This window comes from Bartonella sp. TT29SHDZB (assembly GCF_042193395.1).
GTDB lineage: Bacteria > Pseudomonadota > Alphaproteobacteria > Rhizobiales > Rhizobiaceae > Bartonella.
The window spans coordinates 1-47,507 of record NZ_JBHILQ010000012.1 but is presented as its reverse complement, the minus strand read 5'-3'; the positions used below and the strand labels follow the sequence as shown (position 1 = coordinate 47,507).

The window sequence follows — 47,507 nt, the reverse complement described above, 5'->3', positions numbered from 1 at the left end:
ATGCCATTCTGTTTTTTCTACTTTTTGATTGTTTTTTTATCCGTATAGCTTTCAGAAGTTGCCATACGAAAGTTGACCACTTCGGTTCCAGAATTCATTGTTTTGCTTTCGGGACTAGCACCAAGGTGCCCGATTAAGTCACTTTATTTAGTATGTTTGTAGCCCCATTAGAATAGCAATTTATGCATATAAAATCTTAGCATAATTTGCATATTTATTCAATTATTTCAAAAATGTATTATTGTTTTTTAATATATAAAATTATGTTTGCGGTGTATAAGATAAGGAGATCAAGGTATTCTATTCTGAGAGCACCGTTTTTTTCTACTTTCTCCATGAGTTTTTTGCTCTTTGTCAGATCTTATTGTGAAAGAGACTTCAAAAGTCTAACAAAGGTTCCAGAAACTTCATGGTTAAGTGTATCAGAAGAGTTCATTGTAAAATTCTTACGACAAATATAAGCTTTTTTTTTAAGAGAGAAACTATATCCTGATCTAAAGCGTACAGCTTGATAATTTTTTATTCCATTCCTACAGAAACAGATTTTTACTAATTTTTACAGAAGATAAAAATGCTATAGATACGCCTAATTTCTCAGCCATATCTAATAGACGCTCTATCCGATCAATACGAATTTTACATAAGGTTTTGCCAAATGGTGTAAGCATGTGATTAAAGCTCCTAATTCATACAATTAAACTGTTTTCGGTAATTTTTAGGCTTTTGTTGATCTCATCTATAAGAGGCTCGTAATTGAGAACGTTTTTCGGAACAGCTCCTCCATAAGCCCATGCTTTTACCTGCGCTTTGGTGCTAAAATTTGCCTTTTTGGGTACGGTGTAATACTGACCACCATCAAATTTTTCACATTCTCTTGTGACGTCTTCATATTCTTATTCTTAGAGGTTGTAAAAATACTCTGCCGCTCCGTCTCCCCAAGGAACATAACCAACAGCTGTTGCAACAAACTCTTTTTGCATTGGCTGTTTACGCTTTTTTAAGAACAGGTCTTTTAATATTTTCATGTTTTTAGTCCATAATTTTACCAATAGGTTAAATTACCTTAAATTTGACCGTACAGAGCGTTTTTATATTGCGATTTTTATCATAAAATCTTTAAATCGCTTTGTACGGTACCTTTTTGTCGATTTAAACGCACATCTAATCACAAAACCATCAGCACTTTTCACTATTTTGCTGTTTTAGCCACTTTTGAATTGCTACTGTTATGTTGCTCTTCACTAGTTTTGCCTATTCTCACGAATGAAATGCGCTTGCCTCCTAAAGCCAAATTACGGGTATTTTCACACTGCTATAAAAACTTTTTCAGTAGCACCATAAAGCCTGCTTTCTAAATCGCGACAATACTGCGCAAGATTAGCACATGAGGGAACAAACGACAGAAGAATGGTTTCAAGCGCGCTTGGGTAAAGTCACTGCTTCAAACGTTTACAAAGTACTGAGTAAGACAGCAAAAGGTTTGCCTACAAGCAAATATGAAGACTACAAAATCAAACTCATGACAGAACGCTTAATAGAGGGAATAAGCCAATCTTATACAACACCTGCTATGCAATGGGGCATTGAACATGAAGAGAATGCCTTAAGAGAATATGAATTCATTTATGACGCAGAAGTCACAAGATGCGGGTTTATCCCCCACCCCAAAATAGAAATGGCGGGGGCTAGTCCTGATGGGTTGATTGGAGAGGACGGTTTAATCGAAGTCAAATGTCCACAATCAACAACCCATCTTCGTTTTTTTATTTATGACGAAATCAAACCTGAATATATCGCACAGATGCAATTCCAAATGGCATGCACTGGACGCAAATGGTGTGATTTCATGAGCTATAATCCAAACTTTGTAGGCAAATCTACTGGTTTGAGAATGAAAATCAAACGCGTCCTCCGTGATGAGAAACACATTGAAGAGATCAATAAAGCGGTCGAAATCTTTTTAGGGGAAATAGAACAAGAGATGCAAAAGATTTTGGCAAAAGCTGCTTAAACCTATGGGGGTGCTCTCTCCTTCTCCTCTTTCCTAAGCACCCCCACCCATTTACCAAGGAAATTAAACGTGTGTAACACCAAACATATTATCATACAGCCTGCTAAAGATGAGGAATTTTGTTTTTTTACCATTGGCTATGAAGGTAAGTCCCTTGAGAATTATCTTAGTTGTCTCATAGAAAACAATATCAAAACTTTATGTGATGTTCGTAAAAATCCAATAAGTAGAAAACACGGATTTTCAAAAAGACAATTAGAGCAAGCTGTAAGCAACATTGATATTGAATATATGCATATACCTGAACTTGGAATTACTTCTGAAAAACGAAGAAATTTGAAAACACAAAAAGATTATGACCACCTTTTTGAAGATTATCAAAATACAACTCTCAAGAATAATTCTTGTGCAATAAATAAATTATATCAAATTTTTTTAAATAAAAAGCGTGTTGCAATCACCTGTTTTGAAGCCAATGTATGCATGTGTCATAGAGGACAACTCGCATTAGCTCTTACTCAATTGCCTGATTGGAAATATGAAATTGAACACATCTAAAAAATAAACTTGCAGATTTTTAAAAGTTGGAGTGCTTCACATGCCTTCCAGCCCCTCCGCCCATTTAATTAATATAAAAAAGAGAAAGGTAATGCGATGATATTTGATGATGGAGATAGATATGCAACGACACGTGAGTGTGTACAGCTTTTTAGTGTATCCACAACAACGATTCGCAATTGGGTGCTTCAGGGGTTGTTTCCGGAGCCATATAAGCTAGGGAGAGCAGTGAGGTGGAGAAAAAAGAGATCTTACCCTTTACTCCAAAGAAAAATAAGGAGCAAATAAGAACAAATTAGGTAAAGTTGTATAAACCGTAGAAGGTGGTCTAAAAAGTAGTCTAAAAATGGTTATTTAAAGAAAAAATCTATATATTTAATATGTTAAAGATACAAAATGGTGCCCAAAAGAGGACTCGAACCTCCACGCCTTACGGCACAGGTACCTGAAACCTGCGCGTCTACCAATTCCGCCATCTGGGCTTATAAAATTCATCTAAGCGCATGAAGAAACTCTGTCAATAAAATTATAGAATTTATTTTTTCAGCTTAAAACGATAGAATTGAATTTTTGAGGGAGATCATGATTTTAGAAGTTTAAGGTTAGAAGTTTAGGGTGTGAGGACTGTCTTTGATAAAATTGTTGAATCCGGATTAAATGTGTAAATAATAGGAATGCCGGTCGCTAATTCTTGAGATATAATTTCCTCACCAGTTAGACCTTCAAGCGCCATAATAAGAGCACGAAGAGAGTTTCCATGTGCTGCGATCAAAACAGTTTGGGAGCGCAAAATATGAGGCTGGATATGGTAAAGATAATAAGGCCAGATGCGCGCACCGGTGTCGCGTAGGCTTTCTCCATTCGGCGGCGCAATCGTATAGGAGCGGCGCCACATTTGCACTTGTTCTTGCCCCCATTGTTGGCGTACTTCATCTTTATTTAAACCAGAAAGATCACCATAATTACGTTCATTTAATGCGGGACTTTTTATCACTTCTAAATCTGATTGTCCCATTTGCTCTAAAATGTGCTGAGCGGTTTTTTGAGCTCTCTGTAAGGCAGATGTATAAGCGATATCAAACTTTAAACCATATTCTTTTAGTTTTTCTCCTGCTGCTATCGCTTCTGCATGACCTTTTTCTGTTAAATCGGGATCTTTCCAACCGGTAAAAAGGTTTTTGAGATTCCATTCACTTTGTCCATGACGAATGAGTACAAGTATGCGTCCCATTATGAATTGCCTCTATTCTATTGATTGTTTAAAATTCATCGTTCAATCCTAAAACATCGAACATTGAATAAAGACCGCTTTCATGATTTTGTGCCCATAAAGCTGCTTTTAATGCACCGTTGGCAAAGATAGAGCGTTCTTGCGCTGTATGTGAAAGAATAATGCGCTCATTGGAACCGGCAAAAATGACACTGTGTTCTCCAACAACTGTTCCACCACGTGAACAGGAAAAGCCAATGGTGCCTTTTTTGCGTTTACCTATATGACCATTGCGTTCGTTGACACCCACATTTTTAAGCATAACATTGCGCCCTTCAGCTGCTGCTTGGCCAAGAAGAATGGCTGTTCCAGAAGGGGCGTCAACTTTGTTCGCGTGATGCATTTCATAAATTTCGATATCAAAATCATCGGCTTCTAATGCTTTAGCGGCTTTCTTTACAAGGTTTGCTAAAAGATTTATTCCAAGGCTCATATTTCCGGATTTGACAATTGTTGTATATTTTGCAAAATTTGCAATTTTTTCTTCTTCTGTTTTGCTAAATCCTGTGGTGCCAATAATATGGACAAGGCTTTTTTGAGCAGCGTAGTTAGCATAAAGAATACTGGCTTCTGGTTGTGAAAAATCTAAAATACCTTCTGTATTAGAAAAGGCATTTTCGGGATTGTCAGTGATACTAATCCCAAGAGAATCAGAACCAATTAAGGCACTGGCATCTTTTCCTACAAACGGTGAGCCTTTGCGTACAAGAACAGCACAAAGCTCTACATCTCTCCTCTGCTGGATTGCTGTAATGAGTTCACGTCCCATTCTTCCATTTGCACCAACAACTGTAAGGCGCATTTTTATCTCCTTATGATACTTTACTGTGCAGTATAGGCAAATTCTTGCCTTCTTTCCAATGGTTCTTTTTCTTTATAGAAAAATTTTTTTCTGCTTTAATTTATCTTGTTGTGCTGTAAGATACTGTTGTTTAGAGCAAGTGATATAAGATCTACAAATTTAAATAGAGATGTTTTTCGTTAGAGGGGGTGATGAATATTCCTAAGTAAGGTTTGCTTATGAAACCTAATGAAGATTGTGTATTACTTTACGCTTTTGTTTCTTTCGTTCTGTAAGGGGGAGCGTTCTTCATGCAAAACAAGATCTCCCAAACAAAATAGACCTATGTTGTCAATTCATGCGCTTTTCTTAAAGAAATATTTATCAATTTTTCTAAACTTATTTTATGATAGTGTTCATGAGTGGTATCACGAGAGAGTATCCATAAATAATATAACATCTATTCTGCGCCACTATCTTTATGCTTCAGAAAAGAGAAAATCAGCACTATCATACGTTTTATTAGCCTTTAATGTTTTAATAATTCTTGGCACTTAGGCATTTTCATTCTTTTCTTTAATATTTTTTCACTTACCAATTTCATTTGTGACCCATAAGCAAGTGATTTTGATTGTTTCAAATGTGAGGAAGGTAATGAGAAAAAAGTATTTGGAATTGATGATTTAAGTTAAAAATGATTGTATATCAATATATTATCCATAAATAAAATCATGTAAAAAGGGAGTAAAAACAAGAGACTAACAAGAAGTTGGATTGTTTACACACGAGAGTTGGTCGGATTCTTCATCCTTGAGGAAAGTCAGTTGAAAAAATTGTTATGTTATAAAAACGCATAATGAGTTTTGTTTATTATAGAGCAAATAGTATATATATTATGCAATACATTTTTTCATATATTGGGGAGAATGGAGGATAACATGCGTTAAGTATTATTATTTTATTTGCCGATCTTCTAATAATGCTACAGCTCTTGTATTTAAAGAGAGTCTTTAAAATTCTTTCTTAAATACTTTCTCTCCCTGTACTAATCTTTTTTATGACATGACAAGAAAGTGACTTTTTTGATGCAATTATAAAGGGTCTTATTCTCTGTTAAATATAATTATAAATCAATGCATTATTGTATTATTTATATGAAATGCATAAAAATTCATAAACCTATAAATATCCTTTAGATAAAATATCACTTTTATTTTTGTTTGTGAGAGAAGGCTAGAAATCAAGATCTGCATAGTGAGCACTTGCAACAATTCCGCGGACGCGATCTGTTAAAAGAGAACGAAAAGAAGGGCGTGATTTAATTCTCATATACCAGTCTTTGGCAGCAGGAGATTGTTCCCAGTCAATTTCCCCTAGAAAGTCAAGTACAGAAATAGAGGCTGCTGCTGCTAGATCTGCATAGGACAAGGCAGAACCGACTAAACTATCGCGAGAGGCACAGAGCCAATTAAGATAGTTCATATGTGGTAAAATATTGGCACGTGCATTGCGTAAAATTTGTGAATTAGGAGCACCACCGCCAATGGCAAGTGGCATTTCACGTTTATGGATTCGTTCTCGTACGATATGGCGCGTTGCTTCATTTTCGAATTTATTTAAGAACCAGTCATTGAGACGGCGTACTTCCGCACGATCTAAAGGATTTTCCGGAAAGAGCTTATTTTCTTGTCGTAAACTTCCATGTATTTCGTCTAAATATTCACAGATAACAAGAGGGCCTGATAACGGAACTTCGTGTTCATCGAGAAAAACAGGAACATGACCAGCGGGATTGAGAGCTAGAAATTCGTGTCTTCTTGCCCATTCATATTCTTCAATCAGTTGAGTGGTTACACCATATTCCCCAAGAATGAGGCGTATGAAGCGCGAGGCAGCGGATAGGGGAGAGTGAAAAAGTGTTAGCATAATTTACACTATCAAATAGAGTTGAAGAAAATTCTTTCAAGTAATCATTTTTATAAAGATGCTTGACTAGAAGTACAAGATTATTAGCAGCTGCTAGCAATTATAATTAATAAATTATTAATAACTAGGAATTGTTCTCTTATGCGATGGTTTGCAAAATGGCAGCACGTAATTCTTCTAAACCGATAGCTTTTTCTGAAGAGGTTACAAGAAGCTCAGGATAAGCTGCTGGGCGTTTAAGAAGCTTTGTTTGTGTGCTCATAATTAATTTTTCCAAGGCATTTGATTTGATTTTATCGCTTTTTGTCAAAACAATTTGATAAGAAACGGCTGCTTTATCAAGGAGAGCAAGAACATCTTCATCATTATTTTTGATTCCGTGCCGTGAATCAATCAAGATATATACACGTTTTAACGTTGTGCGCCCCCGTAAATAGCTAAAAATCAAATTTGTCCACGCATCAACCAGATTTTTAGGAGCAGCAGCGAAACCATAACCAGGCATATCTACTAATGCTAGAGGGGGAAGGTCTCCTAGTTGCCCACTGAAGCCATCGGGGACAAAATAATTAAGCTCTTGAGTCCGTCCTGGTGTATTTGAGGTACGTGCTAAGCTTTTTTGTTGGACGAGTGCGTTAATTAAAGATGATTTTCCAACATTGGAACGTCCTGCAAATGCAATTTCCGGTGGTCCTTCGGGGGGAAGAAAGCGTATTGCTGGTACACCACGAATAAAAATCCAATTGCGAGAAAAAATTCCAGAAAGGGAAGAATCTCTTGTCATTCACGCACTTCTTTTTTGGGTGATCTTCTCCAGATGGCTTTCAGATTATCAAAAAGCTCAATTTTGACGCCTTGGCGCTTCATCATGATACCTTGCTGAATGATTGATAATATATTGTTCCATGCCCAATAGATGACGAGACCAACAGGGAAAGAGGCGAGCATAAAAGTAAAGACAATAGGCATCCATGTGAATATCATCGCTTGGGTTTGGTCTTGAGGAGCGGGGTTCATACGCATTTGCAAAAACATCGTTATTCCCATAATCAAAGGCCATGCACCAATCATAAGAAATGTTGGCGTTGTATATGGCAAGAGACCAAACAAGTTAAAAAGAGAAGTTGGATCGGGTGCCGCTAAATCTTGAATCCAGCCAAAGAAAGGCGCATGGCGCATTTCAATGGTGATATAGAGAACTTTATAAAGAGCAAAGAATATTGGGAATTGAACCAACATTGGCCAACAACCGGCAAGGGGATTAATTTTTTCGGTTTTATACAGGTCTATTATTGCTTGTTGTTGTTTGGTTCGGTCATCGGGATATTTTTCTTTTATTTCTAGCAACCGCGGTTGTATAAGCTTCATACGTGCCATAGATTTATAAGATTTATTGGCTAGAGGGAAAAGAAGTGTTTTTAAGAGTACTGTGACAAGAAGTATGGCGATACCAAAATTTCCTGTTTGCTTATAAAGAATATCAATGAGAGAAAACATTGGTTTGGTGATGAAATCAAACCAGCCCCAATCAATTAAAAGAGCAAACTTTTTGATTTTTAGGTTATTTTGATAATTATTAATAATTTCAACTTGTTTTGCACCAGCAAAAAGACGATTAGTAACAGTTTTTGTTTCATTTGGGGCAATCGTTAAAGGCGACCCTAGCAAGTCAGATTGATAATGTGTTTGCAAACGATCAAAATAAATAAAACGGCTTGTATATTCTTTATTTTGCGGGGGAATGACTGCTACGGCCCAATATTTATCGGTAATACCAATCCAACCTCCTGTTACTTTAGAGAAGGTCATGCTCTTTTGCCCATTATCAGGATTTGGATCAAGTTCTGCTAAGGTTTTATATTTTTCAGTTTTGAGCGAATCTCCCGCAATTCCTATCATCCCCTCATGAAGCAAATAGGTTGCATTTGTATGTTCTGGTGGCGCTGCACGTGCAACGCGGGCATAGGATGAGAGATATATTGGTTGATCACCTTCATTGCTGATAGAATCCTCAATGGTAAACATGTAATGATCATCAACAGAAAGGGTACGGCGGAAGATTTGTCCCTGTCCATTATTATAAATTAAAGTGATGGGTGTTGAAGGAGTCAGGATTGTATTATTTCCCTCTATTTGCCATTTTGTATCCGATTGAGGTAAGGCTTTTGCTGGCAAAGACGCACTTGCAAAACCAAATTCAGCAAGGTAGGTCGTTTTAAAACCTTTAGGGTTTAGCAAATCGATTTCCGGTGATTTTTTATCGACTGTTAAACGATATTTTTTGAGGTGAAGATCATCGAATTGTGCACCAACAAGATTAATAGAGCCTTCTAGTTCATTGGTTTTGATCGCAATACGTTCTGTTTTGGCCAATACAGCTTTCCGAATTTCAGGTGTCATTGGCTGTTCGATGATAGATGTAGCTTGATGCGTTGAGGCATCGTCAGAAAAATCCGTCGTGGTAGTAGCAAGAGCTGATTGTTGTTTTGACAATTGCTGTGTGACGATTTGTTGTTTTTGTAACTTTGCTTGTTTGGGAGCAACATGAAGAAATTGCCATGCGATGAGCACTACGAAAGATAAGCCAATAGCGATAAAGAAATTGCGGTTATATTCCATCCGTACACCCTTGTTGTTGTTTCTGATGTTTTATTTTTGGTTTTATTCGCCGATTTAACTCACTAATTAAGGATGTAAAAGGCGCATGTAACACATCACGGTACGCTACAATGACATAATCTGTTCCTGCTTCTAGGTGGTTTGTTACACCAACTCTCACGGCTTCACGCAAGCGCCTTTTAATACGATTACGTTTCACAGCATTACCGTTTTTACGGGTAACAGTGAAGCCTACGCGTGCAAAAAGAGAATCTTTTTTTTCTGTTGTTTGTTTACGAGATTTAACTTCGAGCAGAAATAAAGGACCACGTCGTTTTTCTCCTGTACGGACAGCCAAAAAATCTGCTCTTTTGCGAATACGACAGGGATGTTTTTTCTTCATAAAAGAACATTTCGCAATTTCACTAAATGCCTGCAAGCAGGCATTAGAGGTTCATAATGAAAGTTTCACAACGAAGAAATGATGAGAAATCCTCAATAGTTGTGAATATTTAAATGGTTAAGCAGAGAGCCGCTTACGTCCACGAGCACGTCTTGCAGCAATAACTTTACGTCCTCCAGCTGTGGCCATGCGTGCACGAAACCCATGGCGGCGTTTACGGACAAGTTTAGAGGGTTGGTAAGTACGTTTCATTTATTTAAATACCGCGGAGTGCGGCCCTTCTTAATCTTCGTTTTATGAGCAGTTATGCACGAGATAAACAATTTTATCCTATCATACGGCTGTTAACCCATAAGGAAAAATATAAAAAAAGTCAATCTTAGAATGTTTTTCTCTCCCTTGAAAGAATACAAAACACCTTAATAACTGTCTGTGACACTTTTTGTAAAATACTGTAAGGGTTTCAGAAAATAACGATTGAATCTACAAAAAACAAATGACTAGGGCATTAAAGAATTAAAGAAAGTGTGACTGATTACTGTATGCCAATTTAAAATATCCTTTAATATTAAAAGTTTTTTTACAAAATTTTTATCAGAATATTCATTAAATTGATTGTAGCATAAACATGATTGATAGGATTTTATATCAGATTTTATGTTTGAGCTTCTTTATTTAAGGATAGTTTCATATTTTTAAAGAGATAAGATATAAGTAATGTACACTTTATAATGCTGAGTAAAGTAGAAAATTATCAGGTGATAAGCCTGTAAGTGTTTTCGTTCTTATGCTTGTATTTGCTGGTATTTTTATAGAGAGGAAAGAACGTGAATCCTATCACAAGTGAGGCTGTCCGCAATGTGTTACGTACAATCAAAGGACCAGATCTTGAAAGCGATATTGTGTCGTTGGGGCTTCTTTCAGAAATATTGATTGCTGATGGAAAGGTTTTTTTTTCCATTACAGTTCCTGAGGGAGGTGTGCAAGAATGGGAATCATTGCGTCGTTCTGCTGAAAAGATGGTATGTGCCTTGGAGGGCGTGGAATCTGTTGTTGTCACACTTACAGCTGAAAAAACAACAAAGGCTGCATCTAGACGGAGAGCAAATCTCTTACCGATCAAAATGCCCATAGAAGGTGTGCGGCATGTGATTGCTGTTGCTTCTGGAAAAGGAGGGGTAGGAAAATCTACGATGGCAATAAATATCGCCTTAGCTTTACAAGATTCTGGTTTCAAGACGGGGGTGATGGATGCTGATATTTATGGTCCTTCGTTGCCACGTTTGACAGGACTTGTTAATCAAAAACCACAGCTTATTGGAGAAAAAAAGCTTCAACCTCTTGAAAAATTTGGACTGAAATTGATGTCGATGGGATTTTTGGTGGAGGAAGAAAAGCCGGTGGTCTGGCGCGGTCCTATGGTTATGGCAGCTGTAACGCAATTGTTACGAGATGTTGTATGGGGCCCTTTGGACGTTTTAGTCGTTGATATGCCGCCCGGTACAGGGGATGCACAATTAACGCTTGCCCAACAGGTACAATTAACAGGTGCGTTGGTTGTTTCTACGCCCCAAGATCTTGCTTTAGTGGATGCGCGTAAAGCGATAGAAATGTTCATGAAAGTTAATGTTCCTATTCTAGGACTCATTGAGAATATGAGTTATTTTATCGCTCCTGATACGGGAAAACGCTATGATATTTTTGGCTATGGTGGTGCACGGGCAGAAGCAGAACGTCGAGAAGTCCCTTTCTTAGCGGAAATACCGCTTGATGCAGCTTTAAGATTTTCTTCAGATGAGGGGGTCCCTATTTTTGTTGCTAAGCCTACTGAAGAGCTTGCTAAACTGTATCGTAAAATTGTTGATCAAATAAAAAATAAATTCTTTTGAAGATATGTTTGTTTAAGAGAATTTGCTAAAATATAATCATAAAAGACATAAAAATAGGTGTAACCTTTGTAAGGGTAAAGGGAAGCCTTAATGTTTGAGTGGAGTATAGAGGTGACAAACAAAAAGTTAGTCATGCACTTGGGTAATCTGAAGAACGGGGACTTAATCGGGGCGGTTGGAGCAGTGAGGTGAAAAAGATGTTGGCATTGATGCGAAAAGAAGAAGACAGAAAATGAAAATAATTGAGGAAAATTGTAAAAGGTTATAAAAAATATTTAACAATCACTTTTTTACGATAAAAACAGCTTGAAGATCAATCGGAAGATTGATCCCTATTCATTTAAATTACAAGGGATGGGCGTTTAAAAAGCTCGTTTATCTTGCTCTTGAAATGTGTATAGCAGATAATGTTATCAATCCATATTCAAGAAAAACTCAATAAAAATACCAATAACTTTCTCTTATTGAGAGGATAAAAAATGCTGGTCAAGCCTTTTTAGAAGCATTTATTTTTTGAAAAGTAGCTTCAATAGCCGTTGTTAAAGCACTTCTTCCCCCTTGATGAGAAAAACAATTTGACAAAAATTCATTTGTTCCCCCCTTTGTTGAAAACTCTTTTTCAAGTCGTGCAAAATCGAGAGATGTAGAACAATCTGTTGCTATAATTTTACGCATTTCATCTGTAAGATTGCCAAACATCATGGTAAGAAATTCTGCTGATTGCTGTTGTTTTAACCCCTGTGTTATAAACCATTGATGGGCTGTCTCTAAAAAATTAAAATATACGCCCATAAGTGAACCAGCAGTCATAAAAAGATTAAACTGCTCTTCCTTATCTAGTACCAATGTACCCCCCAATGCATCAAATAGAGCACGTAAAAAGGGATGATCGGGATAAATTGGTGTCAAATTTTTACACTCTGCGACAAAAGGTAGAGGAACAGCACGATAAACTTTATGGTTGATCCATTTTTCCACTTCTGCTGCTTTTGCCATAGCAAGTACGGAAATAACCAGCTGTTCTGGACGAAAGCGAAGAGAACGCAAAACGCTTTCTGCAATTTGGTTAGGCAAGCAAAGAAAAACACAATCACTCACATCGAGCAACGCTTGGTTATTTTCAGCAATCATAACCTTATCATACGTGTGTGAAAGATGCTCTGCTGTTTGTGCATTGCGCGGTGAAACAATAATGGAAGAAATGTCAAAGGTGCTTGTCATGAGGCCATTGACCATTGAAGCACTGATTGTGCCCGTTCCCAAAAAGCCAAGTTTCATTTCTCTTCCTCAGTTTTATATTTTAAAAGGAATCTCAATTAACAGTTTATGTGTTTTAACTAACATAAATGCTAATTGAGGAAGCAACACATAAAATAGCAAGAATAATCAAGCCCAAATAGACTTTTGGTTTGTCAAACAGAACGGCAAAAGCAGAAAACCAACCAACAATAGCTGCGGCTAATGCAAATAAAAAACCTGGTTTATTCATAAGTACAATATGCATTGCCATTAAACCACCAATAATCAGCGCTCCAAAAACAATGAGCAAACCTGTTGCAAACTTTTCATAATCATCCATATTTCGCTCCTTATAGCGCTCAAATTGTTATACACTTTTTAACGCATATGCATATAAAAACGAAACGTTTTTTATAGAGTATGGTTAAAACGGAAGGGGCCTTTTATTGATCAGATGTAAAAAATGCAGGGATATGCTGTGGCCAACGCCAAGGTAAAATTGCAATTAAATCAAAGCGTACAGACAAAAGGGCATAATCTTTTTGCCGTGCAAGCCAAATATCGGCAGCTGCTTCAATTCGCCTTTCATTCATTCGGGAAACCGCTTCCATTGCTTCAGCTAATGTTGAACGTGCTTTGACTTCAACGATTAAAATCAAATTTCCACGTCGTGCAATTAAATCAATTTCCCCACATTTTGTTTTAAAACGCCTTTCGGCAATGTGAAACCCTTTGCAACGTAGCCACCAAGCTGCCAATTTTTCTGCACGAACCCCTCGATAAAAAGACTTTTGCCTCCGTTTTTTTTGTATAGTCTTAATTTTATGCATTTTTTAAAAAATTTAACCGCTGAAAAAGTTCCTGTTTTTTAAAACCGGTCTTTTTTGCAACCAAAGCTGCTGCCTGAGCAGCAGAATGTGTCCGCGAGAGTTTTAATAACATTTCATCAACTTCTTGATCACTCATCACGTTTAAAGAAGAAGATGATTCTCCAACAAGTACAACAATTTCTCCACGAATATGTGATTGTTTTTTGTAAGATTCCAACAAATTCCCCAAATTGGAAGCATCCACTGTTTCAAACTTTTTTGTTAATTCACGACAAATTGCGGCAGGTCGATCAGCCGAAAAAAGCGTGACCATATCCTGTAAAGTTTCAACAAGACGATGCGGTGATTCATAAAAAATCAAAGTCGCTGGAATCTCTTTTAATTGTTCCAATCGTTTTTGACGCTGTCGCTTGCGTGCACTCAAAAAACCTGCAAAGAAAAAGCTATCCGTAGGAAGCCCTGTTGGTATAAGAGCGGTTAAAAGAGCTGATGCTCCAGGGATCGGAATAATTTTATGACCAGCTTTACGTGCCTTTTCTACCAATCGAAATCCGGGATCAGAAATAAGTGGCGTTCCCGCATCGGAAACAAGCGCTACCGTTTTATTTTCTGCCAAAGCGGCTAAGAGCTTCGGCCCCGCTTTTTGCGCATTATATTCATGATAAAGAAAAGTTTTTTTCTGAATACCATAACGTTGCAACAAAACACGTGTTACCCGCGTATCTTCACACGCTAAAATATCAATTCCTGCAAGCACTTGCAAAGCACGAAGCGTAATATCTGCAAGATTTCCAATAGGCGTTGCTACAAGATAAAGCCCTGGTTCTATAACGGGGGCAGAATAAGCATGCGCACCTATAAAATATGCTTTTTCACACATGCTCTTTTCTTTTCATCAAATTCCCCTCACCACAAGATTTTTATTCATACTCATAAGCTTTATAAGCCATTTTTGTTCATTTTTTACCAGTACATTTTTTATCATTACAAAGGCTTACTTTGCTCGAATAGTTGATACTCCCACAATACAATAGTTTTACCTTCATATTCACTAACATTATCATCTGTTTTGGTCAGCATGATCTTTTTCAAAAAAACAGACTCCAGATGTATCCAATATCCTATCAGCTCTATAATTTTCTATAAAGTTTTTCCTTTGAGAACCAAAAACAATTTTACCTGTGCCTATATTTCACGCTTGGTTGTGCTCTTTTACAAGCTAAACTTTCTCAATTATTTCCATAACGCCCATCTTTCAAATGCTCTATTGATATTCAAACTGTTCTTCTGAGTAAACGTCAGCAGATCCTTTTAAAACACAAACAACTCGCTATATCGTTATTGATCAAATATAAGCCCTTCTTAGCAAAATATTTCATTTTGTCCTATTCTCTTCCCCCTTAACAGATATAAAGAATATCTTAAAAACTTTCAAGGTTCATTTTTATCTTAATTATTTGATTTATAATGGATAATTTGTTATTTTTTGCCTATAGAGTAGGCGCCTTAAATATCGTAAAATTATCTCATTTTAACGCCTCTTATCATCAATGAATTAAAATCATTTGTATGCATCACAAGGAGGATTGGTGTGTCGTTGAAGATGAGTAAAAAAGGAGTAAAATGCCTTTTTGAGCTCTCTTAAAGCAAAGGCTATCGCAACATTGGAGTTAGCAAAGAAAGTGATGCTGCCGGTTTATACTTTTTATTGCGTAAATATGGAACTATTCATTTACGAGAATACGAGATATTTTTCTCAAGATTTATCGCGAAAGAATTGTTCGATATATATTGAGAGCTATCTTTTAAAAATAAATCCATAGATAAGCAATACAAGTTTGTTTTAATTTTGGGCGTTTTATTTTTTTGAAGGATATGCTCCCATAAAAAATGCAAGTCATAAAAGCAGGGATAATACGTAATCTCTCTTTTTTAAAAGATAGTGTGATGTTTTTGAAAGTCGTAAAACCGCATGAAAAGATGATGATAAAGATGTGAAACAGATTTCTTCCTTTCAGACCTCATATTCTTACTCAGTGAAGCTGTATTTTCATTTCAGGGAAAATTTAAATAGAATATGCAAGATTTTTGCTCAGGATACAAAAGTTGGAATGACTCGCTTTCATTCACCTTTATCTTTCTTTCATATATGCCGCTTGTGTTCGATTTGGATGTTGATTTACAAGCTACAGAGAAAGTACAAGCTTTATAAAGAAAATACGCTATAAAACGCGTAATAGAATGGTCATGAATTGGAAAGACATTTAGGTTTTGTCAGATATTATTTCCAATAATGATAGCGCTTATGGCTTTTTATTCTTATGGTGTTTTTACACATTCTTTGCATTCCATCTGTAAAGGTTAGATGCAAGACAATGTATAGACTACCCTTGATTTGAGCGTAAAAAGTTTATGTGATACTTAGATTTGGGGATATCTTTATCAGTAGAAACATTGAGAGTGATTAAATAAGCATGCTCTGTGTCATGCAATATTTTCTTTTTTCTACATTCATCCGTGGTCTCCTTTAGTGAAAATTGCTTGGCAAAGGATAGGAGATAAAACAAACTCGAAGCATATCTCCATGGGTTTTATTCTTGGCTTTTTGAAACGATGGAGTTTTCTTTGAGGGGGATAAATCCATTTTGGATCATGGGGGAGGGAGCAAAGTAGAGCCACAGCTTTGCCTTTGTACAGACTGTTGAGAGCAGTGTCTGTATTTTTATAGCAGAATGGTCAAGATATCTTCATTCTTGTTTTTTTATTGAAAAAAGTCATGCAGTGAGGAGAGTATTTTATATGAGAATAGAGTCCATTTTACATTATGAAAGAACCTATATAGGAAGATGATTGATAGATTTCTGATCTGAGGGAAATATTTCAATTTAGGAGAAAGAACAATAATCATATAGTGAGGGTTACATATTAGGATAGAAGGGGCCCTCATTGCCTTGCGGACAGGTCCAAGTGATATTTTGGTTCGGATCTTTGATGTCGCATGTTTTACAATGTATGCAATTTGAAGCGTTGATCATATAAGTCAGATGGTCATTATCCTCTAGCCATTCGTAGACAGCGGCGGGGCAATAGTTTGTGGAAGGTCCTCCGTAGATTGCATATTCAGAGTCCTTTTGTTTTTTTAATGAGGCTATTTTTAAATGGCAAGGTTGATTTTCTTCATGGTGTGTATTGGAAAGGGCAACACTTGAAAGGCGATCAAAGGTTACAACACCATCTGGTTTTGGGTAAGCAATGGGTTGAAATTTTTTTGCAGGTTCAAGGCATGCATAATCTTCTTTTCCATGGGAGAGTGTTTTAAATAAGGAAAATCCGAACAGTTGTTGCCACCACATATCAAAACCGGCAAGTTTAATTCCATATTTTGTCCCATATTTTGCCCAGAGTGGTTTGGCATTTCGCACTTTATAAAGATCTTTGCCAATGAGCCCTTTTCGCCACTGTTCTTCGATTTCTTTCACCTCATCATGGGCACGCCCTTGTGCAAGAGCGGTAGCGATTTTATCGGCAGCTAATATGCCAGATAAGATGGCATTATGTGATCCTTTGATACGCGGAACATTAACAAATCCAGCAGAGCAGCCAATAAGTGCTCCACCAGGAAAGGTGAGTTTTGGTACAGATTGCCAACCTCCCTCGCTGATAACACGTGCACCATAGGAAAGACGTTTTGCACCTTTGAAGATTTCATAGAGTTTTGGATGTGTTTTAAAACGTTGAAATTCTTCAAAGGGAGAAAGATAAGGATTTTTGTAATCTAAGTGTACAACAAAACCGACAGAAATGATATTGTTTTCTTGGTGATAAATAAAGCCACCACCCCCGGTATTATTGTCTAAGGGCCAACCGGTGAAATGTTGTACTAAACCGCGTTGGTGTTTGTGGGGATCAATTTCCCAGAGCTCTTTGAGACCAAGACCGAATTTTTGTGGTTCACGGTTTTTGCTAAGATTAAAATGTTGTATCAGTTGTTTTGCAATTGAGCCGCGTGCTCCTTCCGCAATTAAAGTATATTTTGCCAATAAAGCCATACCAGGCATATAATTTTTTCCGTGGCTTCCATCTTTGTTAAGCCCCATATCACCGGTGAGAACACCAATGATCGCTCTGTTATCGTTTTGAATGGTCTCTGTTACGGCAAAACCAGGATAGATTTCAACACCCAATGCTTCAGCTTTTTTGCTTAGCCAGCGGCAGACGTTTCCAAGCGAAACGATATAACACCCGTCATTTGATAAGATTTTGGGATGCAAAATATTGGGAAATATTGTAGCCTTTTGAGGTTTTAGAAAAAAAAACTGGTCACGGGTAACAAGGGTCGTGAAGGGATGGTCATTGTCATTTCGCCATTCTGGTAAGAGTGTATTGATACCAATGGGGTCAACAACTGCGCCAGAGAGGATATGTGCACCAACTTCGGTACTTTTTTCAATAATTGCGATAGAAAGCTCAGGGTTAATTTGTTTCAAACGAATTGCGGCAGAAAGCCCTGCAGGTCCTGCTCCGACAATGACTATGTCAAACTCCATACTTTCACGCTGGTCATGCAGAGGTGCTTTCATGGTTTATAAAGCTTTCTCCAATTCTGGAATAATTTGATGGAGGTCACCTACAAGAGCATAATCGGCAATTTGCATGATGGGAGCTTCTTCATCTTTATTAATGGCAACAATAATTTGTGCATCCATTATACCGGCTAAATGTTGGATTGCACCGGAAATGCCAACGGCAATATAGAGTTCAGGGGCAACGACTTTTCCTGTTTGTCCAATTTGCCAATCATTGGGCGCATAGCCTGCGTCCACTGCTGCGCGACTGGCACCCAAAGCGGCATTTAATTTGTTTGCAAGGGGAAGAAGAAGTGCCATAAATTGCTCTTGAGAACCAAGACCGCGTCCGCCTGATATAATAACACGGGCTGAGGTAAGATCAGGACGATCACTTTTGTTGGTTTCTTCTTTTACGAAAGAAGAAAGATTTGGATTGGCAGCTGGCGTTATTGTTTTAATGGGAGCAGAATTATTTTGGGAAGGTGTTGGTGTGAAAGAAGCGGTGCGAACTGTTATAATCTTTTTGTGATCATTGGTGCGTACAGTTTCAAATGCATTGCCTGCATAAATTGGTCGTTTGAAAGTATCGGGAGAAAGAACGGCGGTAATATCTGAAATTTGCATAAGATCAAGAAGAGCTGCTACGCGTGGCATCACATTTTTCCCAGTGCTGCTGGATGCAGCCATGATCACATCGTAATCATTTGCTAATGTGAGAATTGTGTCTGCTATAGGTTCGGCGAGTTGATGGGCTAAATAGTCTGCTTCGGCAATAAGAATTTGCCGCACACCATTAAGTTTAGCACTGTTTTCCGCTATCGTTTGAATTTTTTCTCCGCAAAGCAAAATATCGATATCGTTACTGAGTGCGCGCGCTGCGGTGAGTGCTTTTGCGGTTTCTTCTATATTATGATCGGCCAATAAAAGAGTTGCCATAAATTTTTGCCTTTTTATGTGAGTGTTGCTTTTACGCTAATGGTGAGAATATTAAATGCAGTTTTTTTGTTTTAGCGCACTGACAAGCTCTTCTACATTCGCTACTTTAATACCAGATTGACGGGGGTTGGGTTCTTCAACGCTTAAAATTATTAAGCGTGCTTTCGTATCGATGCCAAGATCAGTCAGCGCTTTTTGTTCAATGATTTTCTTTTTTGCTTTCATGATATTAGGGAGAGAGGTGTAGCGCGGTTCATTGAGCCGTAGATCGGCGGTCATAACCATGGGAAGGGGAAGAGAAAGGGTTTGTGTTCCATTATCAACTTCACGAATAACTGTCGCATGCCCATTTTCTATGTTAAGATGTGAGGCAAAAGTTGCCTGTCCCCACCCAAGAAGAGCGGCGAGCATTTGTCCTGTTTGGTTGCTATCGTCATCAATCGCTTGTTTTCCTAAAAAGACCATATCAGGTTTTTCTTCATCAACAATGGCTTTGAGAACCTTAGCAATTGCTAAGGGTTCAAGTGTTTGATCCGTGGTGACAAGAAGTGCGCGATCAGCCCCCATTGCAAGTCCTGTTCGTAGAGTTTCTTGGGCTGCTTCTGGTCCAATTGAAACAAGAACAACTTCTGAAATTTTACCGGATTCTTTCTGGCGAATTGCTTCCTCTACGGCTATCTCATCAAAAGGATTCATAGACATTTTTACGTGAGACAGATCAACGCCTGTGCTATCGGGCTTGACGCGTATCTTGATGTTATAATCCACAACACGTTTGACAGCGACAATTATTTTCATGATGATCCTCTTATTTGTATGAATACAAGTCTATAGGAATACTCATAAGAAACAAAATTGTTTAGAATGGAGTCTCATTTATAACTTGTGTTTTCTTTCATATAAGCTTTTTTTACGTTTACTTGTACTTTCTTTTCGTCATTTTCAATTTTCATATCTTTTGCATTGCCATAATTGCCTTATTTGCTTGAATAAAAAGTAAAAAAATCAATTTGTTTTGTGAGAATATTCTTTTTTCATTTTATATGCTCTGTTTATGATGGTGCAATAGGGGCTTTATGCAATGAAAAATAAGTGAAAAAAATAAAAATGAGAGAATGATTTTGCTTTTCAAATCTTGAAGGAAGAAAAATTAAAAAGCCTTCTTTCAAATATTTGGGGTGAAGATAGGGCAAAAATATTTCTGGAAAAAAGTTTTTTAGCGTTCTTAAAGCTCTATTTACTAAAATAGAGCACACTTTACTCATCATTTGTGCGATTCTTTTCAGAAAGTTAATGAGGGGTAAGCGTTTGTGAATACGAAGGGTCATACGATCAATCAGGTTAGGAACGATAAATTCTCTTCTTTTGTTGAGCAGAAAGAGAGAAGGGATGCGCCTATGGACGTAACGATGTCTGATATTGCTCAAAAATTACGCACTGTTCATGCACAAATGCAAATGAAGCATTCTTCCCGTTCTTTGATACAGCAGGGGTCTTTAGAAGAGCATTTTAAATCTTACTTAGATGATATTAGTCGGGCCATTTTGGCTGAATATTATATCCGTCGTCAAAGGGAAAAAAAGCTTTTCCAGTCTTTAGAGCAGATTAAAACAATTGTTCAAAGTTTGCAGAGTGAAAAAAAGAGCTTAGAAGAAGCAGCACTAACACGACGTGGTCCTCGTTCAAAATCACCTGATTCTGTTGTACAAAAACTTGCTCATATGGAATGTGAGGGAAATAAAGAACGTTTATCACTTCAAAAAGTTCAAAATTTTTCGAGACAAAACGGTATAATTCCACTCCAAACAAATGTTGAAAATGCGGTGCAGAAAGAAAATAAAAGCTCTTTGCTAAATAATACTCTGAAACCTTCTTTTCAAAAGGTTGAGGGAGCCGTAGAGTGTGCTGTGATAGAAGAAAAGGATATGGGTGTTCAGGCACCTAATCATTGCATTGAAAATGATTTTTCTTCTTTAAAGGGGCAGTCACGGGGGAGTGTCTCGTTTTTATCTCATTTGGTAAAAAAAAGTGTTCTTTGTTTTTTAATCGTTGCATTTATGGTAGCGATAACGTTATGTCTTTACAGCTTTTTAAAAGGAGCTCGCTTTTTTTAGTTTTTATGATGTTGATGTTAATAGATGTGAAATGTATTGCGCATTCGTGGATTATGCGAAAGTTGTATAGCAACTAAAATTATCCTTTTAAACACGCAACAAAGATTATTAGAAAAAGAGGATAATTGGAGAAAGATTTTTCCAATTGTTAAAAAGCCTCAGATTATCTTGAAGGTTCTGTAAGTGAGTATTTATTTACCAATTGCTGAAATGTCACTCAATATGCTGATTTTGATTGGTATGGGAGTCGTTGCTGGTTTTTTTTCTGGTCTTTTTGGAATTGGGGGCGGTTTTCTTATTACACCTTTATTGATTTTTTATAATATCCCTCCTGCTATTGCTGTTGGAACAGGTGCAAACCAGATGATTGCGTCATCTGTAACAGGGGCGATTACACATTTTAGAAGACGTACGCTCGATATCAAACTTGGTATTCTTTTGGCGATTGGAGGAGGGGGTGGTTCTTTAATCGGGATTCAAATTTTTTCTGTTTTAAAAAAATTAGGTCAATTAGACTTAATGATTTCCCTTCTTTATGTAATTCTTCTTGGAAGTGTAGGAAGCTTGATGATTGTTGAAAGTTGGTATGATATGATGCGCAAGCGTAAGGCAGGAAAAGCCAATATTCGTCTTGCGGGTCGACATAACTGGATTCATCGCTTACCGTTAAAAATGCGTTTTCGGACATCTATGATATATGTCAGCATTATTCCAGTTTTAGGGATTGGTCTCATTGTGGGGTTGTTGTCTTCTATTATGGGAATTGGTGGGGGGTTCTTTATGGTACCAGCATTGATTTACCTTCTGCGTGTTCCAACCAATGTGGTGATTGGAACTTCACTGTTTCAGATCACATTTGTGTCTTCTTTCACGACAGTCTTGCAAAGTATGACTCATCAGTCCGTTGATATTGTCCTAGCTTTTTTATTAATGCTGGGAGGCAGTATTGGTGCGCAATATGGAACACGAGCTGGACGGAAGTTAAAGGCCGAACAATTACGTATGGCACTTGCATTTTTGGTGTTGATTGTGTGTATGCGTCTTGCTTTTCAATTATTTATACGCCCTGATAATCTTTTCTCTCTGGATGTTCTTATGAGATAAAAATGGGTAGATTATTTTCTTTATGCATTATTACAAGTTGCTTTTGTTTTGTTTCTTTTTCCTCATGGTCACATGTTGGGACGACAGCGACATTCATTGATCAAGTTGATCACGAAACTGTCCAAATTATCGTAACAACGAATACGATTACTGTGGATACAAATTTTGCTGGTCGTGATCTTTATATTGCTGGTGTTTTAGAAAATGTTGATCCATTATATTCTCGACAGAACCGTTATGATGTTGTTGTAAGCTTGGAGGGACAAGACCGAACAATGGTGATGCGAGAAAAAAAACGTAATGCTGGTGTATGGGTTAATACAGATTCTCTTATTTTTAAAAAGGTTCCTCTTTTTTACTCTATGGTTACAACGCGTGAAATTGACGATATTACGAGCATTGAAGATTATAAACGCTTAGGGTTAGGGTTACTCTATTTGCCATTGCAGACGGATGAACAAGATCAGAAAAAAATACAGATCTTTCGCGATGAACTTATAAAATTGCAAAAAGCTAAAAACCTTTATTATGAGGAAGTAGGGGGTGTTCGTTTTGGTTCTGACACGCTTTTTACTGCACATTTTCGTTTGCCAACCAATATTCCTGTTGGACATTATAAGGTCCGTGCTTATCTTTTTCGTGATGGACAGTTTATTGATAGTGCAACAACGACTCTTGAAATTGTTAAAGCACATATTGCTTATACAATTTTTTATGCAGCGCACAAGTATCGTTTTTTATATGGTATTGTTGCAGTGATTATTGCTATTACTACAGGATTTTTATGTCGTTTGATTTTTCGAAAAGATTAACGCAAGGAAAATGTTAAGGCTTTTATTTTTTATGAAAAATTCGTAAGATAAGAAAAATAGGCACAACAACAATAGCTCCCGTCATAGTTATATGGAAGAAATTTGTAAGCGTTATAAATCCTGCTTCCCATAGTGATTGAAAAAAATCTACTATTTTTTGTATGAGGTTTCGAGGTGTCCATCCCAAAAAATTCATTACGATGCCAATGAAGAATGAAAGAATAAGCAATTTTAGACTAACGCGGCTTAATTTTTCTCCAAGAAACGCATGAAAAGAATTTAATAATTTTTTTTTTCGCTTCATTCTAAGATACTTTCGAAGATCGTGTTTTTTATTGTATTATCATAGTACAGCGATGTTAATATCATAAAGGAAAAACATTTTTTTATTTTTTCTTACTTTTTGTAGTTTATCACCTTATTCTGGTTAACAGTGCTGGTTTTTGAAATATACACATGTTTTATTGCATTTTTTGCGATATTTTCATGGCACTTTTTTATGAAATGAAGGAATATCCTTTGTTTCTGAAAATTTGTAGAGAAATTTTATAACGTTTCGACATTTTTTATCAGAGTGAGAGTTTTAGTCTATTGAAGATTTTGTAACGAACTTATTATTGTCGTGTATAGAAATAATATTTTAAGACAGTTTACTTAAAAAAAGACTATCTATTCTGATAATGGTGTGCTTATATAGGTATTATATTTAGGTATTTCAACCTTAGTGCATTGAAAAGATATTTTTTACTGAAAAAATGTAAGCAATGAATTGAGTGTTGTTAAAGGAGCAGAGGTATTTAAAATACGATGTGGAAAAAAGTTTTGTTATGTGTGGGTGCGTAAAGGAATATCAGGGGGAGCCCATGCTCCTTTTATTTAGAAATAAAATATAATTTAAAAGCTGTTATTTGGCAGAGGATTATGGAAAAATTCAAAATTCCTCTTGTAGGGGGAGGAGGTCATGTCGGTTGATGGGTGAATTTTCCTGTTTTTTTAAATGTCAAATTGTTAGTAGAGATCTTTGTTATTAAGGCGCTTAAGCTAACAAGGAAGAGTCTTTTGATGGCATAAAAAGGCGAAAGGAAAGAAGAGCAAGCTTACCCGACAAAAGAGAGAAAATAGTGGTTTTATAGTCTTCAATCGTAGGCGTTATGACATCATGAATAGGCTCTGTTATGGGGGAGTATTCATTGTATGTCAGAGTGTTTGTTGTTGCATGTTTTGGTATAGGGATGGGTAGAAGTCCGTGGTTGGTAAGTGGTGTTGTTTGAAGGTTTTAATACTTTGTTTGAGGCGCTTATGGATCATCTAACCTTATTATTAAAGCATGTGCTTGTTGTGTGGGAAATTTATATAGTAAACTTTAAAAGGAAAAGTCTATGAACTTGAAGAAAAAAATATTACAAAATAGCAGCTCTCTTGTTTCTGCTTTTATAGCTTTGGCGATGGTTGCACAACAAGTTTCAGCAAAAACACCCGCTGATACCCTTGTGATGGCTTGGAATCTTGACGCAATCAGTACATTTGATCCTGCGCAGCTCAATGATGTTTATGGAAGTGAAATTGTTCGCAACGTTTGTGATAACTTGATCAGTGCTGCGACAGATGATCCTGCTAAAATGGTTCCTGCTTTAGCAACGCATTGGGATGTTTCAGGTGATGATCACAGTACGGTGATTACTTTTCATTTGCGTGATGGTTTGAAGTTTAATAATGGCAGATCAGCCAATGCCAATGATCTTGTTTGGGGTATGAAGCGGGTTGTCAAATTGAAGATGGGTAATGCGGCAATTTTTAATGAATATGGAATTGTAGAACAAAATGTTGATGATGCTTTGCAAGCTCCTGATAAGAAAACAGTTGTGATGAAATTTGATAAACCTTATCCAGCAGAACTTATTCTTAATAATATTGTTGCAAGTCCTGCAACAGCTTTGCTTGATCGTAACACGATTATGAAACACGAAAAAGATGGTGATTTGGGAAATCAGTATTTGAAGAGTCATGCTGCTTGTGTTGGTCCTTATCAGTTAAAAAGTTGGCGCCCTGGAGAAGCTCTTTTGTTGCGTGCAAGCTCTCACTATTGGGGACAAGCGCCTAAACTGAAGCAGATTTTAATTCGCCATGTTGCAGAGCCCGGAACACAACGTTTGTTGTTGCAAAAGCACGATATTGATGTTGCTCGTAATTTGACACCTGAAGATCTTGCAGATCTGCAAAAAACAACAGATGTTAAAGTTGAAAGAGTGTTAGTGCCAACTATGATGTACTGGGGATTCAATACGACGAATCCTATTTTTGCTAAAGAAAAAGTGCGCTTGGCGATGCGTTATCTCATAGATTATGAAGGTCTTGGCAAGAAGCTTCTCAAAGGTGTTGGTGTTCCACGGGCCAGTTTTATTCCTCTTGGCAACTTTGGGGCTTTAGATGAAAAAGAAGGGCAACCCTTTACATTTAATATTGCAAAAGCCAAGCAGCTTTTAGCAGAAGCTGGTTATCCGAATGGATTTGAGGCAAATTTTCTCGTATCAAATGCTCCTTATAGGGTGTTAGTTGCTCAGTCACTCCAAGATAGTGCCGCAAAGGCAGGGGTGCGTCTTAAAATTGAACGGATGGCCGGTACACAGTTGTTTTCTAAACTTTATGCACGGGCTTTTGATACGATTTTTGTCGGATGGAATAACGATTCTGCGGATCCGCATACAATGGCTTCACGTCTTGTTTATAATCCAGATAATCGGCTTGAGGCTAAAAATACAGCCTATCCTAGTTGGCAGCATGGGTATTTGGATGAAACGATGAATCAAAAAGTTGAAGAAGCGTTGTTTCAAAAAGATCCGCAAAAACGAGCGCAACTCTATGCTGATTTACAACGTGAATTGATGCAAAAAGGACCTTATGCGTTTATCTTTCAGAAATATACCGTTATCGCGATGACGCCTGATATCAAAAAGTGGGTTTGGAATAGTGCGCCACATATTTTTTATAGTAAAATTGAAAAATAAGAGTGTCTTCAATGCTGTTCAATAGATAAAGGGCATTGTCATGATATATTCGGCGTATTGTATAAATTTTAAGCTTTGCAATGCGTCGAAGATCATAAGTAATGCGTGATATATTGTTGAATATCTTTTCAAGACATTCGTTTAAAGAGATTTTTCATTCTCATTATAGGTGTATTGAAGTGGATGTTAAGATCGATATTTCAATTTCTCTGAATTAGAAAGAGGTCAATTTATTTGTTAAAAAACTGAGTATAACATAAAGAACGAAGTGTAACAAATGTCGCGGAATTTAGTCGTGCTAAAGGTGCAAAGGTTTTGCGATGTTGAAGGAAAGTTTTGTTATGAGGGGTACACAAGGGATATCAGTTTTTTATGGTGTTCATATTTTCTTTTGCTTTGAAAGATGATGAGATGCCAATTGAAGGGTGCTATTTTACGGGGAGTGATGAAAAAATTAAATTTTCTTTTGAAGAAGGAATAAAAGTCGTTGCATTTGGCAAATTAACGAGTTTTTCTGTTTTATCAAATAGTCAAATTGTTATGAAGGCTCTTTGTTATTAAGGTACTTGAGCCAAAAGGGGTAGTGTTTTGATGGTATAGAATACGCCGGAAGAAATACGAGACAAGCTTGCTTAACAAGATAGAAAAAATACAGGTTTTATAGTCTTCAATAGTAGGCGTTATGATATCGTGAATAAGCTCTGTTGTTGGTGAGCGTTCATTGTATATCAGAGTGTTTTCCTTTGTATGTTTTAGTTTGGCTTATAAATGTAGACAGGAGGAGTCATTGGCAAGAGGTGCTTGTTCTTGAAGGTTTTAAAGTTTGATCTTTAGGAGCCTATCGTTCGTCTAAACTTAATTATTAAGCACGTTTTGCTGCATGGGGAATTTATACAATAAACGTTAAAAGGAAAATTCTATGAACGTGAAAGGTTCTATGAACGTGAAAAGAAAAATATTGAAAAAGGGCAGTTCTTTTATTTCTGCTGTTCTTGCAATGGGGATGTTTGTGCAACAAGTTTCAGCGAAAACACCTGCCGATACGCTTGTGATGGCTTGGAATCTCGATCCAATAAGTACATTTGACCCTGCACAACTCAATGATCGTTATGGAATTGAAGTGGTTAATAATATTTGTGATAATTTAGTCGTTTCTGCTACAGATGATGCTGCTAAAATGGTTCCCTCGTTAGCGAAGAGTTGGGATGTTTTAAGTGATGACCAGAGTACGGTGATTACTTTTCATTTGCGTGATGGTTTAAAGTTTTATGATGGTCGTCCTGCGAATGCCAATGATCTTGTTTGGGGTATGAAGCGGGTTGTCAAATTAAAATTGTCTAATGCGGCAACATTTAATGAATATGGGATTACAGAACAAAACGTTGATGAGGCTTTTCAAGCACCAGATGAGAAAACGGTGGTGATGAAATTTGATAAGCCTTATCCAGCAGAGCTCATTCTTAGCAATATTTCCACTAATCGCACTGCTGCTTTGCTTGATCGTGAGACACTCATGAAAAACGAACAAGATGGCGATATGGGAAACCGATATTTGGCCAGTCATTCTGCTTGTGTTGGTCCTTATCAGCTAGAGAGTTGGCGTCCTGGAGAAGGGATTTTGTTGCGTGCAAGCTCCAATTATTGGGGTGAGGCGCCTAAATTGAAGAAGATTTTAATTCGCCATGTCGCGGAACCTGGAACACAACGTTTATTGTTGCAAAAACACGATATCGATGTTGCACGTAATTTGATGCCAGAGGATTTGGCCGATCTCCAAGCAACAACGGATATTAACGTTGAAAAAGTGTTGGCGCCCTCCATGATCATATGGGGGTTTAATACGACAAACCCTATTTTTGCCAATGAAAAAGTGCGTTTAGCGATGCGCTATCTTATTGACTATGAAGGTCTCGGTAAGACGCTTCTCAAAGATGTTGGTGTTCCACGGGCAAGTTTTATTCCTCTTGGTAATCTTGGAGCTTTGGATGAAAAAGAAGGACAACCCTTTAAACTTGATTTTCAAAAAGCAAAGCAACTTTTAACAGAGGCGGGTTATCCGGATGGTTTTGAGGCCAGTATTTTTGCTGGTGCCTCTCCTTATCCTTTTGCGTTGCCTATTGCTCAGTCCCTCCAAGACAATGCAAAAAAAGTGGGGGTACGTTTTAAAATTGAACGTTTCGTAGGTACGCAGTTATTTTCAAAATTTTATGCGCGTGGTTTTGATACGATTTTTTTCGGATGGAATAATGGCTCTGCAGATCCCCATACAATGGCATCACGTCTTATTTACAATCCTGATAATCGGTTTGAGGCTAAAAATACAGGCTATGCGAGTTGGTGCCATGGGTATTTGGATGAAACGATGAATCAAAAGGTTCAAGAAGCGTTGTTTGAAAAAGATTCTCAAAAACGAGTGCAAATGTACGCTGATTTGCAACGTGAATTTATGCAGAAAGGACCTTATGCTTTTATCTATCAGACATATGTTTCTGTAGCGATGACACCTGATGTCAAAAAATGGGTTTGGAATAGTGCACCACGCATTTTTTATAGTGCAATTGAAAAATAAGAAGGTATCAGGTTTATAAAATATAAAAAACATGATCATGTATATTTAATGTATTGCAAAGCTCTTTAACACTTTGCAGTACGTTGAATTTTATAGGGAATGGATTACTATGTTGTGTAGAGAATTTTATTTCAAAACATTCTATTGGGAAGAGAGGTTATTTATCTCGATAAATTCTACGTGTATAGAAAGTAATAAATTTATTTGTTGCAAAAGACAGGTGTAAAGAATAAAGCAAAATTTAGTGTTTATGAAAAAATGGGGGACTTTAAAATGTTTTAGTGAAAAAACTATTTTATGCAGGTACGTGGGGAAACATCAAGCTACTCTTCTTATACCTCAGGTTACACTCCTTATGGCTTAAAATATGATAATCTATAGGTTCGAAGCTGTTATTTGATACGGAGTTATAATAAGGTTCGAGTTTTCTTCTTAAGAAGGGTGAATATGGCGACTAAAAATTTATTCAGAATCATCAAAATATCAAATTGTTTTGAGGGTTTTGAAGCAATTAGAGTAACGCTTTGATGATACTTTTTAGAAAATAACAAGAAGAAACTTGAAGAAGAAATCTTTTGGATGAAGCAAAGAAAAATTTTGGACTGATATGCTCTGAATTGTAAGTGCAGTGATGTCGCGTGCTATCGTGCGTGATAGCTTTATTTTAATCAGATCGTTTTGCGTTGCATATGTTCATTTGTCCTATACGTGTTCGGGGAGAATGAGCTTTTGAAAAGTGGCTGCTACTCTTGGAGGTTTTGATATTTTACCTCTGGGAGGCGTGTTTTCTAAGCATGATCTTATCATTTTTGCATGTTGTCACATGGGGAAGTTATACAATAACCTTAAATCTTAAAAGGAAAATTCTATGAACGTGAAAAGAAAAATATTGAAAAAAGGCAGTTCTTTTGTTTCTGCTGTTCTTGCAATGGGGATGTTTGTGCAACAAGTTTCAGCGAAAACACCTGCTGATACGCTTGTGATGGCTTGGAATCTTGATACAATAAGTACATTTGATCCCGCACAAATCAATGACCGTTATGGTAATGAAGTTCTTGTTAATGTTTGTGATAATTTAGTCGTTTCTGCTACAGATGATGCTGCTAAAATGGTTCCTTCTTTAGCGAAGAGTTGGGATGTTTCAAGTGATGATCAGAGTACGGTGATTACTTTTCACTTGCGTGATGGTTTAAAGTTCAACGATGGTCGTCCTGCGAATGCTAATGATCTTATTTGGAGCATGAAGCGGGTTGTTCAATTGAAGATGGCTACTGCGGCGACATTTAATGAATATGGTATCACAGAACAAAACGTTGATGAGGCTTTTCAAGCACCGGACGACAAAACGGTGGTGATGAAATTTGATAAACCTTATCCAGCAGAGCTCATTCTTAGCCATTTTGCCACTAGTCGTACTCTTGCTTTGCTTGATCGTGAGACACTCATGAAACACGAAAAAAATGGTGATATGGGAAACCGGTATTTGGCAAGCCATTCTGCTTGCGTTGGTCCTTATCAGCTAGAGAGTTGGCGCCCTGGAGAAGGAATTTTGTTGCGTGCAAGCTCCAATTATTGGGGTGAGGCGCCTAAATTGAAGAAGATTTTAATTCGCCATGTTGCGGAACCTGGAACACAACGTTTATTGTTGCAAAAACACGATATCGATGTTGCACGTAATCTGATGCCAGAGGATTTGGCAGATCTCCAAGCAACAACGGATATTAAAGTTGAAAGAGTGTTAGAGCCATCCGTGATCATATGGGGGTTCAATGTGACAAACCCTATTTTTGCCAATGAAAAAGTGCGTTTAGCGATGCGCTATCTTATTGACTATGAAGGTCTCGGTAAGACGCTTCTCAAAGATGTTGGTATTCCACGTGCAAGTTTTATTCCTCTTGGTAATCTTGGAGCTTTGGATGAAAAAGAAGGACAACCCTTTAAACTTGATCTCCAAAAAGCAAAGCAACTTTTAACAGAGGCAGGTTATCCGGATGGTTTTGAGGCCAGTATTTTTGCCGGTGCCTCTCCTTATCCTTTTGCGTTGCCTATTGCTCAGTCTCTCCAAGACAATGCAAAAAAGGTGGGGGTGCGTTTTAAAATTGAACGCTTCGTAGGCACGCAGTTATTTTCAAAACTATCTGCACGTACTTTTGATACAATTTTTTTCGGATGGAATAATGATTCTGCGGATCCTCATACAATGGCTTCACGCCTTATTTATAATCCAGATAATCGGCTTGAGGCTAAAAATACAGGCTATGCGAGTTGGTGCCATGGGTATTTTGATGAAACGATGAATCAAAAGGTTCAAGATGCGTTGTTTCAAAAAGATCCCAAAAAACGGGCGCAAATGTATGCTGATTTGCAACGTGAATTTATGCAGAAAGGACCTTATGCTTTTATTTATCAGACGTATCACACGATAGCGATGACACCTGATGTCAAAAAATGGGTTTGGAATAGTGCTCCACGTATTTTTTATAGTGCAATTGAAAAATAAGTGGATTTTAATGCTGTAAAATACAACAAGAATGAAATCATGATAACTTCAGCGTTTTGTATGGGGGTTAAGAACTTTGCAAAACGTTGAAGCTTATCGGTAGCGCATTGATATGTTGTGTATAGAATGTAATTTCAAGATACGCTATTTAAAGAGCTCTTTTATCTTATTACGCCATAAAATACTGTTGTTTAGAGCGGTGATATAAGGCATGAAAAGCTTTACATATTAAGTGTTTTTAGATATCGTGATCAGTATTCAGGGTAGGCTTGGCTGTCGCGCCTATGAAGTAAACCGCATGGAGTGGTCAGCAGGTGTAACCCCACCGAGAGAAGCTAGTCCGGTGGACTGATAGTAATCTCCATCCTTTGAGATGTTGGGAGGAAATCAATTTCGTTAAAATTAAAAATGTGTTTGTGTGAATGTTAAGACTGAATATTTCAATTTCCGTGAATTGAAAAATGGCAAATTTGTTTGATGAAAAAATAAGTGCAACGAATGTTGCGGAATTTACTGTTTCCGAAATAGCAGGGGCTTTAAAGCGTGTTGTTGAGGAAAAGTTTGGTTATGTACGGGTGCGTGGGGAGATATCAGGTTACCGTGGTGCTCATGCTTCAGGACATGCTTATTTTGCTTTAAAAGATGATAAGGCGCGGTTGGAAGCTGTTATTTGGCGTGGAGTGATGGAAAAGCTCAAATTTCCTCCTGAAGAAGGGATGGAAGTGGTTGCTGTTGGTAGACTTACGACGTATCCAGGATCATCAAAATATCAAATTGTCATTGAGGCTCTTGAACCAACTGGGGTTGGTGCTTTGATGACACTTCTTGAAAATCGTAAGAAAAAGTTTTTAGAAGAAGGTTTATTTGATGAAGCTAAGAAAAAAGCTTTGCCTTATATGCCTCGAATTATAGGCGTTGTAACATCACCAACAGGTGCTGTTATTCGTGATATTATTCATCGTATATCCGATCGTTTTCCGTTGCATATTTTGGTTTGGCCTGTACGTGTTCAGGGGGAAACAAGTGGGAAAGAAGTGGCTGCTGCTGTTGAAGGGTTTAATGCGTTGCCTTTAGGAGGCGTTGTTCCTAAGCCTGATCTTCTTATTGTTGCACGGGGGGGGGGGAGTTTAGAAGATTTGTGGGGATTTAATGACGAAGCTGTTGTTCGTGCTGTTTATGAATCTTCTCTTCCTGTTATTTCTGCTGTTGGGCATGAAACGGACTGGACCTTGATTGATTATGTGGCTGATTGGCGCGCTCCAACTCCCACTGCTGCAGCAGAACGGGCTGTTCCTGTTAAGCTTGATCTCGAGGTGCTGGTGGCATCGCTTGGTGCACGTTTGCGCACGGGACTTGCGCGTTATTTTGATTTTTATCGACAAAAACTGCGTGCTGCTCTACGAGCTCTTCCGACTGCCGATCAACTTTTTGCTCTACCACGGCGTGGTTGTGATGAAATTTCAAGTCGATTACAGCGTGCTCTTTGTGTGAGCTACGATAAAAAACGTTTTTCTTTTCATGCACTTGGTGTGCGTCTTTCACCGCGTTTGCTTAATACTGAAAAAGCACAACGCAATACAAAGGAATATACGGCACGTCTTCAGCGTGCTTTTGTGCGTAGTGTGGAAAAACAACGTGCTGGGTTAGAGGTAGTATCTAGGCTTTTAAGGAGCACTTCATATCAGAATATTTTGGAGCGCGGTTTTGTTTTGGCTTTGGGGAAAGAGAATAAGCCCATTAAACGCTTGGCTCAGTTTCCTGAAACGGGGCACATAAATTTACGTTTTTTTGATGGTGATATCCGTGTTGCAACACAAGAGCCTGTTTCCGCTAAACGTTCAAAACATAAGCAAATAAAATCGCCTAGTGATGATCAAGGAATGCTCTTTTAATACGGGGGGTAATGCAATGCTTGCGGAAGGTCTTCTTAAGGGAGTGGATGGAAAAGTTCGTTGCGCATGGGCTGGAACGGATCCACTTTATTGTGCTTATCATGATAATGAATGGGGAAAGCCTGTTTTTGAGGATATCCATTTGTTTGAAAAAATTTGTCTTGAAGGTTTCCAAGCGGGGCTTTCTTGGTTGACAATTTTAAAAAAACGCTCTTCTTTTCGCATTGCATTTGATCACTTTGACTTTGAAAAGATTGCTCATTATGATGAGCTAAAGGTGCTAATGTTAATGCAGAATAAAGACATTGTTCGCCATCAAGGAAAAATTCAATCGGTGCTTAATAATGCATTGAGAGCACAGGAAATTATAACAGAGTGGGGGAGTTTGTCCCACTATTTTTGGTCTTTTCAACCACCACAATCAGAGCGTTATGAAAAGATAGACTTTCAAACACTGTCGGCTCATCCCATAACTCCTGCTTCTCTTCGTCTTTCTCAAGACTTGAAGAAACGTGGCTGGACATTCGCTGGCCCCACAATTTGTTATGCTTTTATGCAGTCTGTAGGGATTGTTAATGATCATCTTGAAGGATGTTTTTGTCGATAAATTGGCAAATTTTCTTTTGTAAGAGTAATGATCAATAGGATAATAATTGAATTATTTAATAAATGTATAAATTATACAATTCCACTGTATAAGATAATTGAAATATACAAACTATAGAATATCAATGATTTTTTATTGTTGTTGGCACTAAAAACGATAAAGGTATAATTTTGAGGATGAAAAAACAGACGCAAAAAGGAGTGATATCTTAACTGTTATGTATCTGAAGTGAGATAATGGTAATGTCTTGTATGTTTTAAAGAAACATTTAGTACACCAAAGCCCATTTCGCGACGCAGCCCGTGAATGGTATGACAGATAAGTCCATAATGCACTCCATCTTTAGGTTTATGAAGGAGCAAATCGGCACCATCACACATTTACTAGCTCTCAATGTTGGGAAACAGTTTTTGGCATTTGTAATGGTTCAGAAGAGTTTTTTTATTTCCGTTAATAACATGACTGTTATAATTAATTGAATATTTTATTCATGTTTGTTGACGAATGCAAAGTGGTTGTTAGATGGGGTGCTGTTGTTGCATTGTTTTTCTTTGCTTATATGACTGTTGGTTTATTTATATGTAGGTTGATTGCCCAATGCTTACCTAGGCAATATAAAATGAAATGCAGCGATGAAAAATTGAAGTTAAATGACTCAAGCTGCTTGTGTTGGGTTTTATTATCTGATAGCTTTCCTCTATTAGTAGAGTGATCTTGCCGCGTGTGCGCTCCAATTTTTTGGAAGATGATTAAGCTCATGCAGGCTTGTATCCACTACATTGCTTCGTTGAATCTCTGTATGTTTCCGCTGGAAACGAGAGTTCTGTTGCTGTATGTTGTTTTCTGCTCTATTTTTATAGTGGTAAAGCAATGATGCACACTAAAGTTTAGAAGGGTTTATATTCGTTATGTCTTTAGGGGGGAAACGTCTAATGAATTTTATTTTTATCAATGAGAGAATGCATTTTAGTGTGTATTCTTTTATTGTAAGCTTTATTTTTCAAAAGATTAAGCAGATTTTTGTAGGGGGTAGCGTTTTAGAAAAGATATTTTCTTATGTCTTTCTGCTGTTTCAGTGCCGTTTTGGTCATGTAGTAAAGATGCGCCGCATCTTGAAACTGAGTGTTTGAGGGGGATGACTATTTTTAAAGTTTGCATATTTTATTTTAAATGTCGCCTAAAGGAATAGAATAATGAATTCATAAATTTTTGCGTAATGATTTTTTTAAAGCTCACTATTTTTTTGGGCGACAAGGCTTATTGATGATTAATAGGGAACTGATATAGTGTATATATCATATGCAAAGAGGTTATGAAAAGAATGTAATACTGGTTAGTAAAACATATATTGCATGTTCGCTGTGGTTTATTGAGACGTAAGTCAATGAATTTATCAAGTAGATGACTCTGTGTAGGTGATTAAAAATATAGGCGATTAGAACGTATTTATTCAATGCTATAATTATAAATTTGCTATATTATTTCAGCGTCATTAATTGATAAAAATAAATAAAGGGAAAAGTTTATGAACTTGAAGAAAACAATATTGAAAAGTAGCAGCTCTCTTGTTTCTGCTCTTATGGCATTGGCGATGGTTGCACAACAAGTTTCAGCAAAAACACCGGCTAATACCCTTGTGATGGCTTGGAATCTTGATGCAATCAGTACGTTTGATCCCGCACAACTTAATGATGTTTATGGAAGTGAAATTATTTACAATATTTGTGATAACTTGGTGAGTACTGCGACAGATGATCCTGCTAAAATGGTTCCCGCTTTAGCAACACATTGGGATGTTTCAGGTGATGATTACAGTACGGTGATTACTTTTCATTTACGTGATGGTTTGAAGTTTAATGATGGCAGATCAGCCAATGCCAATGATCTTGTTTGGGGTATGAAGCGGGTTGTCAAATTGAAGATGGGTAATGCGGCAATTTTTAATGAATATGGAATTACAGAACAAAATGTTGATGATGCTTTGCAAGCTCCCGATGAGAAAACGGTTGTGATGAAATTTGATAAGCCTTATCCAGCAGAACTTATTCTTAATAATATTGTTGCGAGTCGTGCAACAGCTTTGCTTGATCGTAAGACGATTATGAAACACGAAAAAGATGGCGATTTTGGAAATCAGTATTTGAAGAGTCATGCTGCTTGTGTTGGTCCTTATCAGTTAAAAAGTTGGCGCCCTGGAGAAGCTCTTTTGTTGCGTGCAAGCTCTCACTATTGGGGACAAGCGCCTAAACTGAAGCAGATTTTAATTCGCCATGTTGCAGAGCCCGGAACACAACGTTTGTTGTTGCAAAAGCACGATATTGATGTTGCTCGTAATTTGACACCTGAAGATCTTGCAGATCTGCAAAAAACAACAGATGTTAAAGTTGAAAGAGTGTTAGTGCCAACTATGATGTACTGGGGATTCAATACGACGAATCCTATTTTTGCTAAAGAAAAAGTGCGCTTGGCGATGCGTTATCTCATAGATTATGAAGGTCTTGGCAAGAAGCTTCTCAAAGGTGTTGGTGTTCCACGGGCCAGTTTTATTCCTCTTGGTAACTTTGGGGCTTTAGATGAAAAAGAAGGGCAACCCTTTAAACTTGATATTGCAAAAGCCAAGCAGCTTTTAGCAGAAGCTGGTTATCCGAATGGATTTGAGGCAAATTTTCTCGTGTCAAACACTCCTTATACTTTGTTACTTGCTCAGTCACTTCAAGATAGTGCTGCACAGGCGGGCGTGCGTCTTAAAATTGAACGTGTAGCAGGTACACAGTTGTTTTCAAAAGTTAATGCACGGGCTTTTGATACGGCTTTTATCGGATGGAATAACGATTCTGCGGATCCTCATACCATGGCTTCACGTCTTGTTTATAATCCAGATAATCGTTTTGAGGCTAGAAATACAGCCTATCCTAGTTGGCAGCATGGGTATTTTGATGCCAAGATGAATCAAAAAGTTGAAGAGGCGTTATTTCAAAAAGATCCGCAAAAACGGGCACAACTCTATGCTGATTTACAACGTGAACTTATGCAAAAAGGACCTTATGCGTTTATCTTTCAACAGTATAGCGTTGTCGCGATGACTCCTGATGTCAAAAAATGGGTTTGGAATAGTGCACCGCGTATTTTTTATAGTGCAATTGAAAAATAAGCGTGTCTTTTTAATGTTATCAAAGCTAAAAAGAGCTTAATCATAATTGCATGATGAAAATATTCTCCCATATAAGAGCTCTTCAGTTTTTTAAGGATGAAACTGTGAGGGATCTTTGTGCAGTATATGATTAAGGTCGTTTATAGGGGGGATGAATATGGGAAGTTTATATTGGGGAGGTTTTTTTGTTTATCGTTACAGATTCTCTGCATTCCGAATATAGATTGATATATAAGAGAATTACTTTATAGATGCTTGGTTCGATTAAATGAAGTTGATGTTTGATGCCATGCTATTTAAAAGAGCAAAATCATAATCACTTTGTGTGAAAAGGTACAGGAATACAATAGAAAGAGATAAAATGGGAAAACAAAGAATATTAAAAAAATTTTCTATTTTATTAAGCGCAATCGTTTTTTTTAATGGGGCTGTAACATCGGCATTCAGTACCTCATCTAAAGATATATTGGTAATGGCATGGAATATTGATTCAATTAGTAGTTTTGATCCAGCGCAAACTGTTGAGGTTGTGACGAGTGAGTTATTGACGAATATTTGCAGCGCGTTAGTGCAATATGATGAGCATGACCCTACAAAAATTCGCCCTGCTATGGCAAAATCTTGGGATGTTTTAGATAATGGCAAAAGAATAGTTTTTCATCTTCGTGATGATTTAAAGTTTAATGACGGAAGGACGGCTACAGCGCAAGATCTGGTATGGTCGATGCGGCGGATTATTAAATTAGGATTAAGCTATGCTCAATCTTTAATGGATTATGGATTTACCAAAAACAATGTTGAAACAAATATTCAGGCTCTTGATGATAAGACTCTACAATTAAAATTAGATAAACCCTATCCTATTCAGCTCATATTGACTGTTATTGGACAATCTTATGCTTCTGCTTTGCTTGATCGGGAAACAATTGAAGCACAGAGTATTAACGGTGATATGGGGAATAAATATTTAGCAACACATACAGCTTGTGTTGGACCTTATAAATTGGTGAGCTGGTCTCCAGGAGATAAAGTTGTGTTAGAGGCGACACAGCATTATTGGGGCGATGTACCTAAAATTAAGCAGATTGTTGTGCAGCATGTAGCGGATTCATCAAGTCAAAGACTTCTTTTGGAAAAAGGTGATGTGGATATCGTGCGTGATCTTTCTTCAGAGGATATTTTAGATCTTGAAAAAAAGGGAGGCCCAGTCAAAATTAGTCGTGTTTTGCGTCCGCAGATTATTTACCTATCGTTAAATAATAAGAATGCAATTTTTGCGAATGAAAAGGTCAGATTGGCACTTCGTTATTTGGTTGATTATGAAGGTCTTGGAAAAACTGTTCTGAAAGGGATTGCTATTCCTCGGGCAACTTATATGTCCTTGGGTGTTCCAGGTGCTTTAGATGAAAAAGAAGGCTTGCCTTTTCAGTTGGATTTGAAAAAAGCAAAACAACTGATTACTGAAGCTGGTTATCCTAATGGGTTCAAAGCTAATCTTTTAGTTGGAAGCCTTAGTTATATGTCGTCTGTTGCACAGTCTATTCAAGCCAATGCACGCAAAATTGGTGTTGAGCTTACAATTGAAAAAATGGCACAAAATCAATTGTTGAGCCGTGTACGTGGTGGAAACTATGATACTGCACTTATGGGGTGGGGGAGTGCCGATCCTGATGGACATCCAGCTTCATTAAATCACGTGTTTAATCCTGATCCAACATTTACAAAAAAGCACAATATGTATTTAGCTTGGCGTGCTGGGTATTATGATAAAAATATTAATAACATGGTGATGGATGCTTTGTTTGAGCAAGATCACAATAAGCGCATTGTGCAATATCGTACTTTACAGCATTATGTGCTAGAGCATGGTCCTATGGTTTATTTATTTCAGACATATTATACCGTTGGTATGGGACCTGATGTCAAAAAATGGATTTGGAACAGTTATAGACTTTATTACAATGAAGCAGAAAAATAAAAAGAAGCATGTTATAGAGAAGGATTGTAGAACATGCTTAATAAGAGGTTGTTTCGTTATATGAAAAAAGGTATTTGCTTTATGTTGTGTCGCTACAGAGGGGATTTTTATAATGGTTTTGCCACTTTCAGAGACTGAAAGAGCTGTATCAGAAAAGCAGAAAAAATTATTTTTATGGGATTTTTTATGCAAAGGATTGAAACTTCTTATTTCAGTTTTTATCACATTGCTTGGGTTGGTGACGATTACTTTTTTTCTTGGTCATCTTCTTCCTCTAGATCCGGTTCTATCTATTCTTGGTGATAATATCAGTCAGGAAGCTTATGATGCAATGTATTATAAGCTGGGTCTTGATAAGCCGTTGATTGTCCAATATTGGAAGTATCTTCATAATGTATTTTTGTTTGACTTTGGAGATGCTTTAACTTCTGGGCGACCTGTTCTAGCCGATATTATGCGTGTATTTCCTGCAACATTAGAGCTTGCAACCGTTGCTATTGTTATTGGCACAACTCTTGGAATTCCATTTGGTGTTTTTGCAGCAATGTATCGCGATTCATTTATTGATTATGTTGTCCGTGTTTTTACACTTGTAAGTTATTCTACTCCAACATTTTGGCTCGGATTAATGGCGTTGTTAATATTTTACGCCAAGCTTGGCTGGGTTGGTGGCCCAGGACGACTTGATTTTCTTTATGAATATTCTTTTGAACCAAAAACAGGTTTTTTCCTTTGGGATACTGCAAGCCAAGGACAATGGGAGGCTTTTGGTAATGTTTTTAGTCACGTTATTATGCCTGCTTTGATCTTGGCTTTCGGTGCTATGGCTTATATTAGCCGTATGACTCGTGGGTTTATGATTGAGCAGCTTAATCAGGAATATATCATTACTGCACGTGTAAAGGGATTATCGTGGGCGCGAACCGTTTGGGGGCATGCCTTTCGAAATGCTGCTGTTCAAATTATTACCGTTGTTGCACTTTCTTATGCTTTTTTATTAGAAGGTGCTGTTTTAACGGAGACAGTTTTTGCTTGGCCTGGTTTTGGACATTACTTGACAAATGCTCTTTTAGCCGGAGATATGAATGCAGTTGTAGGATGTACTTTACTTGTAGGATTTATCTTTGTCGCCATTAATTTATTTTCTGATTTGCTTTATCGCATTTTTGATCCAAGGACACGTTGAATATGACAGTAAGTAATCATCATAAATCGCAATCATCATCTTCTTTGGGTAGTTGGTTAAACGATCCTGTTCCAAACTCCATAATTCAAGCGAACATACAAAGAATTTATCACGCACTGGCTAAGTTTTTTCATAACTTTTCGGCTGTATTCGGTCTGCTTATTATTTGTATTATTATCATATGTGCATTTTTTGCTCCTTGGATTGCTACGCATGATTTTCTTAGCAATGATCTAGGTCATCGGTTACAGCCACCCTCTATGGCGCATTATTTTGGAACAGATGAATTGGGACGTGACATTTTTAGTCGCCTTGTTTTTGGTTCCCGTATTACTCTTTATGTTGTTTTTCTTACAACAGTTATTGTAGGTCCAATAGGGCTTATTGTTGGAACTGTATCTGGTTATATGGGGGGATGGGTTGATACTGTGCTCATGCGTATTGTCGATATTTTTCTTGCTTTTCCAGGTTTGATTTTAGCTCTTGCCTTTTCAGCCGCATTGGGACCAGGGATTGAAAATGCTTCTATTGCAATTTCAATTGCAGCATGGCCGCCAATTGCACGTTTAGCACGTGCTGAGACTTTGACAATACGTTCTTCTGATTATGTTTCTGTAGTTCGCTTGCAAGGAGCTTCTGCTTGGCGAATTATTTTGTTTCATGTTGCACCCATGTGTATTCCTTCAGTGATTGTACGATTAACTTTAGATATGTCTGGAATTATTTTAACGGCTGCTGGTCTTGGTTTTTTAGGGTTGGGAGCTCAACTGCCAAGTCCTGAATGGGGTGCGATGCTTTCTTCAGGGCGGGAATTTATGATGACAAATTGGTGGTTGGCGGCAATACCAGGCTGTGCAATATTATTTGCAAGTCTTGCTTTCAACCTTTTAGGTGATGGTCTTCGTGATGTATTGGATCCACGCAATGGGTAATAAATTATTAGAAGTAGAAGATTTACGTATTTCTTTTCCTACAACGCGCGGCATTTCAGAAGTTGTGCGTGGCGTTAGTTTTTCTGTTGGAAAAGAAAAAATTGGAATTGTTGGTGAATCCGGATCTGGAAAATCGATGACTGGGCGCGCAATACTAAGGTTAAGTCCAAAAGCAGCCATTGTTAAAGCTAAAAAAATGCGCTTTGAGGATGTTGATTTATTGGCCGCAAGTGAACCTCAGATGCGAAAAATCCGTGGGAAACGTATTTCAATGATTTTACAGGACCCCAAATATTCACTTAATCCATTAATACGGATCGGAGAACAGATTATGGAGGCTTACCGTATTCATTATCGTGTTTCAAAAGCTGAAGCGCGGGAGCGCACCATATCTATGTTAGAATCTGTTCATATTCGTGATCCTGAACATGTGATGCGTCTCTTTCCTCATGAAATATCTGGGGGGATGGGGCAGCGTGTGATGATTGCAATGATGCTCATTCCAAAACCTGATTTAATTATTGCCGATGAACCAACATCTGCGCTTGATATTACGGTCAGACGGCAAGTTTTATCCGTATTAGATGAACTTGTGACAAAATCTGGAACGGGACTTATTTTCATTAGTCATGATTTAAATATGATTGCTGATTTTTGTGATCGTATTTTGGTGATGTATGCGGGGCGTGTGTTAGAAGAGTTGCCTGCTTCTGATTTGTCTCACGCTTGTCATCCTTATACGAAGGCGTTGCTCGCGAGTTTGCCACGGCTTGATAATCCAGTTGATATTTTGGCTGTTCCTGAACGTGATCCTGATTGGTTGTATAATCCTACGATTGTTAATGGTGTTGAGGAGGTTCCTCATGACAAATTGTGAGAATATTATTGATGTTTCTAATTTATCTGTAACTTTTGGTCATAGGCATAAGGCAGTAACAGTTGTTAAAAATGTTAATTTTCATATTAAGCGTGGTGAAGCTTATGGTTTGATTGGTGAATCCGGATGTGGAAAGTCAACTATTTTGAATACATTGGTGGGGCTTATTCCAGATTATAGTGGAAAGTTCCTTTTTGCTGGACAAGAAGTTGAAAAGAAAAAAAGTAAGGATTTTTTACGCTGTATTCAAATGGTTTTTCAAGATCCTTATGCTTCGCTGCATCCAAGAAAAATGGTCCATACGGTTCTTTCTGAATCGCTCAAAATCCATGGGATGGATAATCAAAGAGAGCGGGTAGAGGATGCTTTAGATTCCGTTGGTTTAGATTCTTCATTTCTTTATCGTTATCCTCATGAGTTGTCTGGAGGGCAGCGTCAGCGTATTGCTCTTGCACGTGCTTTAATTATTGAGCCAGAGGTGTTATTGCTTGATGAGCCAACATCTGCATTGGATGTGTCGGTACAGGCTGAAATTTTAAACTTGTTGAAATCACTGCGCGTGAGAAAAAAGCTTACTTATTTAATGGTATCCCATGATCTTGCTGTTGTTGCACATATTTGTGAACGTGTTGGAATTATGCATAAAGGGATTATTCTTGAAGAGCTTAGCAATGATGAATTGCGTAATCTACATGCGCAACACGATTATACAAAGGAGTTCTTTGAAGCAAGTATAGAGCCTATTGTCCATAGAGATCAAAGAGCATGATCAATTTTACAGAAGAGAAGATGCAATTTTATTTGTTTTGAAGTTTCTAGAGATGTTTGGCGGCATTTTTAAGAGGGAAGAGGATAATAGGATTTTTTCAGTATGAATTTGCTGGGCAGTGTTTGAGCTGTAATATTTTAAATCCTATTAGAACTCCCATTTTGAAATATATGAGTGACTTATAACATACATCCCTTTGTTTGATATTATTGCATTATTTTTTAATTATCATTTTATGTTCAAAAGTTTTATTTTGGGATTTTAAGCATTAAATTTGTGAGAAATAACAAAAGATAGTAATGCTGTATTTTCTAGAAAAGCTTCTCATTATTTTACAATATCATTTTGTTTTTTGTTGTTCTCTGTTTTACAGTTTTATTCTTTATAAAAAGAATTTTTTGTAAAAAATATCCAATAGTCAATGACTGTCTTCAAATATTTCACTGTTTTCTATTAAAAAAAACGCTTATAATAAGCCAGAAAGGCAGAAGTATGCTGCCTTTCTGTTAAATTGAATAGGCTGTTTTTTACAGTCTTGATTTAAAACTGATAGCGTATTCCTCCTGAAAAGCTTGCACCACTTATACCAGTTTTTTGAAGCTTTTGTTGATAGCTGACATCACCATGAAGGGAGAGGTTAGCGGACAATTGTGCACTAATACCAAACCCACTTTCAAGGGAAGTTCCTGAGGGGTCATGTTTATAATCCTTATCGATATGGAGTGTCTGATCATCACCAAAGGTTTTGATCAAGTTTACTTTTCCATAGAAAGACATAGGACGGCTGTTTTCAGTGGCAATGGTTTTTGTCAAACGTCCACCAACACGGATTATCCATTGAGAAGGATTTTACATGTCAATGGTCAGATTATCAGCATCTTTAATGGTATCAAACATCAAATGTTGATAGGCAAGTTGTGCCTGCGGTTCGAATGCTACGCCTTGGATACCCGTTGCAAATTGTTTGCCAACAGTTGTGGAGATCGCCAACATTTTTGCATTTTTCAATTTTGCGGTTGTACTAATGAGGGCATTGGTGATCTTTCCCTTTAGGAAGCCATAGGATAACAGCGTATCAAGATAGAAACCACTGTCACGCTGTTTACTGCCATAGGCGGTAAGTTGAAATGACCATTTATTCAATATGCTCTTACTTGCTGTCTTGCATATTCTTTGGAGTGAAGGAGAGTTGCCCGTAGGTTCCGACAAGACCAAAATGTATTGTAGATATTTTTCCCTTCTGCGCGACAAGGTTAATAGCTCCTTGTAGAGCAGCATAACGAAGATGAGCACTGCTATAACCATATTTACTAGGAGCACTACTTATCAGAAAATAAGCTTCCTGTTTCTCCATAGGCGTATAAGAAAAAGCCATTCCGTTTGTCTTATTCTTTCCTTAAGACAGATGTCGCATATTGGCTAACAGTTGCACTTTGCTTATCCATATCGGTCAATCCAGCATACAAGAGAGCACAGGACATGATAAAATAGCTTGTATTTATGGCACGATGGTTTTTACTTTTTAGTTGCTATCAAGCAGTACTGGTTGTAAGCGAAAATCCCAGAAATTTTTATTTTCTCCTAAAAGGTTTTGTTCAGCATTTGTTTTACTGTGGTTTGATTTTGGTCCATAAGCTTTCAGTATATATTTATAAGGTGAACCACTTATTGTGATATAGTCCTGTGCAAGTTTGAAAGAGTTTTGATTTACTTTCCCAGAAACTTGAATGAGTGAAAGACCACGTGCACTGGTAAGAGCAGAAGCATCTGCTTTAATATTGTTCTTTTCTAAATGTCCAGTGATATAAACCAGTGTAGTACCTGAAACATCACCGTGAATCAGAAGATGGTCAGCTTTTTGTTTGTTTATGGCAGCACTATCACTCCATTCGACGTTGAAATGAATTTCTGCTTTTCCTGTAGCATTGTAGACTTTTTTAGTATTTGGTCTGCCAGATCCTATGTGCAACGTGTGATAATGATTTTCAGTTGGCTCTTCAAAAACAATAGAGCTGTTATTGATGTTAAGGACAGAAATATCAGAACGTGCTCTTTGAGCAATATCAAACAGTTTTTCATTCTGGATTTTTTTATTTGTGCTTGTTTTCAATGTCCATTTCGTATTGTTTTGCAAATCAAAGACTGTTTTGAATTTTTTTTCAGTGCTCACTTTGCCGTCTAAGATGGAGTGATCGGCGTTTAGTGTAAAAACGCTACACATGATGAAGGTGCGCATGTTTTAGCGCGGGATGGTTTGCGCATTGATGTGGACAGTTTTGAGAATGTTGATGGTCTCATTTCTACGCAAGGGGCAGTCAATATTGTTGCTGATAGTGTGATCCAAGCAGGGCACATAGAGATTGAGCGTGGTGACCTTCAACTGACCAGCCATGGTGATTTAAGCAATAGTGGCACAATAGAAAGCAATGATACCATTGCTTTGCATGCGCAAAACACTCTGAACCAAACGGGGCGCATTGTCTCTAAAAAGCGGATAGAGCTCTCAACCGATGGCATCTTGACGCTGGGTGAGACAAGTGAGGTTGGCGCCTATGATGTAACGCTGAAGGCAGGCACACTCACCCAAACTGGGCTTGTGGAAGCGCAAGGCGGGGTACTTACTCTCAACAGCCATGATGTTTTAAGCAATTCCGGTATTATGGTGGGCGGTGTTGTTGATGCGAAGCTTGGGTCTTTAGCCAATTCCGGTCAGCTTTTAGCCAGTGACAGTTTTACGCTTATAGCAGAAAGCCATGATCCGTCATTGGGGCAAGTTGCTCTGGTTTTAAATGGTGAAAACGGTGTACTCAAAAGTGGTGGTGCTTTTGTCTTAACCGCAGATGTTTTGGACAATGCCGGCAGTATTGGCTCAAGTGGTGATGGGGTTGCGCTCAATGTGAGCGCTGATCTGAGTAATAGTGGGCTGATTTATGCCAAGAAATCTGCCATTTTCTCCTTAGATGGGGATTTTATCAATAAGTTTGCCGATGTCATTGCTGAAGACAATCTCATCATCCGTGGCTTAAGTGGAGAGCGGGCTGGTCATGTGATCAACAGCTCGGGGCTTTTAGAAGCCGTGTCAGGCGATATGACCTTCGATGTCTCAGCTCTCACCAACATGCGCGAAGGTGGGGTTGAAGTTAGCGATAAAGTGATTTCTCACAGTTACGTGCGAGGAGAATGGGAAAATATCCCAAATGTTGATAAACACACAAGGATCAAGAAAAATATCGACACTACGATCATTCGTCAGCAGCCTCATTTTATCAATAATGCTGCCCAGATTTTGGTAGGGCGCCATTTCACGGTTCATGCCGGTGATATCCGCAATAGTTATAGTTTGATTGCTGCTAATGGCAACATTGAGATGCAGGGTGATACGCTGCTCAATGAGGGGCGCGATTTAATCGAAACAACCAAGATTGTGACTAAAACACGCTACAGATATAAGCAATGTAGTATCACAAATCCAGGATGTATAGCGCAAGGTGCAGAAGAATGGGACGGTCCTACTTTTACCCAAACAACCAAACGCACTTATGATGCTGTTTACGGCACGATTGAAGCTGGTGGCACGCTTGATGCCAAGTTGACAGGCTATATTGATAATCATGCGGTGCGTGAGGGGGTTGAGCAAGTTGGCTTAAGCTCTGGCGATAAAGGTTTGGCTGGTGTTAAAAACACCGATTTTGACGGTTCCAAACCACTGATTAGTGATGATCGATTAGATGGGATTATCAATGGTTTGAAAGGGCACAAAGGGCTTTTTGCACCAAGCACAAAAACACCCGCACCAGAATCCATACAAGTGCCAACGCAAGATGGGCTTAACTCTGTCAAGACAGAGTTGGCTGGCAGCCAATCACCGGATGTGCCGTTTTTAGTTGAGACGCGACAGGATTTTATCAACCCAAGTAAATTTTTAGGATCGGACTATTACTTAAAAAAGATTGGCAATTATAAGCCTGAGCACGTGTTTAAAAGATTGGGGGATGCTTATTTTGAATATCGTCTGGTGGGTGAGCAAATCTTTGAACTGACAGGCAATCGCACTCTTCTTGATGTTGAAGATCCCAATGCTCAAATGCAAAGGCTCTATGACAATGCTGTGGAGCAGCAAGATCCCTTGGGGTTAGAGCTAGGCAAGCCCTTAACGCCTCAGCAAATTGCTGGGATCAAAAAGGATATGATCTGGCTTGAGACCCACCTTGTCGATGGACAAAAGGTTTTGGTGCCTCATGTTTATTTGGCACCAAACACTTCTTTAGCACAAGATGTTTATGGGGCAAAAACGCAGCAAGGAAACTTCGCCAGTGCTAGAATAAAAGGCAATGGCGTCACTATAGAGACGGACCGTTTTGCCAATAGCGGTACCATATCAAGTAATGGTGCATTGCATGTTTCGACCACGCAAACGTTGTTCAATAATGGTGGGTTTTTGCTTGGCAGCGGTGCTGTAGATCTGAGCAGCCAAGGGCTTTTAGCCAATTCTTCCGGTGTTATTCATGGTGATACGGTTACCATGACGGGTGATACGATTGTCAATAGTACCGCTAAAATCCGTGACACGAATGAATATGGTTTTGTTGATCGAGATGGGCAGCAGGGACAAATTCTCTCTGATCATGAATTAAACATTCAGTCCCTTGGTGATCTTGGCGCAGAGGGTGGGGAATTCACCAGCGGCGGTCCGATGACGGTGATTGTCGGTGGTTCTGCTACGTTTAGTGCATTGGCGCTAGAAAGTGAACATGCGCAGACATTGGAAAAAGGGCATTATAACGCCCAAAGCAGTGAGCACCGTTTGACAGAAGTCAAAAGTGATGGAGATTTGACCATTGTCACAGGTGGTGAACTGAACCTTGAGGGAAAGTTTAAAGCCAAGGGCAATGGGGATTTCACCAGTGGTGGCGCTCTCAACGCGATTTCAGAGCAAGATTTTAACAGTTTTGATTTGGATCTGAGGGGCAAAGAAGGCGACAAATCGAAGCAAAAGGATAAG

At 37.9% G+C, this 47,507-nt stretch carries 34 protein-coding genes, 1 tRNA gene and 6 pseudogenes; 20 read left to right on the top strand and 21 right to left on the bottom strand.

All coding sequences use genetic code 11. From position 1 onward, the window contains the following. From ACFIJJ_RS06765 to ACFIJJ_RS06755, 3 pseudogenes are all read right to left on the bottom strand, one after another. Positions 1-154 (bottom strand): annotated as a pseudogene (locus tag ACFIJJ_RS06765) (single-stranded DNA-binding protein); the annotation flags it as partial. 136 nt (positions 155-290) lie between these two features. Then, positions 291-668: pseudogene (locus tag ACFIJJ_RS06760) on the bottom strand (XRE family transcriptional regulator). A gap of 18 nt (positions 669-686) precedes the next feature. Further along, a pseudogene (locus ACFIJJ_RS06755) lies at positions 687-1,025 on the bottom strand (hypothetical protein). A 359-nt stretch (positions 1,026-1,384) separates the two neighbouring features. Between ACFIJJ_RS06755 and ACFIJJ_RS06750 the strand changes: the two are divergent. The 3 genes and pseudogenes from ACFIJJ_RS06750 to ACFIJJ_RS06740 all read left to right on the top strand — a co-directional run bounded on the left by ACFIJJ_RS06750 (position 1,385) and on the right by ACFIJJ_RS06740 (position 2,868). Beyond that, positions 1,385-2,011 (top strand): lambda exonuclease family protein, encoded by a 627-nt coding sequence (locus tag ACFIJJ_RS06750; RefSeq protein WP_375646402.1) that lies wholly within the window; start codon positions 1,385-1,387, stop codon positions 2,009-2,011. Between the two features lie 69 nt (positions 2,012-2,080). Next, the gene (locus ACFIJJ_RS06745; RefSeq protein ID WP_375646400.1) at positions 2,081-2,569 is read left to right on the top strand and encodes a DUF488 family protein; all 489 of its coding nucleotides are present in this window, start codon (positions 2,081-2,083) and stop codon (positions 2,567-2,569) included. A 96-nt stretch (positions 2,570-2,665) separates the two neighbouring features. Further along, a pseudogene (locus ACFIJJ_RS06740) lies at positions 2,666-2,868 on the top strand (helix-turn-helix transcriptional regulator). A gap of 98 nt (positions 2,869-2,966) precedes the next feature. Here the strand turns inward: ACFIJJ_RS06740 and ACFIJJ_RS06735 are convergent. From ACFIJJ_RS06735 to rpmH, 8 genes are all read right to left on the bottom strand, one after another. Beyond that, positions 2,967-3,051 (bottom strand) — tRNA-Leu (locus tag ACFIJJ_RS06735). 128 nt (positions 3,052-3,179) lie between these two features. Next, positions 3,180-3,800, bottom strand: a complete 621-nt coding sequence (locus tag ACFIJJ_RS06730) for a 2,3-bisphosphoglycerate-dependent phosphoglycerate mutase (RefSeq protein WP_375623809.1) — start codon at positions 3,798-3,800, stop codon at positions 3,180-3,182. A 28-nt stretch (positions 3,801-3,828) separates the two neighbouring features. After that, positions 3,829-4,641: a 4-hydroxy-tetrahydrodipicolinate reductase gene (gene dapB / locus ACFIJJ_RS06725; protein ID WP_375623811.1), complete on the bottom strand. Its 813-nt coding sequence runs from the start codon at positions 4,639-4,641 to the stop codon at positions 3,829-3,831. A 1,212-nt stretch (positions 4,642-5,853) separates the two neighbouring features. After that, positions 5,854-6,546 (bottom strand): glutathione S-transferase family protein, encoded by a 693-nt coding sequence (locus ACFIJJ_RS06720; protein WP_375623813.1) that lies wholly within the window; start codon positions 6,544-6,546, stop codon positions 5,854-5,856. Between the two features lie 139 nt (positions 6,547-6,685). Further along, positions 6,686-7,330 (bottom strand): ribosome biogenesis GTP-binding protein YihA/YsxC, encoded by a 645-nt coding sequence (gene yihA, locus ACFIJJ_RS06715; protein ID WP_375623815.1) that lies wholly within the window; start codon positions 7,328-7,330, stop codon positions 6,686-6,688. Continuing rightward, positions 7,327-9,165: a membrane protein insertase YidC gene (gene yidC, locus ACFIJJ_RS06710; RefSeq protein WP_375623817.1), complete on the bottom strand. Its 1,839-nt coding sequence runs from the start codon at positions 9,163-9,165 to the stop codon at positions 7,327-7,329. Before yidC ends, yihA begins: the two co-directional genes overlap by 4 nt. Then, positions 9,155-9,547, bottom strand: coding sequence for a ribonuclease P protein component (gene rnpA, locus ACFIJJ_RS06705; RefSeq protein ID WP_375623819.1), 393 nt, complete (start codon positions 9,545-9,547; stop codon positions 9,155-9,157). The genes yidC and rnpA overlap by 11 nt, the downstream gene beginning before the upstream one ends. Before the next feature lie 117 nt (positions 9,548-9,664). Next, positions 9,665-9,799, bottom strand: coding sequence for a 50S ribosomal protein L34 (rpmH, locus tag ACFIJJ_RS06700; protein WP_005864709.1), 135 nt, complete (start codon positions 9,797-9,799; stop codon positions 9,665-9,667). A 575-nt stretch (positions 9,800-10,374) separates the two neighbouring features. On the opposite strand from rpmH, the gene ACFIJJ_RS06695 reads away from it, so the two are divergent. Beyond that, positions 10,375-11,436 (top strand): Mrp/NBP35 family ATP-binding protein, encoded by a 1,062-nt coding sequence (locus ACFIJJ_RS06695; RefSeq protein ID WP_375623822.1) that lies wholly within the window; start codon positions 10,375-10,377, stop codon positions 11,434-11,436. 486 nt (positions 11,437-11,922) lie between these two features. Here the strand turns inward: ACFIJJ_RS06695 and ACFIJJ_RS06690 are convergent, their stop codons facing one another. The 7 genes from ACFIJJ_RS06690 to ACFIJJ_RS06660 all read right to left on the bottom strand — a co-directional run bounded on the left by ACFIJJ_RS06690 (position 11,923) and on the right by ACFIJJ_RS06660 (position 19,807). Continuing rightward, a complete protein-coding gene (locus ACFIJJ_RS06690) occupies positions 11,923-12,714 on the bottom strand; it encodes a pyrroline-5-carboxylate reductase (protein WP_375646399.1) in 792 nt (263 codons plus the stop codon). A 55-nt stretch (positions 12,715-12,769) separates the two neighbouring features. Beyond that, complete coding sequence (locus tag ACFIJJ_RS06685) at positions 12,770-13,015, bottom strand: hypothetical protein (RefSeq protein WP_375607294.1); 246 nt, start codon at positions 13,013-13,015, stop codon at positions 12,770-12,772. Positions 13,016-13,118: 103 nt separating this feature from the next. Continuing rightward, on the bottom strand, positions 13,119-13,487 hold the full coding sequence (locus tag ACFIJJ_RS06680; protein WP_375623865.1) for a YraN family protein: 369 nt from the start codon (positions 13,485-13,487) through the stop codon (positions 13,119-13,121). A gap of 10 nt (positions 13,488-13,497) precedes the next feature. Next, the gene (gene rsmI, locus ACFIJJ_RS06675; RefSeq protein WP_375623826.1) at positions 13,498-14,385 is read right to left on the bottom strand and encodes a 16S rRNA (cytidine(1402)-2'-O)-methyltransferase; all 888 of its coding nucleotides are present in this window, start codon (positions 14,383-14,385) and stop codon (positions 13,498-13,500) included. Between the two features lie 2,038 nt (positions 14,386-16,423). Next, entirely contained in the window at positions 16,424-18,085 is a 1,662-nt protein-coding gene (locus ACFIJJ_RS06670) for a 4Fe-4S dicluster domain-containing protein (RefSeq protein ID WP_375623828.1), read from the bottom strand. A 3-nt stretch (positions 18,086-18,088) separates the two neighbouring features. Next, positions 18,089-19,009, bottom strand: a complete 921-nt coding sequence (locus ACFIJJ_RS06665; protein ID WP_375623830.1) for an electron transfer flavoprotein subunit alpha/FixB family protein — start codon at positions 19,007-19,009, stop codon at positions 18,089-18,091. 51 nt (positions 19,010-19,060) lie between these two features. Beyond that, complete coding sequence (locus tag ACFIJJ_RS06660) at positions 19,061-19,807, bottom strand: electron transfer flavoprotein subunit beta/FixA family protein (RefSeq protein ID WP_375646398.1); 747 nt, start codon at positions 19,805-19,807, stop codon at positions 19,061-19,063. 512 nt (positions 19,808-20,319) lie between these two features. Here ACFIJJ_RS06660 and ACFIJJ_RS06655 point away from each other — a divergent pair. From ACFIJJ_RS06655 to ACFIJJ_RS06645, 3 genes are all read left to right on the top strand, one after another. Continuing rightward, positions 20,320-21,123 (top strand): hypothetical protein, encoded by an 804-nt coding sequence (locus ACFIJJ_RS06655; protein ID WP_375623834.1) that lies wholly within the window; start codon positions 20,320-20,322, stop codon positions 21,121-21,123. A 183-nt stretch (positions 21,124-21,306) separates the two neighbouring features. Next, on the top strand, positions 21,307-22,227 hold the full coding sequence (locus ACFIJJ_RS06650) for a sulfite exporter TauE/SafE family protein (RefSeq protein ID WP_375623836.1): 921 nt from the start codon (positions 21,307-21,309) through the stop codon (positions 22,225-22,227). A 2-nt stretch (positions 22,228-22,229) separates the two neighbouring features. Further along, a complete protein-coding gene (locus ACFIJJ_RS06645; RefSeq protein WP_375623838.1) occupies positions 22,230-23,039 on the top strand; it encodes a TIGR02186 family protein in 810 nt (269 codons plus the stop codon). A gap of 22 nt (positions 23,040-23,061) precedes the next feature. Here the strand turns inward: ACFIJJ_RS06645 and ACFIJJ_RS06640 are convergent, their stop codons facing one another. Continuing rightward, positions 23,062-23,343 carry a DUF6460 domain-containing protein gene (locus tag ACFIJJ_RS06640; RefSeq protein WP_375613505.1) on the bottom strand — a complete coding sequence of 94 codons (282 nt, stop codon included), beginning with the start codon at positions 23,341-23,343 and terminating at the stop codon, positions 23,062-23,064. 1,075 nt (positions 23,344-24,418) lie between these two features. On the opposite strand from ACFIJJ_RS06640, the gene ACFIJJ_RS06635 reads away from it, so the two are divergent. The 6 genes from ACFIJJ_RS06635 to ACFIJJ_RS06610 all read left to right on the top strand — a co-directional run bounded on the left by ACFIJJ_RS06635 (position 24,419) and on the right by ACFIJJ_RS06610 (position 33,612). Then, the gene (locus ACFIJJ_RS06635; RefSeq protein ID WP_375646396.1) at positions 24,419-26,044 is read left to right on the top strand and encodes an ABC transporter substrate-binding protein; all 1,626 of its coding nucleotides are present in this window, start codon (positions 24,419-24,421) and stop codon (positions 26,042-26,044) included. Between the two features lie 372 nt (positions 26,045-26,416). Beyond that, a complete protein-coding gene (locus tag ACFIJJ_RS06630; RefSeq protein WP_375623842.1) occupies positions 26,417-26,605 on the top strand; it encodes an exodeoxyribonuclease VII large subunit in 189 nt (62 codons plus the stop codon). Between the two features lie 376 nt (positions 26,606-26,981). Further along, a complete protein-coding gene (locus ACFIJJ_RS06625; RefSeq protein ID WP_375646403.1) occupies positions 26,982-28,613 on the top strand; it encodes an ABC transporter substrate-binding protein in 1,632 nt (543 codons plus the stop codon). A gap of 868 nt (positions 28,614-29,481) precedes the next feature. Next, positions 29,482-31,113 (top strand): ABC transporter substrate-binding protein, encoded by a 1,632-nt coding sequence (locus ACFIJJ_RS06620; RefSeq protein ID WP_375623844.1) that lies wholly within the window; start codon positions 29,482-29,484, stop codon positions 31,111-31,113. Positions 31,114-31,574: 461 nt separating this feature from the next. Beyond that, complete coding sequence (gene xseA, locus ACFIJJ_RS06615; RefSeq protein WP_375623846.1) at positions 31,575-33,005, top strand: exodeoxyribonuclease VII large subunit; 1,431 nt, start codon at positions 31,575-31,577, stop codon at positions 33,003-33,005. Then, positions 32,983-33,612 (top strand): DNA-3-methyladenine glycosylase I, encoded by a 630-nt coding sequence (locus ACFIJJ_RS06610; RefSeq protein WP_375623848.1) that lies wholly within the window; start codon positions 32,983-32,985, stop codon positions 33,610-33,612. Before xseA ends, ACFIJJ_RS06610 begins: the two co-directional genes overlap by 23 nt. A gap of 215 nt (positions 33,613-33,827) precedes the next feature. On the opposite strand, the gene ACFIJJ_RS06605 is transcribed toward ACFIJJ_RS06610, so the two are convergent. Continuing rightward, positions 33,828-33,992 carry a hypothetical protein gene (locus ACFIJJ_RS06605; RefSeq protein ID WP_375646395.1) on the bottom strand — a complete coding sequence of 55 codons (165 nt, stop codon included), beginning with the start codon at positions 33,990-33,992 and terminating at the stop codon, positions 33,828-33,830. A 1,145-nt stretch (positions 33,993-35,137) separates the two neighbouring features. Here ACFIJJ_RS06605 and ACFIJJ_RS06600 point away from each other — a divergent pair. The 6 genes from ACFIJJ_RS06600 (at position 35,138) to ACFIJJ_RS06575 (ending at position 42,505) form a co-directional block, all read left to right on the top strand. After that, the gene (locus ACFIJJ_RS06600) at positions 35,138-36,763 is read left to right on the top strand and encodes an ABC transporter substrate-binding protein (protein WP_375646394.1); all 1,626 of its coding nucleotides are present in this window, start codon (positions 35,138-35,140) and stop codon (positions 36,761-36,763) included. A 361-nt stretch (positions 36,764-37,124) separates the two neighbouring features. Beyond that, the gene (locus ACFIJJ_RS06595) at positions 37,125-38,741 is read left to right on the top strand and encodes an ABC transporter substrate-binding protein (RefSeq protein WP_375646392.1); all 1,617 of its coding nucleotides are present in this window, start codon (positions 37,125-37,127) and stop codon (positions 38,739-38,741) included. A gap of 112 nt (positions 38,742-38,853) precedes the next feature. Beyond that, positions 38,854-39,927: an ABC transporter permease gene (locus ACFIJJ_RS06590; RefSeq protein ID WP_375623856.1), complete on the top strand. Its 1,074-nt coding sequence runs from the start codon at positions 38,854-38,856 to the stop codon at positions 39,925-39,927. A gap of 2 nt (positions 39,928-39,929) precedes the next feature. Continuing rightward, on the top strand, positions 39,930-40,859 hold the full coding sequence (locus ACFIJJ_RS06585) for an ABC transporter permease (RefSeq protein WP_273790732.1): 930 nt from the start codon (positions 39,930-39,932) through the stop codon (positions 40,857-40,859). Then, complete coding sequence (locus ACFIJJ_RS06580) at positions 40,852-41,736, top strand: ABC transporter ATP-binding protein (RefSeq protein WP_273790733.1); 885 nt, start codon at positions 40,852-40,854, stop codon at positions 41,734-41,736. Before ACFIJJ_RS06585 ends, ACFIJJ_RS06580 begins: the two co-directional genes overlap by 8 nt. Further along, positions 41,723-42,505, top strand: coding sequence for an ABC transporter ATP-binding protein (locus ACFIJJ_RS06575; RefSeq protein WP_375623859.1), 783 nt, complete (start codon positions 41,723-41,725; stop codon positions 42,503-42,505). The genes ACFIJJ_RS06580 and ACFIJJ_RS06575 overlap by 14 nt, the downstream gene beginning before the upstream one ends. Positions 42,506-43,045: 540 nt before the next feature. Here ACFIJJ_RS06575 and ACFIJJ_RS06570 read toward each other — a convergent pair. Next, positions 43,046-44,714, bottom strand: a pseudogene (locus ACFIJJ_RS06570) (autotransporter outer membrane beta-barrel domain-containing protein); the annotation flags it as partial. Between ACFIJJ_RS06570 and ACFIJJ_RS06565 the strand changes: the two are divergent. Then, positions 44,712-47,507 (top strand): annotated as a pseudogene (locus ACFIJJ_RS06565) (filamentous hemagglutinin); the annotation flags it as partial. The pseudogenes ACFIJJ_RS06570 and ACFIJJ_RS06565 overlap by 3 nt on opposite strands.

Coding starts and splice junctions, on each gene's coding strand:
- ACFIJJ_RS06620 (WP_375623844.1), top strand. CDS start 29,482: ATGAACGTGAAAAGAAAAATATTGAAAAAAGGCAGTTCTTTTGTTTCT.
- ACFIJJ_RS06665 (WP_375623830.1), bottom strand. CDS start 19,009: ATGGCAACTCTTTTATTGGCCGATCATAATATAGAAGAAACCGCAAAA.
- yidC (WP_375623817.1), bottom strand. CDS start 9,165: ATGGAATATAACCGCAATTTCTTTATCGCTATTGGCTTATCTTTCGTA.
- rsmI (WP_375623826.1), bottom strand. CDS start 14,385: ATGTGTGAAAAAGCATATTTTATAGGTGCGCATGCTTATTCTGCCCCC.
- xseA (WP_375623846.1), top strand. CDS start 31,575: ATGGCAAATTTGTTTGATGAAAAAATAAGTGCAACGAATGTTGCGGAA.
- ACFIJJ_RS06580 (WP_273790733.1), top strand. CDS start 40,852: ATGGGTAATAAATTATTAGAAGTAGAAGATTTACGTATTTCTTTTCCT.
- dapB (WP_375623811.1), bottom strand. CDS start 4,641: ATGCGCCTTACAGTTGTTGGTGCAAATGGAAGAATGGGACGTGAACTC.
- ACFIJJ_RS06630 (WP_375623842.1), top strand. CDS start 26,417: ATGGTGTTCATATTTTCTTTTGCTTTGAAAGATGATGAGATGCCAATT.
- ACFIJJ_RS06720 (WP_375623813.1), bottom strand. CDS start 6,546: ATGCTAACACTTTTTCACTCTCCCCTATCCGCTGCCTCGCGCTTCATA.
- ACFIJJ_RS06600 (WP_375646394.1), top strand. CDS start 35,138: ATGAACTTGAAGAAAACAATATTGAAAAGTAGCAGCTCTCTTGTTTCT.
- ACFIJJ_RS06685 (WP_375607294.1), bottom strand. CDS start 13,015: ATGGATGATTATGAAAAGTTTGCAACAGGTTTGCTCATTGTTTTTGGA.
- rpmH (WP_005864709.1), bottom strand. CDS start 9,799: ATGAAACGTACTTACCAACCCTCTAAACTTGTCCGTAAACGCCGCCAT.
- ACFIJJ_RS06690 (WP_375646399.1), bottom strand. CDS start 12,714: ATGAAACTTGGCTTTTTGGGAACGGGCACAATCAGTGCTTCAATGGTC.
- ACFIJJ_RS06635 (WP_375646396.1), top strand. CDS start 24,419: ATGAACTTGAAGAAAAAAATATTACAAAATAGCAGCTCTCTTGTTTCT.
- ACFIJJ_RS06660 (WP_375646398.1), bottom strand. CDS start 19,807: ATGAAAATAATTGTCGCTGTCAAACGTGTTGTGGATTATAACATCAAG.
- ACFIJJ_RS06590 (WP_375623856.1), top strand. CDS start 38,854: ATGGTTTTGCCACTTTCAGAGACTGAAAGAGCTGTATCAGAAAAGCAG.
- ACFIJJ_RS06575 (WP_375623859.1), top strand. CDS start 41,723: ATGACAAATTGTGAGAATATTATTGATGTTTCTAATTTATCTGTAACT.
- rnpA (WP_375623819.1), bottom strand. CDS start 9,547: ATGAAGAAAAAACATCCCTGTCGTATTCGCAAAAGAGCAGATTTTTTG.
- ACFIJJ_RS06645 (WP_375623838.1), top strand. CDS start 22,230: ATGGGTAGATTATTTTCTTTATGCATTATTACAAGTTGCTTTTGTTTT.
- ACFIJJ_RS06585 (WP_273790732.1), top strand. CDS start 39,930: ATGACAGTAAGTAATCATCATAAATCGCAATCATCATCTTCTTTGGGT.
- yihA (WP_375623815.1), bottom strand. CDS start 7,330: ATGACAAGAGATTCTTCCCTTTCTGGAATTTTTTCTCGCAATTGGATT.
- ACFIJJ_RS06595 (WP_375646392.1), top strand. CDS start 37,125: ATGGGAAAACAAAGAATATTAAAAAAATTTTCTATTTTATTAAGCGCA.
- ACFIJJ_RS06605 (WP_375646395.1), bottom strand. CDS start 33,992: ATGTGTGATGGTGCCGATTTGCTCCTTCATAAACCTAAAGATGGAGTG.
- ACFIJJ_RS06625 (WP_375646403.1), top strand. CDS start 26,982: ATGAACGTGAAAAGAAAAATATTGAAAAAGGGCAGTTCTTTTATTTCT.
- ACFIJJ_RS06640 (WP_375613505.1), bottom strand. CDS start 23,343: ATGAAGCGAAAAAAAAAATTATTAAATTCTTTTCATGCGTTTCTTGGA.
- ACFIJJ_RS06750 (WP_375646402.1), top strand. CDS start 1,385: ATGAGGGAACAAACGACAGAAGAATGGTTTCAAGCGCGCTTGGGTAAA.
- ACFIJJ_RS06670 (WP_375623828.1), bottom strand. CDS start 18,085: ATGAAAGCACCTCTGCATGACCAGCGTGAAAGTATGGAGTTTGACATA.
- ACFIJJ_RS06730 (WP_375623809.1), bottom strand. CDS start 3,800: ATGGGACGCATACTTGTACTCATTCGTCATGGACAAAGTGAATGGAAT.
- ACFIJJ_RS06610 (WP_375623848.1), top strand. CDS start 32,983: ATGATCAAGGAATGCTCTTTTAATACGGGGGGTAATGCAATGCTTGCG.